The sequence below is a fragment of the Saccharothrix espanaensis DSM 44229 genome (assembly GCF_000328705.1).
Classification (GTDB): Bacteria; Actinomycetota; Actinomycetes; order Mycobacteriales; family Pseudonocardiaceae; genus Actinosynnema; species Actinosynnema espanaense.
The window spans coordinates 282475-339245 of the sequence record NC_019673.1; the positions used below are offsets into that span (position 1 = coordinate 282475).

Annotated in this window: 55 protein-coding genes and 1 tRNA gene (2 of these 56 only partly in view); 34 read left to right on the forward strand and 22 right to left on the reverse strand. The window is 72.7% G+C overall.

The features are described from left to right. The 6 genes from BN6_RS01385 to BN6_RS41485 form a co-directional block, all read left to right on the forward strand. Nucleotides 1-812, forward strand: partial view of a helix-turn-helix domain-containing protein gene (locus BN6_RS01385; RefSeq protein WP_015097728.1) — the 3' portion only. It extends 52 nt beyond the left edge of the window; only the last 812 of its 864 coding nucleotides appear in the window; its start codon lies beyond the left edge, outside the window; the stop codon is at nucleotides 810-812. After that, nucleotides 809-985, forward strand: coding sequence for a DUF397 domain-containing protein (locus BN6_RS01390; RefSeq protein ID WP_015097729.1), 177 nt, complete (start codon nucleotides 809-811; stop codon nucleotides 983-985). The genes BN6_RS01385 and BN6_RS01390 overlap by 4 nt, the downstream gene beginning before the upstream one ends. 114 nt (nucleotides 986-1099) lie before the next feature. Continuing rightward, the gene (locus BN6_RS47330) at nucleotides 1100-1255 is read left to right on the forward strand and encodes a hypothetical protein (RefSeq protein WP_085983476.1); all 156 of its coding nucleotides are present in this window, start codon (nucleotides 1100-1102) and stop codon (nucleotides 1253-1255) included. Continuing rightward, the gene (locus BN6_RS01395; protein ID WP_015097731.1) at nucleotides 1252-1710 is read left to right on the forward strand and encodes a RidA family protein; all 459 of its coding nucleotides are present in this window, start codon (nucleotides 1252-1254) and stop codon (nucleotides 1708-1710) included. The genes BN6_RS47330 and BN6_RS01395 overlap by 4 nt, the downstream gene beginning before the upstream one ends. Nucleotide 1711: 1 nt before the next feature. Then, entirely contained in the window at nucleotides 1712-2314 is a 603-nt protein-coding gene (locus tag BN6_RS01400; RefSeq protein WP_015097732.1) for a hypothetical protein, read from the forward strand. A gap of 86 nt (nucleotides 2315-2400) precedes the next feature. Further along, nucleotides 2401-3894 (forward strand): hypothetical protein, encoded by a 1494-nt coding sequence (locus tag BN6_RS41485; protein ID WP_051075411.1) that lies wholly within the window; start codon nucleotides 2401-2403, stop codon nucleotides 3892-3894. A gap of 191 nt (nucleotides 3895-4085) precedes the next feature. Here BN6_RS41485 and BN6_RS01410 read toward each other — a convergent pair whose 3' ends face one another. Together BN6_RS01410 and BN6_RS01415 are read right to left on the reverse strand one after the other, a co-directional pair. Continuing rightward, nucleotides 4086-5147, reverse strand: coding sequence for a hypothetical protein (locus BN6_RS01410; protein ID WP_148302694.1), 1062 nt, complete (start codon nucleotides 5145-5147; stop codon nucleotides 4086-4088). 26 nt (nucleotides 5148-5173) lie between these two features. After that, complete coding sequence (locus BN6_RS01415) at nucleotides 5174-6073, reverse strand: Gfo/Idh/MocA family protein (protein WP_041315847.1); 900 nt, start codon at nucleotides 6071-6073, stop codon at nucleotides 5174-5176. A gap of 448 nt (nucleotides 6074-6521) precedes the next feature. Here BN6_RS01415 and BN6_RS01420 point away from each other — a divergent pair, with 448 nt between their 5' ends. Then, on the forward strand, nucleotides 6522-7286 hold the full coding sequence (locus tag BN6_RS01420) for an NUDIX hydrolase (protein ID WP_162164602.1): 765 nt from the start codon (nucleotides 6522-6524) through the stop codon (nucleotides 7284-7286). Beyond that, complete coding sequence (locus tag BN6_RS01425) at nucleotides 7283-8053, forward strand: MBL fold metallo-hydrolase (protein WP_015097737.1); 771 nt, start codon at nucleotides 7283-7285, stop codon at nucleotides 8051-8053. Before BN6_RS01420 ends, BN6_RS01425 begins: the two co-directional genes overlap by 4 nt. Here the strand turns inward: BN6_RS01425 and BN6_RS01430 are convergent. Further along, the gene (locus BN6_RS01430) at nucleotides 8039-8344 is read right to left on the reverse strand and encodes a Cif family virulence factor (protein ID WP_015097738.1); all 306 of its coding nucleotides are present in this window, start codon (nucleotides 8342-8344) and stop codon (nucleotides 8039-8041) included. The two genes, BN6_RS01425 and BN6_RS01430, sit on opposite strands and share 15 nt — an antisense overlap. Nucleotides 8345-8369: 25 nt before the next feature. Between BN6_RS01430 and BN6_RS01435 the strand changes: the two genes are divergently transcribed. Beyond that, nucleotides 8370-8765: a winged helix-turn-helix transcriptional regulator gene (locus tag BN6_RS01435; RefSeq protein ID WP_231904939.1), complete on the forward strand. Its 396-nt coding sequence runs from the start codon at nucleotides 8370-8372 to the stop codon at nucleotides 8763-8765. A gap of 251 nt (nucleotides 8766-9016) precedes the next feature. Here BN6_RS01435 and dnaN read toward each other — a convergent pair whose 3' ends face one another. The 4 genes from dnaN to BN6_RS01455 all read right to left on the reverse strand — a co-directional run bounded on the left by dnaN (nucleotide 9017) and on the right by BN6_RS01455 (nucleotide 13038). Beyond that, nucleotides 9017-10117: a DNA polymerase III subunit beta gene (gene dnaN / locus BN6_RS01440; RefSeq protein WP_015097740.1), complete on the reverse strand. Its 1101-nt coding sequence runs from the start codon at nucleotides 10115-10117 to the stop codon at nucleotides 9017-9019. Nucleotides 10118-10261: 144 nt separating this feature from the next. Continuing rightward, complete coding sequence (locus BN6_RS01445; RefSeq protein WP_015097741.1) at nucleotides 10262-11503, reverse strand: MFS transporter; 1242 nt, start codon at nucleotides 11501-11503, stop codon at nucleotides 10262-10264. Between the two features lie 410 nt (nucleotides 11504-11913). Continuing rightward, nucleotides 11914-12588 carry a Crp/Fnr family transcriptional regulator gene (locus BN6_RS01450; RefSeq protein ID WP_015097742.1) on the reverse strand — a complete coding sequence of 225 codons (675 nt, stop codon included), beginning with the start codon at nucleotides 12586-12588 and terminating at the stop codon, nucleotides 11914-11916. Nucleotides 12589-12786: 198 nt separating this feature from the next. Next, nucleotides 12787-13038: a hypothetical protein gene (locus tag BN6_RS01455; protein ID WP_015097743.1), complete on the reverse strand. Its 252-nt coding sequence runs from the start codon at nucleotides 13036-13038 to the stop codon at nucleotides 12787-12789. 178 nt (nucleotides 13039-13216) lie between these two features. Between BN6_RS01455 and nth the strand changes: the two genes are divergently transcribed. From nth to BN6_RS01480, 5 genes are read left to right on the forward strand one after another with little or no spacing between them, the layout of a single operon-like run. After that, nucleotides 13217-13984: an endonuclease III gene (gene nth / locus BN6_RS01460; RefSeq protein ID WP_015097744.1), complete on the forward strand. Its 768-nt coding sequence runs from the start codon at nucleotides 13217-13219 to the stop codon at nucleotides 13982-13984. Then, entirely contained in the window at nucleotides 13981-14577 is a 597-nt protein-coding gene (locus BN6_RS01465; RefSeq protein WP_015097745.1) for a TlpA family protein disulfide reductase, read from the forward strand. The genes nth and BN6_RS01465 overlap by 4 nt, the downstream gene beginning before the upstream one ends. Beyond that, a complete protein-coding gene (locus BN6_RS01470; RefSeq protein WP_015097746.1) occupies nucleotides 14574-15236 on the forward strand; it encodes an NUDIX hydrolase in 663 nt (220 codons plus the stop codon). Before BN6_RS01465 ends, BN6_RS01470 begins: the two co-directional genes overlap by 4 nt. Before the next feature lie 16 nt (nucleotides 15237-15252). Next, nucleotides 15253-16440 carry a MarP family serine protease gene (locus BN6_RS01475; protein ID WP_015097747.1) on the forward strand — a complete coding sequence of 396 codons (1188 nt, stop codon included), beginning with the start codon at nucleotides 15253-15255 and terminating at the stop codon, nucleotides 16438-16440. A gap of 37 nt (nucleotides 16441-16477) precedes the next feature. Then, on the forward strand, nucleotides 16478-17230 hold the full coding sequence (locus BN6_RS01480; RefSeq protein ID WP_197540232.1) for a methyltransferase domain-containing protein: 753 nt from the start codon (nucleotides 16478-16480) through the stop codon (nucleotides 17228-17230). Here BN6_RS01480 and BN6_RS01485 read toward each other — a convergent pair. The 5 genes from BN6_RS01485 to BN6_RS01505 form a co-directional block, all read right to left on the reverse strand. Beyond that, complete coding sequence (locus BN6_RS01485; protein WP_015097749.1) at nucleotides 17193-18131, reverse strand: alpha/beta fold hydrolase; 939 nt, start codon at nucleotides 18129-18131, stop codon at nucleotides 17193-17195. The two genes, BN6_RS01480 and BN6_RS01485, sit on opposite strands and share 38 nt — an antisense overlap. Before the next feature lie 8 nt (nucleotides 18132-18139). Further along, nucleotides 18140-18619, reverse strand: coding sequence for a phage holin family protein (locus tag BN6_RS01490; protein WP_041311614.1), 480 nt, complete (start codon nucleotides 18617-18619; stop codon nucleotides 18140-18142). A 40-nt stretch (nucleotides 18620-18659) separates the two neighbouring features. Further along, nucleotides 18660-19856 (reverse strand): Na+/H+ antiporter NhaA, encoded by a 1197-nt coding sequence (gene nhaA / locus BN6_RS01495; RefSeq protein WP_015097751.1) that lies wholly within the window; start codon nucleotides 19854-19856, stop codon nucleotides 18660-18662. A 122-nt stretch (nucleotides 19857-19978) separates the two neighbouring features. After that, nucleotides 19979-21964 (reverse strand): acetate--CoA ligase, encoded by a 1986-nt coding sequence (gene acs, locus BN6_RS01500; protein ID WP_015097752.1) that lies wholly within the window; start codon nucleotides 21962-21964, stop codon nucleotides 19979-19981. A gap of 203 nt (nucleotides 21965-22167) precedes the next feature. Beyond that, a complete protein-coding gene (locus BN6_RS01505) occupies nucleotides 22168-22737 on the reverse strand; it encodes a GNAT family N-acetyltransferase (protein ID WP_015097753.1) in 570 nt (189 codons plus the stop codon). Nucleotides 22738-22829: 92 nt separating this feature from the next. Between BN6_RS01505 and BN6_RS01510 the strand changes: the two genes are divergently transcribed. Further along, on the forward strand, nucleotides 22830-23555 hold the full coding sequence (locus BN6_RS01510; RefSeq protein WP_041315851.1) for a Fic family protein: 726 nt from the start codon (nucleotides 22830-22832) through the stop codon (nucleotides 23553-23555). Between the two features lie 4 nt (nucleotides 23556-23559). Here the strand turns inward: BN6_RS01510 and kynU are convergent, their stop codons facing one another. Then, entirely contained in the window at nucleotides 23560-24684 is a 1125-nt protein-coding gene (gene kynU / locus BN6_RS01515) for a kynureninase (RefSeq protein ID WP_015097755.1), read from the reverse strand. Beyond that, complete coding sequence (locus BN6_RS01520) at nucleotides 24681-25496, reverse strand: tryptophan 2,3-dioxygenase (RefSeq protein ID WP_015097756.1); 816 nt, start codon at nucleotides 25494-25496, stop codon at nucleotides 24681-24683. Before BN6_RS01520 ends, kynU begins: the two co-directional genes overlap by 4 nt. Before the next feature lie 106 nt (nucleotides 25497-25602). On the opposite strand from BN6_RS01520, the gene BN6_RS01525 reads away from it, so the two are divergent. Further along, nucleotides 25603-26052: an Lrp/AsnC family transcriptional regulator gene (locus BN6_RS01525; protein ID WP_197540233.1), complete on the forward strand. Its 450-nt coding sequence runs from the start codon at nucleotides 25603-25605 to the stop codon at nucleotides 26050-26052. On the opposite strand, the gene BN6_RS01530 is transcribed toward BN6_RS01525, so the two are convergent. The 6 genes from BN6_RS01530 to BN6_RS01555 all read right to left on the reverse strand — a co-directional run bounded on the left by BN6_RS01530 (nucleotide 26021) and on the right by BN6_RS01555 (nucleotide 34184). Beyond that, nucleotides 26021-26953, reverse strand: coding sequence for an N-acetylmuramic acid 6-phosphate etherase (locus tag BN6_RS01530; RefSeq protein WP_015097758.1), 933 nt, complete (start codon nucleotides 26951-26953; stop codon nucleotides 26021-26023). The genes BN6_RS01525 and BN6_RS01530 overlap by 32 nt on opposite strands. After that, on the reverse strand, nucleotides 26950-27864 hold the full coding sequence (locus BN6_RS01535; RefSeq protein WP_015097759.1) for a MurR/RpiR family transcriptional regulator: 915 nt from the start codon (nucleotides 27862-27864) through the stop codon (nucleotides 26950-26952). Before BN6_RS01535 ends, BN6_RS01530 begins: the two co-directional genes overlap by 4 nt. 110 nt (nucleotides 27865-27974) lie before the next feature. Continuing rightward, complete coding sequence (locus BN6_RS01540; protein ID WP_041311621.1) at nucleotides 27975-29678, reverse strand: serine hydrolase domain-containing protein; 1704 nt, start codon at nucleotides 29676-29678, stop codon at nucleotides 27975-27977. Nucleotides 29679-29780: 102 nt separating this feature from the next. Beyond that, the gene (locus BN6_RS01545) at nucleotides 29781-31049 is read right to left on the reverse strand and encodes an exo-beta-N-acetylmuramidase NamZ family protein (protein WP_015097761.1); all 1269 of its coding nucleotides are present in this window, start codon (nucleotides 31047-31049) and stop codon (nucleotides 29781-29783) included. Continuing rightward, entirely contained in the window at nucleotides 31046-32794 is a 1749-nt protein-coding gene (locus BN6_RS01550) for a glycoside hydrolase family 3 protein (protein ID WP_015097762.1), read from the reverse strand. The genes BN6_RS01545 and BN6_RS01550 overlap by 4 nt, the downstream gene beginning before the upstream one ends. Before the next feature lie 577 nt (nucleotides 32795-33371). Beyond that, nucleotides 33372-34184 carry an HAD family hydrolase gene (locus tag BN6_RS01555; protein ID WP_015097763.1) on the reverse strand — a complete coding sequence of 271 codons (813 nt, stop codon included), beginning with the start codon at nucleotides 34182-34184 and terminating at the stop codon, nucleotides 33372-33374. 465 nt (nucleotides 34185-34649) lie between these two features. Here BN6_RS01555 and ssd point away from each other — a divergent pair, with 465 nt between their 5' ends. The 8 genes from ssd (at nucleotide 34650) to BN6_RS01590 (ending at nucleotide 40701) form a co-directional block, all read left to right on the forward strand. Beyond that, nucleotides 34650-35753 carry a septum site-determining protein Ssd gene (ssd, locus tag BN6_RS01560; RefSeq protein WP_015097764.1) on the forward strand — a complete coding sequence of 368 codons (1104 nt, stop codon included), beginning with the start codon at nucleotides 34650-34652 and terminating at the stop codon, nucleotides 35751-35753. 342 nt (nucleotides 35754-36095) lie between these two features. Beyond that, on the forward strand, nucleotides 36096-37247 hold the full coding sequence (locus tag BN6_RS01565; RefSeq protein WP_041311624.1) for a TadA family conjugal transfer-associated ATPase: 1152 nt from the start codon (nucleotides 36096-36098) through the stop codon (nucleotides 37245-37247). Continuing rightward, complete coding sequence (locus BN6_RS01570) at nucleotides 37244-38005, forward strand: type II secretion system F family protein (protein ID WP_015097766.1); 762 nt, start codon at nucleotides 37244-37246, stop codon at nucleotides 38003-38005. The genes BN6_RS01565 and BN6_RS01570 overlap by 4 nt, the downstream gene beginning before the upstream one ends. A gap of 269 nt (nucleotides 38006-38274) precedes the next feature. Continuing rightward, a complete protein-coding gene (locus BN6_RS01575) occupies nucleotides 38275-38703 on the forward strand; it encodes a type II secretion system F family protein (RefSeq protein ID WP_041311627.1) in 429 nt (142 codons plus the stop codon). 31 nt (nucleotides 38704-38734) lie between these two features. Further along, complete coding sequence (locus BN6_RS43165; RefSeq protein ID WP_015097768.1) at nucleotides 38735-38887, forward strand: DUF4244 domain-containing protein; 153 nt, start codon at nucleotides 38735-38737, stop codon at nucleotides 38885-38887. A 50-nt stretch (nucleotides 38888-38937) separates the two neighbouring features. Further along, nucleotides 38938-39294: a TadE family type IV pilus minor pilin gene (locus BN6_RS01580; RefSeq protein WP_041311630.1), complete on the forward strand. Its 357-nt coding sequence runs from the start codon at nucleotides 38938-38940 to the stop codon at nucleotides 39292-39294. Then, a complete protein-coding gene (locus BN6_RS47335) occupies nucleotides 39287-39805 on the forward strand; it encodes an Rv3654c family TadE-like protein (protein ID WP_015097770.1) in 519 nt (172 codons plus the stop codon). Before BN6_RS01580 ends, BN6_RS47335 begins: the two co-directional genes overlap by 8 nt. A gap of 263 nt (nucleotides 39806-40068) precedes the next feature. Continuing rightward, a complete protein-coding gene (locus BN6_RS01590; protein WP_015097771.1) occupies nucleotides 40069-40701 on the forward strand; it encodes a bifunctional DNA primase/polymerase in 633 nt (210 codons plus the stop codon). A 218-nt stretch (nucleotides 40702-40919) separates the two neighbouring features. Here the strand turns inward: BN6_RS01590 and BN6_RS01595 are convergent, their stop codons facing one another. Continuing rightward, nucleotides 40920-43268: a DEAD/DEAH box helicase gene (locus tag BN6_RS01595; RefSeq protein ID WP_015097772.1), complete on the reverse strand. Its 2349-nt coding sequence runs from the start codon at nucleotides 43266-43268 to the stop codon at nucleotides 40920-40922. 210 nt (nucleotides 43269-43478) lie between these two features. Between BN6_RS01595 and BN6_RS01600 the strand changes: the two genes are divergently transcribed. From BN6_RS01600 to BN6_RS01635, 8 genes are all read left to right on the forward strand, one after another. Then, a complete protein-coding gene (locus BN6_RS01600; protein WP_015097773.1) occupies nucleotides 43479-45785 on the forward strand; it encodes a sodium-translocating pyrophosphatase in 2307 nt (768 codons plus the stop codon). Between the two features lie 117 nt (nucleotides 45786-45902). After that, entirely contained in the window at nucleotides 45903-46502 is a 600-nt protein-coding gene (locus tag BN6_RS01605; protein WP_015097774.1) for a hypothetical protein, read from the forward strand. A 39-nt stretch (nucleotides 46503-46541) separates the two neighbouring features. Further along, nucleotides 46542-47147 carry a hypothetical protein gene (locus BN6_RS01610; RefSeq protein WP_015097775.1) on the forward strand — a complete coding sequence of 202 codons (606 nt, stop codon included), beginning with the start codon at nucleotides 46542-46544 and terminating at the stop codon, nucleotides 47145-47147. Nucleotides 47148-47283: 136 nt separating this feature from the next. After that, nucleotides 47284-47994, forward strand: a complete 711-nt coding sequence (locus BN6_RS01615) for a hypothetical protein (protein ID WP_041311637.1) — start codon at nucleotides 47284-47286, stop codon at nucleotides 47992-47994. Nucleotides 47995-48120: 126 nt separating this feature from the next. Next, a complete protein-coding gene (gene topA / locus BN6_RS01620; RefSeq protein ID WP_051075412.1) occupies nucleotides 48121-50865 on the forward strand; it encodes a type I DNA topoisomerase in 2745 nt (914 codons plus the stop codon). Nucleotides 50866-50880: 15 nt separating this feature from the next. Then, nucleotides 50881-51369: a hypothetical protein gene (locus BN6_RS01625; RefSeq protein WP_148302700.1), complete on the forward strand. Its 489-nt coding sequence runs from the start codon at nucleotides 50881-50883 to the stop codon at nucleotides 51367-51369. 24 nt (nucleotides 51370-51393) lie between these two features. Beyond that, nucleotides 51394-53460, forward strand: coding sequence for a bifunctional MFS transporter/dTMP kinase (locus BN6_RS01630; protein WP_015097779.1), 2067 nt, complete (start codon nucleotides 51394-51396; stop codon nucleotides 53458-53460). A gap of 13 nt (nucleotides 53461-53473) precedes the next feature. Then, nucleotides 53474-54685, forward strand: a complete 1212-nt coding sequence (locus BN6_RS01635; protein ID WP_041311641.1) for a DNA polymerase III subunit delta' — start codon at nucleotides 53474-53476, stop codon at nucleotides 54683-54685. Between the two features lie 11 nt (nucleotides 54686-54696). On the opposite strand, the gene BN6_RS01640 is transcribed toward BN6_RS01635, so the two are convergent. Further along, on the reverse strand, nucleotides 54697-56280 hold the full coding sequence (locus tag BN6_RS01640; RefSeq protein ID WP_015097781.1) for an HRD1 family E3 ubiquitin-protein ligase: 1584 nt from the start codon (nucleotides 56278-56280) through the stop codon (nucleotides 54697-54699). Nucleotides 56281-56406: 126 nt separating this feature from the next. Here BN6_RS01640 and BN6_RS01645 point away from each other — a divergent pair. Together BN6_RS01645 and BN6_RS46430 are read left to right on the forward strand one after the other, a co-directional pair. Continuing rightward, nucleotides 56407-56480 (forward strand) — tRNA-Thr (locus BN6_RS01645). 252 nt (nucleotides 56481-56732) lie between these two features. Continuing rightward, nucleotides 56733-56771, forward strand: the 5' end (the start) of a protein-coding gene (locus BN6_RS46430; RefSeq protein WP_158509336.1) for a hypothetical protein. It continues 117 nt past the right edge of the window; only the first 39 of its 156 coding nucleotides appear in the window; its start codon is at nucleotides 56733-56735; its stop codon lies off the right edge, out of view.

Consider the following 56771-nt stretch of genomic DNA (forward strand, 5'->3'; position numbering starts at 1 on the left):
AACTCCAGGAGAAGTCCGGTCTGACGCCCGAGGAGATCGCCAAGCGCATCCGCGTGTCGCGGCCCACGGTCACCCGGTTGCTGGCCGGCACGCACCTGGCGCGGTGGCCGTCCCTCTCGGTGATCCTCGACGTGCTGGAGGCGACACCGGAGCAGAAGACGTTCCTGCTCCAGATGTGGGAGGTCGCGGACGTCGACAACGCGACCGTCGAGTACGCCGCCGCGCTGCCGATCAAGTACCGCAGGTTCCGCATGGACGAACTGGAGGCGTACCGCGAACGCACGCTGGACGTCACCCACGTGCCCGGGATGCTCCAGACCCCGGCGTACGCGGAGGCCATCGCGCACGCCTCGCACCGGCTGATCGTCGGCGACGGCTGGGACCGGACCGCGGCCGCCGAGCGCCTGACCCGGCGGCACCTGCTCGACCGCGAGGAGCCGTTCGAGTTCCACGCGCTGGTCGACGAGGCCGCGCTGCGCCGGATGGTCGGCGGGCCGGAGGTCATGCGGGAGCAGTTGGACTTCCTGGTCGAGTCGGCGGCCCGGCCGAACGTCACCGTGCAGGTGCTGCCGTTCGACCTCGGTGCGTACGGTCCGCAGCCGACCGCGTTGCTGCTGCTGTTGGACTTCCCGGAGGAAGACGCCCCCTGTGCGGCCTATACCGAGGAAATCTCGGGTCTTGCCATGCTGGAGGAGCAGGATCAGGTGCAACCGCTGGACGGCATCTGGCGCGACGCGGCCTCGGTCGCGCTCACGCCCGTGGAGTCCGTCGAGTTCATCAAGGCGGTTCGGGAGTCACTAGGAGACCGATGATCGAGCAGACCTGGCGCAAGAGCAGCCGGAGCGCCTCCGCGGCGCAGTGCGTCGAGCTGGCCGTGACGGACGCGGTCACCGGCGTGCGGGACACCAAGAACCGCGACGGCGGGACGTTGATCTTCAAGGCGCGGGCGTTCCGGGCCTTCCTGTCCGAGGTGAAGGCCCGCTGATGTGCGGTCGGGGCGTCCTCACCGGGGGTGCCCCGACCGCCGCGGCGGCGGGCGCACCTCGGCTGGGGCAGATCGACGGGTACCCGGGTGCGGGGTGCGGCTAGGCTGCGCGCCATGACCAAGTGGGAGTACGCCACCGTCCCGCTGCTGATCCACGCCACCAAGGCGATCCTGGACCAGTGGGGCGATGACGGCTGGGAGCTCGTGACCGTCCTGCCCAACCCGAGCGGTGAGCAGCACGTGGCCTACCTGAAGAGGGCCAAGGCATGAGCTGGACGTCCCGCCTGGCCGAGCTGGGCGTGCGGTTGCCCGAGGTCGCGGCCCCCGTCGCGGCGTACGTCCCGGCGGTCCGCTCCGGGGCGCTGGTGTACACGTCCGGCCAGTTGCCGTTCGTCTCCGGGACGCTCGCCGCCACCGGCAAGGTCGGCGCGGACGTCAGCCCCGAGGAGGCCAAGGACCACGCCCGGACGTGCGCGCTCAACGCGCTGGCCGCGATCGACGCCCTGGTCGGCCTCGACTCGGTGGTCCGGATCGTGAAGCTGACCGGGTACGTGGCCTCCGCCGAGGGGTTCACCGGGCAGCCGGCCGTGATCAACGGGTCGTCCGAGCTGCTGGGCGAGATCTTCGGCGACGCGGGCAGGCACGCGCGGGCGGCGGTCGGCGTGGCCGAGCTGCCGCTGGGCGCGCCGGTCGAGGTGGACCTGATCGTCGAAATCGGGGAGTGAGATGTCCGACACGCTGCACGAGCTGCTGCTGCGGCTCGCCGGCCGGCTGCCCGACGACGTGCTGTGGAGGTTCCGCGACTGGGCCGCCACGGACGCGGTCGCGGTGCTCGCGCGGGCGCTGCCCCGGACGTTGCTGCACGACCGGATCGGGCTGACCGACCGCGAGCAGCGGCTGCTCGCCGACGCCCTGGTGCCGCACGGAGCGGATCTTTCCACCACCAGTTCGGTCAAGGGACTGGACGACGAGCCCGATCCCGGTTACACATTCACCCCGGAATCACCCGAACGGGTGCTGATGGGAGATTCCGCGACCGTAGTGCTCGGCGCGACCCTGCGCGGTCGCCTCGGGGTCGGCGAAGTCCGGACCACGTGGCGGCAGGGCGGGGGCGTGACCAGGAGGTTGATCCTGGTCATGGCCACGACCGAGCACGCCCGGCTGGCAGCCGAACTCCAGCGGGTGCTGCGGGCGCTCGGTGAGCACGACCCCTGCGTTGAGGTCCTGCCCACCGGACATGACCTGCCGTCCTACCACCGGGCGGCGTTGGCGGCATCGGAGCTGGTTTGCGCCGGCGCCGAGGCCGACGGGCACCTGGTGCCCGTGTAGAGCTCGTCGCTGCCGCGCGGGCCGGAAGGAGAGCAGGCGTGACGAACGACGGAGTGGGGCTTCCCGTCCGTTTACACGAACTCCTGTTGGCGCTGGCCGGGCGCGTTGACGACGACGCGCTGACCCAGGCCCGGGAGCTGCTGGCCGTCGCCGAGCTCGACCGCGCGGTCGAGCTGGTCACGGGCGTGCTGCTGGCCGGCCGGATCCCGGTGTCGGTCGATGAGCGCCGCGAGATCGGCCGGCTGCTCGGCGAGGTCCGCTCGGACCGGTCACTGGCGGACAAGCTGTTCGCGGTCGAGCAGGTCCCCGTGCCGCGGCACCGGTTCAGCGTCGAGTCCGACCCGGCCGACGGGCTGGCCGAGGTGATCGGCAAGACCGCGTCGGTGCTGCCGGACGTGCGCTCGGTGCGAGCGACGTGGCGGTCCAGCCCGGCGGGCGCGACCCCCGGCCCGCTCCCGCAGCGGGTGGTGCTCGTGGACATCGGACCCTCGGGGTTCGCGCCGGCGACGGCGTACCGGGTGGACACCGTGCTGCGCCAGGCCGGGATCCGGGCGGCGGTCGAGGTGCTGACCGTCGGGGTGCCGCTGGGCGAGTACCACGCGGCGGCCGTGACGACCGCGCGGGAAGTGTTCTTCCAGACCATGACGGCACCCGCGCCGCCACCGGACCCCGCGACCTGGTTCGACGGCGAGGTCCGGGATGAGGCACCGGTGGTCGAGCCGGAACCGGTGCCCGCGGAACCCGAAGCCGGCTCCAAGTCCCGACGTGCGCGGGTCGACCCGTTCGAGGGCTCCCAGCCCTTCCCGCCCAAGCCCGTGAAGCGGCTGCCGGTGCGGGACGCGGCCGACCCCGCGACCCCGCCGCCCGCGACCCCGCCGCCCGCGACCCCGTCCCACCTGACCCCGTCGCACACGGCCCCGTCGCACCTGACCCCGTCGCACACGGCCCCGTCGCACCTGACCCCGTCGCACACGGCCCCGTCGCACACGGCCCCGTCGCACGAGGCCGCGTCGGACGCGGTGGACGTCGAGGTGGACACCGGGCCGGTCGACGCGCTGGACGACGTCCGGGCCGAGGTCGGGCCGAACGTCGAGGTGGGCGACCCCGTTGCCTCGGACGTCGATCCGCACGTCGATCCGCACGCCGACTCGCGCCCGGACTCGCTCAACGGTTCGCGGAACGACGCCTACCTCGACTCGCTCAACGAGTCGCTGAACAGCTCGCGCAACGACGTGCGCAACGGCGTCCACGAGCCGCACGAGGACTACCCGCGTCCGCTCAACGGCGAGCCCCGCAACGGCGAGCCGCACGGCGGGGAGCCGCCGTTGTCGCGGGCCGAGGTGACGACCGAACTCGGGCCGGACGACCTGGCGGCGTTGCAGGCGGCGCTGGCGGACGGGCACGCCCCGGCGGCGGTCCAGTTGCCGCCGACCGTGGACGCGAAGCTCAGCGACCGGGAACGGGCGTTGTTGCAGCAGCTGCACGAGGAGCTGGCCCAGCGCGAACAGCAGTCCTGGCCGTCCGGTCCGGAGTACGTGAACGGCGTCCACAAGCCGAACAACGGCAAGTTCCCCGGCTGAGCCCACACCCCGCTACCCCGGCATGACACCTCGAACCACCGGTGTCGCTTCAGCGTCGGGGCGGCGGGGTGTTCTCGTCGGTCGATCTTTCAGGAAGGCTTCCTGAAAGATTCTGCGCCGCGTCCTCTCGAACGACCGGCCGGACCGGGACGGAGGGCGGGCCGTGTCGGGGGCCTCTCGGGCCTGGGTGGCTAGAGGGTCTGGAGGGTGTGGAGCAGGGCGGTGCGGGCTTCCTGGGACAGCGCGCGGTAGGGCACCGAAGCTGCCCGGTCCGTCGCGGCGTCGATCTCGCGGCGGGTCGGGTCGGCCGGGGGCAGGGTGTCGGTCGCCGGGTCGGACGGGGTGAGGTTCGCCGCGCGTCGGGCGGTGTCGTGGGCGTCGGCGCGGTGGTGGCGCAGGGCCCGCAACCGGTCGAACAGCACGGCCGCCGGAGCGGTGCCGGTCCTCGCCCTCGCCATCGGGTGGCCCACCGCCACCTCGATCGTCGGCGGGGCCGGCCAGAGGTCGGTCGCGGCCTGCTCGTGGGCCCGGTTGACCATGTCCAGGAACGTCCGGGCGCGCGCGGTCGCGGTGACCTGGTCGCCGTCGACGGTCAGCCAGTCGTTGTCCGCCAACGCTTCCGCGACTCCCGGCGTGTACCGGTGGAGGTTGTGCACCTCGGTCAGCGTCATCGGGCCGTGGGCCAGGACGGCGGCGAGATCTCCCAGCACCGGCACGTGCGGCGGGCGTTCTCCGTGCAGGTACCGGGCACTTCGCCGGTGTACCGGGATGACCAGGCGGTGCAGTTCGGGTGCGACCTCGGCGGCCGTGGCGCAGGCGTTCGCGGCGTCGAGGGCGAGCGCGCTGGACGCGCGGAGGTCCTCGTCGTCGCGGAGGTCCAAGGCGTGGCGGAAGTGGGCTTCGGCCGCGCGCCACTGTCCTTGGTCGTAACGGGATCTGCCGGCGTGCTGGTGGGCGAAGTCGGCCGACGGGCCGTCGAACCACCTGGCGTACTCCGCGTCCGCCTCCGCGTACCGGCCCTGCCACTGCCACACGTGCGCCAGTCTCAGGTGGGCCGCCGGGCCGGGTTTCAGGGCAAGCGCGGTGACCAGCGCGTGTTCCGCTTCGTCCAACCGCCGCAACAACCGCGCCGCCAGGCCGCGTTCGGTCCACGCCCGGTAGGTCTCGGGCAGCGGCGGTGGCGGCGGTGCGGCCAGGAGGCGTTCGAGGGCGGTGGGGTCGGTCGGAACTTCCTTCAGCGTCAACGGATCCACGTGGTGGTCCACCGCCGGTAACTCCACTACGCCTCCGACTTCCGCCTGGCCTGCTCGATGATCCGCTGTAGGTGCAGGCCCCGGCGCACGTCGCACCGGTGCGTCGTCGTGCCGCTGTCGACCATCGCCACGAAGTCGTCCAGCAGGTTCGTGTAGCTCTGCTGCGCGGTCGTCCCGCGATCGGCGAACGCCCGGTAGCCGTGCTCCCCGAACACGCTCACCTCGGAGATGCTCGGGTTCAGCGGCACGGTCATGGTCAGCGTCGCGCTGCTGGTCGCTCCACCCTCGTGCGCGAACACGAACTGCCACAGGCCCGCGTCCGACCGGTTCGCGGTGACGACCTCGGTGATCGTGCCCAGGGCGGCGTCGAGCAGGTCGAACGCGTGCGGGCCGATGTCGTCGAGCGGTCCGCGCTCGTGCCGCCACGGCGAGTGCGAGTACGGGCCGTCCAGCAGCGCGCCGGTCAGCCAGCGCGCGTTGCCGCCGATCCAGCCGCCGGCGGCGTGCAGCTGGGCCAATTGCTCCTCGGTCTCCGGGGCGAACCGCTTGGTCAGCATCACCAACGAGGCCACGCCGGACTGCGTGACCGCGTCCGCGAGGCGTTCCGCGTCGTCCAGGGTGGACGCGATCGGCTTCTCCAGGATGACGTGCTTGCCCTGCTGCGCGGCCTTGATCGCGATCTCGGCCTGCACCTCCGGCGGCACGGCGAACGCCACAGCGTCCACAGTGGACAGAAGTTCGTCGGGCGAGGTGACGACCGCCGCGCCGTAGGGGTGGGCCAGCTCCTCGGCGGCCTCGGGGCGGCGGGCCCAGACCGCGGTCAGCCTGGTGCCGGGGTGGTCGGCCAGGCCGGGCGCGTGCACCCGGTGCGCCCACGGTCCGGCTCCGACAAGTCCTACGCGCAGCTGCTCGTCCACACCGCCCATGCTGTCACGTCCACCACACCGCCACCGGCCGCCGGTGTACGCCGATGCGGGGACGAAGATCCGGCCGCCGTTGTCGAACCCCAGCTCCACGCCGGCCTCCCCGCGCACCACGTCGGGCGTGTGGTCCCAGCCGTTCGGGATCGTGACGACGTGCCCCCGGTCCTCGCTCGGCCCCAGCCACACCTCGTAGTCGGCGCTGCCCAGCAGGCTCTCCCGCTTCTTCACCCACACGCCCGGCGTGCCCTGGTCCGCGCTGACGGTCTCGGTCGACGGCAGGAGCACGACCACCGCGAACACGGTGGTCATCCCCGTCCCGACCACCGCGCCCAGCACGAACAGCAGCACCTTGACCAGGCACCCTCTTGTCGTGGTGTCCATGGGAGACGATCCTCGTCGTAGGCTCGGGAACGTGCGCGAACTTCCCGAGGAACTGGTCCTGCCGCCCGGCATGGTGCCCGACGTGCCCCCGGAGGTCCCGGTGACCCCGCGGGACGCCGCCACCGTGATGCTGCTGCGCGACGGCGGTGACGGCCTGGAGGTGTTCCTCCAACGCCGGGTCCGGGGCATGGCGTTCGCCGGCGGGATGACGGTCTTCCCCGGTGGCGGCGTCGACCCGCGCGACAGCGACACGTCGGTGGCGTGGAGCGGGCCGTCGCCGGACTGGTGGGCGCAGCGGTTCGCGGTGTCCGACGGGCTGGCGCGGGCACTGGTGTGCGCGGCGGTGCGGGAGACGTTCGAGGAGTCCGGCGTGCTGCTGGCCGGGGCGTCCGGTGACTCCGTCGTCGCGGACACCTCGGCGTACGGCGACGCGCGCCGCGCGCTGGTGGCGCGCGAACTCTCGTTCGCCCAGTTCCTCTCCGCCGAAGGGCTGGTGCTGCGGGCCGACCTGCTGCGACCGTGGACGAACTGGGTCACGCCGGTCGAGGAGCCCCGGCGCTACGACACGCGGTTCTTCGTCGCCGTGCTGCCCCGGGGCCAGCGGGCCGACGGGTGGACCACCGAGGCTTCGGACGCGGTCTGGCAGACGCCGGTGGCGGCGTTGCAGGATTGGCAGCAGGGACGGCGGATGCTGATGCCGCCCACGTGGGTGACGTTGACGGAGCTGGCCGAGTACCCGGGGGTGTCGGACGTGCTGGACGCGCCGCGCGCGGTGGAGAAGATCGTGCCCAAGCTGGTGCGCGACGGGGACGCGATCCGGGTGATCGTGCCGTGAGCCCGGTCTACGGGCAGTTGCGCGAGGTCACGCCGTTCGCGTCGGTCGTGCTCGCGGAGAACCCCTCGGTGATGACGTTGGAGGGCACCAACACCTGGGTGCTGCGCGCGCCGGGGTCGGAGTCGTGCGTCGTGGTCGACCCGGGGCCGTTGGACCGGGGGCACCTGGAGCGGGTCGCCGCGCACGGGCCGGTGGACGTCGTCCTGCTCACGCACGGCCACCACGACCACTCGGAAGGGGCGGCCGAGTTCGCCGCGCTGGTCGGCGCGCAGGTCCGGGCCGGGAACCCGGAGCTGGGCACCACGGGCACCGCCGACTCGGGCCTGGCCGGCGGGGACGTGGTGGAGGCCGGCGGGCTGGAGATCCGGGTGCTGTCCACGCCGGGGCACACCGACGACTCGCTGTGCTTCCTGGTGGAGAACGCGGTGCTGACCGGTGACACCGTGCTCGGCCGGGGCACCACCGTGCTCGACGGCAAGCTCCGGGACTACCTGGAATCGCTCAAGGTCCTGGCCGACCTGCCACCGGGCACCATCGTCCTGCCCGGTCACGGTCCGGAGATCGCCGACATCGGGCCGGTCGCCCGGCAGTACCTGGCGCACCGCGAGCAGCGGCTGGCGCAGGTGCGCGCGGCCGTCGCCGAACTCGGCGGGTCGCCCACGGCGCGCCAGGTGGTGGAACTGGTGTACGCGGACGTCGACCGGGCGCTGTGGCAGGCCGCCGAGTGGTCCGTGCGGGCCCAGCTGGACTACCTAGCCGACTCGTGACGGGCCGGTGCCCGACGGGTTGTCGATCACGTAGCGCCAGCCGTCCGGGCCCCGGCGGGCGACGTCGACGGCGGTGCCGCGCTCGTCGCCCAGCCGCCAGTCCACGACCAGCAGCGCTATGTCGCCGTTGGTGAGGACCTTGCGCGGGGTGACGTGCATGGTGGCGTTCGCCGTCAGGTGGCCGGTGAGTTCGGGCGGGCGCGCGCCGGGTTCGTAGAGGCTCGACGGGTCGCTCTGGTTAAACAGCTTCGCGAACAGGGCGGGGAGTTCTTCGGGTGTGGTGGCGGGCATGTCGGCGACGGTAGGAGGGGGTCTCGTGACCAACCAAACGGTGAGTGACCACCCGGCGAGCGACGGCCCGGCGGTCGACCCCCACCTGTCGGCCGACCACCTGTCGGCCGACCACCTGACGGTCGATCGGCCTTCGCCGGACTGCCCGGTGGAGATCACGCTGGCCGCGTTGCGCGGGCGGTGGACCACGCTGGTGGTGCGGGAGCTGTTCGGCGGGGCGCGCGGGTACGGGGAGCTGGCGGCGGCGTTGGCGCTGTCGGACAAGGTGCTCGCGGACCGCCTCGCGCAGCTCGTGGCGCACGGCGTCGTGGAGCGCGTGCGCACGCCGGGCTGGCCGTCCCGGGTGACCTACACGCTCACGCCACGCGGCGAACGTTTGCGCGGTGTCCTGGACGCCATGTGGGAGTGGGGCGCAGCCTGACCGCACCGCACCGCACCGCACCGCACCAAACCCGGCCCGCCCCTGGCGCTGTGGGGTGTGCGGTCGAGTTCGGCCGTCCAGTCGCGCCTGGCCGGGTCGCCTTGGGCCCGTCGCGTCGAGCCCTGTCGCGCCTGGCTGGTTCGGTTGTGGGGGTCGTCCCGGTCGCGCGAGTCGGGGGCGGCCCTGCGGAGTGGGCCGGGGGTGCCGTCGTGGCGTGGGCTCGGCTGCGGAGGGGCCGGGCCCCTGCCGGGTCAGGCGACCGTGCGCAGGGGGACCACCAGGTACTTCAGCTCCACACCGTCCTCTCCTGGTTGCGAGGTGAGCACGGTCGAGCGCAGGCCGTCCTGGATGCGGAGTTCCACCCGCCTGCCGCTGAACGCCCGGAGGGCGTCGGCCAGGTACCTGGCCTGGAACGTCTTGGTGACGCGGTTGCCTTCGATGGTGGCCTTGACCGACTCCTCGGACTCGCCGGTCTGCGGGTCGCTGCCGCGCACCCGCAGTTCGCTGTCCTCGACCTGCAACGTCACGGAGCCGTGCGGGCCGGAGTAGGGGGTCGCCCGGCGGACCGCCCCCGCCAGGGCGTCCGCTTCCACCACCACGGTGCTGTCGATGATCGCCTCCAGCAGTTTGCGGGCTCGGTCGTCGGGGAAGGGCGCGGCCAGGAGGGTGGTGCTGACGCTGCCGCCCGGCCACGAAAGGGCGATGCGGTCGTCGTCCGCGTGGATGGTCACGACAGTGTGCTGCGGAAGGCGCGAAACGTCAGCCAATAGAGCGGCGGGAGCTAGGACGTTCAGGGAACCTTCAGCCGACCAGGGGACAGTCGCGAACGCCATCCGGTAACGGTCCGTGGCGATCATCTCCAGGTGGTCGCCGACGGCCAGCATCCGGACGCCGGTGAAGATCGGCAGGGCGTCGTCCTTCGAGGTCGCGCCCGCCACCGGGGTCAGGGCGGCGACCAGCACCTCGGACGGCATCCGGCCGGCCACCGGCGGCAGCGGCGGCACGCCGGGGTGCGACGCGAGGTCGAGCAGCGGCAGGGCGAACCGGGCGGCGCTGGTGCGCACGGCCAGCCGGGAGCCCTCCACGACCAGCCGGACCTGGTCGTCCTCCAGCCCGCGCAGGGTGTCGGCGAGCCGGCGGGCGGGCACCAGGACCGCGCCGTCGGTGTGCACGGTGGCGGGCCGGGAGAGCCGCACGGCGTGCTCCCGGTCGCTGCCCACCAGCTCGACGCCCGCCGGCCCGGCGCGCAGCACGAGACCGGCCAGCACCGGGTCGAGCACCCTGGTCGGCAGCAGGCGGGCCACCTCGGTCGCGGCGGCGGCGAGGTCGGCGGTGGTCGCGGTCAGGTCCATGGGCGGGACGGTAGCGGCGAGCACCGACAATCAGTGCTCAAGCGCAGGTCAGACCACGTACGGAAGACGCCGGCGGACACCGGGAAGACGCCGCGAGGTCGGTCGCCGGGGGAGCCGGCGGCCGACCTCACGGGGGACCGGGTGTCAGCGGGAGGAGGCCAGCTCCACCTCGTCCTGGCGGGGCAGCGGCACGCCCGCGGCGACCGTGCCGCGGAACGCCCAGACCAGCGCGGCGATCGCCAGACCGGCCGCGGCGGCGGCCAGGAACGCCGCCCCGGTGCCGCTGGACTCGACCAGCAGGCCGCTGAAGAACTGGCCGACGGCCAGGCCCACGGTGACCGCGGTGACCACCCAGCCGAACGCCTCGGTGGCGGTGCCCGCCGGGGCGACCTGCTCGATGGCGGCCGAGTGGGTGGTGGCCTGCGGCGTGATCAGGGTGCCGACCACCAGCAGCGCCAGGCCCAGCCCGATCAGCGTGGTGGGGACCGCCAGCAGCAGCGACAGCAGCGCGAACCCGCCGAGCAGCACCGGCAGCCGCAGGTGCATGGCCTTGGGGAACGGCTTCATCGCGTACAGGACGCCGAAGAGGACCGAGCTGACCGACCACAGGCTCAGCAGCAGCCCGCCCAGGCCGAAGTGGCCCGCTTCCTCGGCCGCCGCCGGCACCGCGACCTCGATGAACCCGATGGTCACGCCGAAGCCCAGCGCGGCCAGGGCCACCGTGCGCATGCCCGGCGAGGCGAGCGCGCCCAGCAGGCTGCGGGTGGCGGGCTCCGGCTGCACGCCGCGCACGGTCGGGTTCAGCGCGAACCACAGCGCGCCGACCACCATCGAGCCCGCGCCGATCACCACGCCGGTGCCCGCCCACGGTGCGGTGACCAGCAGCCCGGCCAGGCCGGGACCGAGGATGAAGAACACCTCCATGCTGATCGCCTCGTAGGCGTACCCGGCGAGCCGGACCGAGCCGGGCGGCGTCACCCGGGCCCACAGGGCACGGGACGCGGAGCCGACCATCGGTTCGTTCAGGCCGACCGCGAACGCCACCGGCACCAGCAGCCCGAGCGGGGCGTGGGCTTCGACGGCGATCACGGCGAGGGTGACGAACACGGCGAACAGCGACACCGCGCCGAGCAGCGGGCGGGTCGGGCCGAAGCGGTCCATCAGCCTGCCCTGCACGATCGAGCCCACCGCCACGCCGATCAGCGACGCCGCGGACACCAGACCGGCCGCGGCGAACGAGCCCGTCTCCAGCTTCACGTAGAGCAGCAGGGAGAGGCCGATCATGGCGATGGGCAGCCGGGCGAGCAGCGACGCGACCACGGGGCCGCGCATGCCGGGGGTGGTCAGGGCGGTGCGGTAGTCGGAGAGGCGGGCAGAGTGGGACATGCGTACCAGTGTGCCGCACACTGGTACGCCCGTACCAGTGTTTTCGGCGGTGTGGTCGGTCACCAGGGCCCGTTGTGTTGCGATTCGGTCACAACAATGGGATGACCGGGTGAAACCACGCAACGAAAGCGCTGAACAGAAGGTCCTTGAGGGTGAACGGGCTTGAGTTGGGTGGTGGGTGGCGTGCGATCGTGGGCACTACCCGCACGGGCCCGTTTCGATCGAGGTCAGGCGGGGTACCCAAGCCTCCTTCCGGCGCCAGAGGGTCGGGGCCTGAGGTGTCGGAGGTGTGGAGAAGCGCGGTCTGTCGGGGGATGGGCCGCGCAGCACAACAAGACCGGTGCGCCGCGTCGGGGGCGGCGCCCGGTCTTGTTGTCCTTCGAGGACTCGCCTCGGTGCGGTCCGAGTTCCTAGCGGGCCCGGCGCGCCAGCCGCTCCGGGTCGAGGATCAGCACGCTCTTGCCCTCCAGCCGCAGCCAGCCGCGGTGGGCGAAGTCGGCCAGGGCCTTGTTCACCGTTTCCCGCGACGCGCCGACGAACTGGGCGATCTCCTCCTGCGTCAGGTCGTGGGTGACCCGCAGCAGACCGGCCTCTTGGCTGCCGAAGCGCTGCGCGAGCTGCAACAACGCCTTGGCGACGCGGCCGGGCACGTCGGTGAAGATCAGGTCGGCCAGCATGGAGTTCGTCCGGCGCAGCCTGCGCGCCAGCGCCCGCAGCAACTGCTCCGCGATCTCCGGCCGGTTGGTGATCCACTGCCGCAGTGCCGGTCGGTCCATGCTCACCGCGCGCACCTCGGTCACGGTGGTGGCGGTGGACGTGCGCGGACCGGGGTCGAAGATCGACAGCTCGCCGAACATGTCGGAGGGCCCGAAGATCCCCAACAGGTTCTCCCGACCGTCCGGCGACTTGCGGCCGATCTTCACCTTCCCGGACTGGATGATGTAGAGCCGGTCGCCCGGCTCGCCTTCCGCGAAGATCACGTGGCCACGCGGGAATTCAACGGACTCCAGCGTCTGCGCCAGTGCCTCCGCTGCAGCCGGTTCAACCCCCTGGAAAATGCCCGCGCGGGCCAGGGTCTCGTCCACCTCGTCCCTCCTGTCGAGACGCGACGGCTGGTCGAGCGCGTTCCGCCTTCTGGCGGATCAGCGCCTGCCGTCGATCACTGAGTGCAGTCTAGGCGCTGTGTGGTGGTTCGCCTTTCGGCGCGCCGCCGCACAGCTCCCGGACAGCCCGAAAAGGCCCACCGGGGGTGACCCCGCGGGCCTCGCCGGTTCGATCCGGCGCTAGCGGCGGGTGCGCCGCTGGCGCAGGTTCCGCGCACGACCGCCCAGCCTGCGCAGCCGGAACAGCTCCAGCGCGCGGCCGATGCCGTGCCCGTAGAGCGCCCTGACCTCGTCGGGGCGCGCCGACTCGAGGAACTCCTCGACCTCGTCCTCCTGGACGGCGACGTGGCGCAGGCGGGCTTCAACGCGCTCCATGAAGAGCGCGAAGAACATGATCACGATCGGAACGGCGATGACGAACCAGGCAGTCATGATGGCTCCGATCCTTGCGCATCCCTTGTGGACGCGCATCCGAGGGGGTCTCTGTTCCGCTTCGAGGTCGTCTTGTATGTGGACGTGCACCGCCGCCGGGTGGTTGCGCGCGGTGCCCGGGTCGGCCGGATTCGTGAGGTCGGCCGGGCGTGTCGGTCGGTGGCAGTAGCCTTCTCCCATGGCTCGCAGCACGGTCAAGAAGCCGGAGACCCCGCTGGGCCTCACCCGGCGCGCTCGTCGGATGGTCCGCGTACTGCACCAGGGTTACCCCGACGCGCACTGCGAACTCGACTTCACGACACCGCTGGAACTGCTGGTCGCCGTGGTGCTGTCCGCGCAAACCACCGACGTCCGGGTGAACATGGTCACCCCGGCGCTGTTCGCGCGCTACCGGAAGGCCGCCGACTACGCCTCCGCCGACCGCACCGAGCTGGAGGAGCTCATCCGCTCCACCGGCTTCTACCGCAACAAGGCCACCTCGCTGATCGGCCTGGGCTCGGCCCTGGTCGAGCGGTTCGGCGGCGAGGTGCCCGGCACGCTGGCCGAGCTGGTCACGCTGCCCGGCGTCGGCCGCAAGACGGCGAATGTGGTGCTCGGCGACGCGTTCGGCGTGCCCGGGATCACCGTCGACACCCACTTCGGCCGGCTGGTCCGCCGCTGGGGCTGGACCGAGGAGGAGGACCCGGTCAAGGTCGAGCACGCGATCGGCGCACTGGTCGAGCGCAAGGACTGGACGCTGCTCTCGCACCGGACGATCTTCCACGGCCGGCGCGTCTGCCACGCCCGCACGCCCGCCTGCGGCGCGTGCCTGCTGGCCCCGCAGTGCCCCTCCTACGGCATCGGCCAGGTCGACCCGGCCAAGGCCGAGAAGCTGGTCAAGGGCGAGGAGGCAGCGCACCTGATCGCGCTGGCCGAACGGGTCCGGGCGGGGGAGAGACTGGCGTGAGCCGGGCAGTTCGGTGGGCCGCGGTCGTCCTGGTGCTCGCGGTGGCCGGGGTGGTGGCCCTGTGGCCGCGCGCCTCGGACACCGACCCGCCGCCGGACCGACCGGCCGCCTCCGGCCGACCGGCACCGGACCTGGGCCCGCTGCGCGAGCAGGCGGCGCTGCGGCCGTGCCCCAAGGGGGAGGGCGGGCCCGAGGTGCTGCGCGGCGTGACCGCCCGCTGCCTGGGCGACGGCTCCGCGCTCGACGTCGCGTCCGCCCTGCCGGGGCGGGCGGTGGTGAACTTCTGGGCGACCTGGTGCGTTCCCTGTCAAGGAGAGCTGAAGGTGCTCGACGCGTACGCGCGCGAACCGGGCGCGGTCCCGGTGGTGACCGTGCTGGTGGAGAGCAAGGAAGGCGACGGCCTGGAACTGCTGCGCAAGCTCGACGTGCGCCTGCCGGCCGTGTTCAGCGAGGAGGACGCGGTGCGCAAGGCCGTGCGGCCGAGGCCGGGGATGCCGGTGACCTACGTCGTCGGTGCCGACGGCACGCTGGCCGAGGTCACCAAGTACCCCGTGCTGACCAGCGTCGACCAGGTGCGCGAGGTGGTCGGATGAGCGCGCTGGCGAGCCCGGAGGACGTCCCGGGGTGGATGAGCGGGCTGGTGAAGGCCACCGCCGGGATCGACGCCCGCAGGTTCACCAGGATCTCCCCGCCGGCGGACGGCGCGGGGCGGGCCGCGGCGGTGCTGATGCTGTTCGGCGAGGGCCCGAACGGCCCCGACGTGCTGCTGCTGCGCCGCTCGGACACGCTCGGCTCGCACCCCGGCCAGGTGGCGTTCCCCGGCGGCGCGGCCGACCCGACCGACGACGGCCCGGTCGACACGGCGCTGCGCGAGGCGTACGAGGAGACCGGCGTGCTGCGCTCCGGCGTGCGCCCGGTCGCCCAGCTGCCCGACCTCTACGTGCCGGTGTCGAAGTTCGTGGTCACTCCGGTGCTGGCGCACTGGGACCGGCCGTCGCCGGTCGCGCCGGTCGACTTCAACGAGACCGCCGCCGTGGCCAGGGTGCCGATCGCGCACCTGGCCGATCCGGCCAACCGGTTCCGGGTCACCCACCCGTCCGGCTACAGCGGACCGGCGTTCTCCGCACCTGGCATGTTGGTGTGGGGGTTCACCGCCGGCCTGCTCGACGGGCTGCTCTCGCTGGGCGGCTGGGAACAGCCGTGGGACAGGACCGACGTGCGCGACCTTGAGCTAGCGTTGCGCGCTACGTGACGGAGGGTTGGGCTGCGTGAACTGGGTTGACCTGCTTGTCCTTGCGCTGGCCGCCTTCGCCGCGGTCTCCGGCGCCCGGCAGGGCATGGTCGTCGCGCTGCCCGCGTTCGTCGGGGTGCTGATCGGTCTGGTCCTCGGCACGCAGCTGGCCCCGCTGGTGGTCGCCCAGTTCGAGAACGTGGTCACCAAGGTCGTGTTCGCGGTGGGGATCGTGGTGCTGCTGGTCGCGCTCGGCGAGACGCTCGGCGTCTACGTCGGCCGCACGATCAAGCCCAAGGTCAACTCCAGCCCGCTGCGCGGCGCGGACAACGCGCTGGGCGCGATCGTGCAGGGCGCGGTGGTGTTCGTGGTGGCGTGGATGATCGCGCTGCCGCTGACCATGGTCGCCGGCCTGCCGTCGCTGGCCAAGGCGCTCAACCAGTCGGTGATCCTGTCCACCGTCGACGGCACCATGCCGCAGGCCGCCCGGACGCTCTCCCAGGACCTGCAGAACCTGTTCGACGTGTCGGGCTTCCCGGCGGCGATGGACCCGTTCAACCGGACGCCGCTCAAGGAGGTCGGCCCGCCCGACCCGGCGCTGTCGGCCAACCCCATCGTGCAGAAGCTGCGGCCCAGCGTGCTCAAGGTGCGCGGGCGCGCGCCGTCGTGCTCGCGGGCGCTGGAGGGCACCGGGTTCGTCATCGCGCCGGAACGGGTGATGACCAACGCCCACGTCGTGGCCGGGACCAGCGAGGTCACCGTCGAGGTCGGGCGCGGCCAGTTCGACGCCACCGTCGTGCACTACGACCCGCAGACCGACGTGGCGGTCCTGGCCGTGCCGGACCTGGAGGCCGAGCCGCTGGAGTTCCGCACCGACGAGATCAAGCAGGGCGAGGACGGGATCGTGCTCGGCTACCCGCTGGACGGGCCGTACACGGCGTCCGAGGCGCGCATCCGGGAACGCATCCCGATGCTGCGCGGCCCGGACATCTACGACGCGGCGACCGTGACCCGGGACGTCTACACGGTCCGGGCGAAGGTGCGCAGCGGCAACTCCGGCGGCCCGCTGATCGACCCGCAGGGGCGGGTGATGGGCGTGGTCTTCGGCGCGGCCGTGGACGACCAGGAGACCGGTTTCGTGCTCACCGCGCAGGAGGTGGCCCAGGAGGTCGCCGACGCCCCCGGCCAGGTCCGCCGGGCGTCCACCCAGACCTGCGCGTCCTGATCACCCGATCTCCACATCCCGCTGCTTGGCTGGCCGGGTGGACACGATCGGGTACTTGGACGCGGTGGCCCGGCACGACACCGCACGGGCCTACAAGCAACGGCTGCTCAGCGCGCTGGACGTGTGGCGGCGGCACACCGTGGTGGACGTCGGCTGCGGTCCGGGCGCGGACCTGGTCGACCTGGCCGCGACCGGCGCGGAGTGGGTGATCGGGATCGACGCCGACCCGGAGATGGTGGCGGCGGCGCGGGCGCGCACCGAGGAGTACCCGGCGGTCGACGTGCACCGGGCCGACGCCGCGGCGCTGCCGCTGGCCGACGCGATGGTGGACCGGGCCCGGCTGGACCGGGTGCTGCACCGGGTGGACTCGCCCGCGGCGGTGTTCGCCGAGCTGCGGCGGGTGCTGCGGCCGGACGGGATCGCCGTGGTGGCGCAGCCGGACTGGGACACCATCACCGTCGACCCGGGCGACGTGCGGGTGGGCCGCGCGGTCCGGGACTTCCTGTGCGACCAGGTCGTGCCGGGCGCGACGGTCGGCCGCCGGGTGGCACGCCTGGCCGAGCGGGCCGGGTTCGAGGTCGACCTGCACGTGACCGCGCCGGTGATCCGGGACTTCGCCGCCGCCGACGAGATCCTCGGGTTGCGGCGCAACGCGGAACGGGCCGTGCGCGGCGGCGGGCTCGCGCCGGACGTGGCGCGCCGGTGGTTGCACGAGCTGGGGACGGCACCGTTCCTGGCGACGTTCCTGCTGTTCACCGCCGTGCTGCGGCCCCGTGGAGGAACTCGGTGATCAGCTTGCTGGTGGTGTGCGGCGCTTCCTGGTGCGGGAAGTGCCCCACCTCGGGCAGGCAGCGGTAGCGGGAGTTCGGGCCGACCCACTGGCCCGAGTCGGACGCGGTCGACGCCAGCATCACCGGGTCCTGCGCGCCCTGAAGTTGCAGCACCGGCATCGTCAGCCGGCGGTCCACGACCTCGGCGAACCGGCGGCCGTCGCTGCGCAGCTGCGAGCGCACCGCCCAGCGGTGGTACTCCAGCGCGGAGTGCGCCACGGCGGGCACCAGCATCGCCTCCCGGTTGCGCCGCAGCACCTCGTCGAACTCCGGCGAGACCGTCCACTTCGGACCGGCCCACGCCGAGATCAGCCGGGCCACCTCCGCGCCGCCGTTGCGGGTGAGCTTGCGCTCGGGGTACAGCGGCACCTGGAAGCGGAACACGTGCGAGGCGGCCCGGCCCTGCCGGCGCGGGTGCCGGCGGATCGCCCGGCGCAGCGCCAGCGGGTGCGGCGCGGACACCGCGGTGACGGTGTGCACCAGCCGGGGGTGCATCGCGGCGACCGTCCACGCCAGCAGCCCGCCCCAGGCGTGGCCGACGACGTGCGCCTTGGCCGCGCCGAGCGCCTTGACCAGCCCCGCGACGTCACCGGCGAGGGTGAAGCCGTCGTAGCCGCGCGGCGGTTTGTCCGAGTCGCCGTAGCCGCGCAGGTCGACCGCGACGGCCCGGAAGCCGGCGTCGGCGAGCGCCACCAGCTGGTGCCGCCACGACCACCAGAACTCCGGGAACCCGTGCAGCATCAGCACGAGCGGTCCATCGCCCAGCTCGGCGACGTGCAGGCGGATGCCGTTCGCGGACACGTCGCGGTGCGTCCAGGGCCCGGGGACCCGGACCGTCGACGGGTCCGGCGGCAGCCGCACGGCGCTGCTCAGGACTCGTCGCCGCGGTGGGTGAGCGCCGCGACGGTGTCCTTGGCCGACTCGATCGTCCTGGTGGGCGCGCGCAGCTTCTTCATCTTGCGGTAGCCCAGGAACGCGAACCCGGCCACGGCGAGCAGCATCGCGCCGAACACGATCAGGAACGCCGCCCAGCGCGGCAGCCACTCGGCCAGCAGCTCGGCGGCGAAGAAGAAGAAGAAGAACGAGCTGAACAGCAGGACGGTCAGCGCCACGATGAAGTAGACGCTGCCCTTGACGCCCTTCTTCACCTCGCCGGCGATCTCCGACTTGGCGAGCTCGACCTCTGCTCTGACCAGCGTCGACAAGTGCGAGGTCGCGTCGCGGACCAGGCCGCCGATGGACGTCTCCTCCGCGATCTTGGCCGCGCTCTCCGCGGTCAACGGGATCGACGGAACAGGGGGCAGTCCGCTGCCGTTGGTGTTCTCCCGAGCGCTGGTCACGCTGCTCATCGTGCCATGCACCGGATCCCGGGGCCGCTCGACCGGCGGATCACGCGTCCTCGTCGGCGCGTTGGTGCACCCGGCTGCGCCGCACCAACAACGCCGCGGCCAGCAGCGACGCCGCCATCGACGCCAGCAGCACCGCGGCTTTCGCCTGCTCGGCGGCCTGCCCGTCGAGCGCGAGGTCCGAGATCAGCAGGCTGACCGTGAACCCGACACCGCCCAGCATGGCCACCGCCACGATGTCGCGCGGCCCGGCCCCGCTGGGCCACACCGCCGCCCGGAACAGCACGGCCAGCGCGGACGCGCCGACGATGCCGACCAGCTTGCCCACCACCAGACCGAGGATGATGCCGAGCGCGATCTTGTCCTCGAACAGCGTGCCGAGCACGTCACCGCTCACCGGAACGCCCGCCGCGAACAGCGCGAACACCGGCACCGCCACACCGGCCGACCACGGCTGGAGGCGGTGCTCCAGGCGCAGCGCGGGGGCGTGCTGCTCGTAGTGGTCCTTGCGCACCCGCGTGAGCAGGGCGAGCGCGACGCCGGCGATCGTGGCGTGGATGCCCGCGGCGTGCACGGCGATCCACGTGCCGACCGCGATCGGGACGTACAGCCACGGCGTGGTGACCCGCTTGCGCTGCAAGTACGCGTACAACGCCATGAGCGCCACGGCGGCCAGCGCCGCGAGCAGGTTGAACTTCGCGGTGAACAGCACCGCGATGAGCAGGATCGCGCCGAGGTCGTCCACGACGGCCAGGCTCAGCAGGAACACCCGCAGGCTGCTCGGCAGCCCGGACGCGGTGATCGCCAGCACGCCCAGCGCGAACGCGATGTCCGTCGCCACCGGGATCGCCCACGCCCGTTCGATGCCGGGCTCGCCCCACCCGACGCCGAGCGCGATCACCGCCGGCACCACCATGCCGCCGATCGCCGCGACCACCGGCAGGGTCGCGGCCTTGAGGTTGTTGAGCTCGCCGATCACCAGTTCGCGCTTGAGCTCCAGCCCGGCGACGAAGAAGAAGATCGCGAGCAGGCCGTCCTTGGCCCAGTCGCCGACGCTCAGCCGCAGTCCCAGCGAGGACGGTCCGATGTGGAAGTCCCGCACGGCGGTGTACGCGTCGTTCAACGGGGAGTTGGCCAGGACCAGGGCGACCGCCGTGGCTCCGAGCAGGACCATGCCGCCGACGGTCTCGGTGCGCAGGTAGCGGGCGAAGTCCGCGACGGCGTGACGCTTGCGGCTCAACGTGACTCCAGGTGCGTCGGGTACGGGTCATCCTCGTGCCGACCAGACTTCCCGGCTCACCTTGACGGGATTTTAACGCAGAAGGGTGCCCTCCCCGTCGGAGGGCACCCTTCGCCCGGCGATCAGTCCTCGGTGGAGCCGGACTTCAGGCCGGTGGAGATCAGGTCCATCACGGACGAGTCGGCCAGCGTGGTGACGTCACCCACCTGCCGGTTCTCCGCCACGTCGCGCAGCAGCCGGCGCATGATCTTGCCGGAGCGGGTCTTGGGCAGTTCCGGCACGACCAGGATCTGCCGGGGCTTGGCGATCGGCCCGATCTCCTTGGCCACGTGCTCGCGCAGCGCCTTGATCGCCGCCGCGCCGTCGGAGCCCTCGGCCACCCCGCCGCGCAGGATGACGAACGCCACGATGCCCTGGCCGGTGGTCGGGTCGGTCGCGCCGACCACCGCCGCCTCCGCCACGGTCGGGTGCGAGACCAGCGCGGACTCGACCTCGGTGGTGGAGATCCGGTGCCCGGACACGTTCATCACGTCGTCCACCCGGCCGAGCAGCCAGATGTCGCCGTCGTCGTCGTACTTCGCGCCGTCGCCGGCGAAGTAGTAGCCCTGCTCGCCGAACCGGGACCAGTAGGTGTCGCGGTAGCGGGCCTCATCGCCCCAGATGCCGCGCAGCATCGACGGCCACGGCTGGTCGAGCACCAGGTAGCCGCCACCGCCGGGACCGACCTCGACGCCCTGGTCGTCGACGACCTTCGCGCCGATGCCGGGCAGCGGGCGCTGCGCCGAGCCGGGCTTGGTGGAGGTGGCGCCGGGCAGCGGCGAGATCATGATCGCGCCGGTCTCGGTCTGCCACCAGGTGTCCACGACGGGCGTCTTGCCCGCGCCGACGGTCTCCCGGTACCAGATCCACGCCTCGGGGTTGATCGGCTCGCCGACGCTGCCCAGCACGCGCAGGCTGGACAGGTCGTACTTGGCCGGGATGTCCGCGCCCCACTTCATGAACGTGCGGATCAGCGTGGGCGCGGTGTAGTAGATCGAGACGCCGTACTTCTGCACGATCTCCCAGTGCCGGCCCTCGTGCGGGGTGTTCGGCGTGCCCTCGTAGACGACCTGCGTGACGCGGTTGGACAGCGGGCCGTAGACGATGTAGCTGTGGCCGGTGACCCAGCCGATGTCGGCGGTGCACCAGTAGACGTCGGTGTCCGGCTTGAGGTCGAACACGGCGTGGTGCGTGTACGACGCCTGGGTCAGGTACCCGCCGGACGTGTGCAGGATGCCCTTGGGGTTCCCCGTCGTGCCGGACGTGTAGAGGATGAACAGCGGGTGCTCGGAGTCGAAGGACTCCGGCGTGTGCTGGTCGGACTGGCGGTCGACCAGGTCGTGCCACCACAGGTCGCGGCCCTCGGTCCACTCGACCTCGGAGTCCGTGCGCTTGACCACCAGCACGTGCTCGACGCTCGCGGCCTTGGCGACGGCCTCGTCCACGGCGGGCTTGAGCGCCGCCGGGTTGCCGCGCCGGTACTGGCCGTCGGTGGTGATGACGAGCTTGGCCTGCGAGTCCTCGATGCGGGTGCGCAGGGCCTCGGCGGAGAAGCCGCCGAACACGACGCTGTGCAGCGCGCCGAGCCGGGCGCAGGCGAGCATCGAGAAGATCGCCTCGGGCACCATCGGCATGTAGATGGCGACCCGGTCCTGCGCGCCGACACCGAGTTCGACCAGGGCGTTGGCCGTCTTGGAGACTTCGCGCTGGAGTTCGGCGTAGGTGATGGCGCGGCTGTCGCCGGGCTCGCCCTCCCAGTGGATGGCGACCTGGTCGCCGTGGCCGGACTCGACGTGCCGGTCCACGCAGTTGTAGGCGACGTTGAGCCTGCCGCCGACGAACCACTTCGCGAACGGGGCGTTCGACCAGTCCAGGACCTGCGTCCACCGGGTGTCCCAGACCAGCCGCTCGGCCTGCTCCGCCCAGAACGCGTCGCGGTCGGCCGCCGCCCGGTCGTAGAGCTCCTGGGTGGCGTTGGCCTGGGCGGCGAACTCCGCGCTCGGCGGGAACGTCCGGTTCTCGGTGAGCAGGTTGTCCAGGGCGGGGCCCTGGGCTTGCGGCTGGGTCATGGTGCGGGGACCTCCTGAATCCGTGGGGGTGCGCACTGACGGTAGTGCGATCCGGCTCACTGCGCACCCAAAAGGTTCAGACCAATTTCATGCCTGGCTGAAACACGTGGGTAACTGTGTAACCCGCGCGGGCCCTGCCTGACCATTGTGATCCCGCTGGCTGGCACAACCCCTGCGACCAGCGGCGCGATTCGTGAGCAGGCTCACGCCCGCAGACGCGCCTTGACGGCCGGCCACTCCGCCGCCGTCATCGAGTACACGACCGTGTCGCGCAGCGTGCCGTCCGGTCGGATCCGGTGCGATCGGAGCACGCCCTCGCGGGTCGCGCCGAGCCGTTCGATCGCTCGCTGTGACCGTTCGTTGAGGCCGTCGGTGTGCCAGCCCACGCGGTGCGCGCCCAGCTCCTCGAACGCCCGGGTGAGCAGCAGCAGCTTCGCGGCGCGGTTGAGCGCGGTGCGCTGCCAGCGCGCGCCGATCCACGTGTAGCCGACGTACAGGCCCCGGTGGACGGGGTCGATGTCGTAGAACGACGTGGTGCCGGCTACCTCGCCGGTGACCGGGTCGACCTGCGCCCACGCCCGGCGGTCCGGGTCGGCGAGGATCGTCTCGACCATGGTCCGGGCCTCGGCGGGCGTCCGCGGCTGCCGCAGGCTCAGCCACGTCCAGATGTCCGGGTCCTTGCCCGCGTCGAGCAGGCCCTCGGCGTGGTCGACGGACAGCGGTTCCAGGCGCACGTGCTCGCCGACGAGGGTGGGACGGTCGTACCAGGTCATGTCTTCGACACTAAGCGCCTTAGTGGCCTCTTGTCACGGCCATTGCCAGCGAGTTCCGAGAGGCCACTTACCGGCGGGTAGTGTGCTCCGGCGTGACCGATCCGCTTGCTCCGCTGCTGGACCTGCCCGGTGTGGCCGACGCCGTCCAAGCCGCCCGCGACGCCGTGTTCCAGGTGCACCGGCTCCGGGTGAACCTGCGCGGCTGGGCGACCACGGCGGCCGAGGCGTCGGTGCGCGCCGCCCGCGCCTCGGCGGCCCTCGACGGCGGCCCCACCGCGATCCCCGAGGACGGCACGGTGGCCGACCCGGTGCTCGCCGGGTCGCTGCGGGTCGCGGAGGCGCTCGGTGTCGTCCTGCCGACCTGGCAGCGCGCCCCGTCCCAGGCGCTGGCCCGGCTGCACGTGCTCGCGGGCGCGGACCTGGGTGTGGAACCCGGCCGGCCGCGCACCGCACCCGGCATCGCCGAGCGGCTCGACCTGCTGGCCGGGCTGGTGACCGGCGGGACGTCCGCGCCGGGACCGCTGGTGGTGGCCGTCGTGCACGGCGAGCTGATGACCCTCTCGCCGTTCCCCACCGCCAACGGCGTCGTGGCGCGGGCCGCGTCCCGGCTGGCGTCCATCGCGACCGGGCTCGACCCCAAGTCGCTGGGCGTGCCCGAGGTGGCGTGCCTGCGCCGGCAGAACGACTACGCCGCCGCGCTGCACGGCTTCTCCACCGGCGATCCCGAGGGCGTCGGCAAGTGGGTGCTGTTCTGGTGCGAGGCGCTGGAGGCCGGCGCCCGCGAAGCCCGCAGCATCGCGGACGCCGCCTCCTCCTAGCCCCTCACAGCAGTTCCTTGAGCACGGCGGCGGCGCGCTCGGCGTCCTCGAACGAGTTGTACAGCGGCGCGAAGCCGAACCGCAGCACGTCCGGCGGACGGTGGTCGCCGATCACGTCCCGCTCGATCAGCCGGCGCATCAGCGACTCCGCGTCGCGGTGCCGCAGCGAGACCTGGTGGCCCCGCCACTCGTCGGCCGGGGTGATCACCTCGATCCCCGGCAGGTCCTCGACCAGGCCGCGGAAGTGCGCGGTCAGCGCCAGGCCCTTCGCCCGGACGTCGCGCAGGTCCACCTGGTCCCAGACGTCGAGCGCGGCGTCCAGGGTCAGCATCGAGACGATGTCCGGCGTGCCGGCGCGGGCCCGCGAGACACCGCCGTCGGGGGTGTAGTCGGGCGTCATCGCGAACGGGGCGCGGTGACCGGTCCAGCCGGTCAACGGCTGGTGGAAGCCGGGCTGCGCGGCCGTCGGGACGTAGAGGAACGCGGGCGAGCCGGGGCCGCCGTTGAGGAACTTGTAGGTGCAGCCCACCGCCAGGTCGACGTTGAGCCGGTCCAGCTCGATCGGCAGCACGCCCGCGCTGTGGCACAGGTCCCAGACGACCTTCGCGCCCGCCGCGTGCGCCCGAGCGGTCAGCTCCGCCATGTCCAGCAGGCGTCCGGTGCGGTAGTCGACGTGGTTGAGCAGCACCACGGCGGTCCGGTCGTGCACGGCCAGGTGGTCCGGGTCCACCGGGCGCAGGGCCAGGCCGGTCAGGTCGGCCACCGACCGGGCGATGTAGCCGTCGGTCGGGAACGTTCCGGCGTCCACCACGATCTCCGACCGGTCCGTGCCGCGGACCGCCGCCATCAGTGCCTTGAACAGGTTGACGCTGGTCGAGTCGGCCACCACGACCTGGCCCGGGGCGGCCCCGACCAGCTTGCCGATCCGGTCGCCGATCCGCTCCGGTGCGGTCCACCAGCCCTCCGACCAGCTCCGGATCAGCCGTCGGCCCCACTGGTTCGCGATGACGTCCTGAACCCGCGCGGCCACGTTCTTCGGCGGCGCGCCCAGCGAGTTGCCGTCGAGGTAGACGACGGAGTCGTCCAGGTCGAACAGGGCGCGGACGTGCGCCAACGGGTCGTGGTTCACACGTAGCTCCGCGCGGTCCACAGTTCCGGGAAGATCGAACGCCGGGTGCGCTTCTCCAGCCACGCCACACCCGCCGACCCGCCGGTGCCGACCTTCGACCCCATCGAGCGCCGGGTCGCCAGTAGGTGGTCGTAGCGCCACCGGGCGAACTCCTCGGCGAGGTCGGTCAGCGCCTCGCCGAGTTCCAGCAGATCGCGGTTGCCCTCGCGGTAGATGTCCGCCCACACGCGTTCCACGTCCGCGTTCGGCTCGTAAGGCTCGGCGACGTCCCGCTTGAGCACGTCCTCGGGGATCGGCAGGCCGCGCCGGTGCAGCGCGGCCAGCACGTCGTCGTACAAGCTCGGCTCGTTGAGCAGCGCCTCCAAGGCGTCGTGCTGGGCGGGCACGGCGCGGTGTGGCACCAGCATCGAGCGCGACTTCTCGCCGAGCAGGAACTCCACCTCGCGGTAGCGGCCGGACTGGAAGCCCGAACCCTCGCCCAGCGCGTCCCGGAACGAGTTGAACTCGGTCGGGGTCATCCGGGCGATCGGCCGCCACGCCGCGTTCAACGCCTGGAGGTGCAGGTCGCTGCGCTTGAGCGTGCGCACGGCGGCGCGCAGGTCGTCGTCCCGGAGTTCCCGCTGCGCCTGTCGCCACTCGAAGCACAGCAGACCGAAGTACAGCTCCATGATCTGCGTGATCACCAGGAACGACATCTCGCGCGGGTCCTGGGACCACTGCTGCTGCAACGAGTGCAGCACGGAGGCATGCACGTAGTCCTCGTAAGGCGTCGTGCCGCCGAAGTCCAACTTGGGTGCGACCGGGCATTCCATGACTTCATCATGGCTGCCCTTTTGGCTGATCTGAATGGGTGTCGGGGGCTGTTTCCGGCGGAAGTTCTTATGGATGAAAGAGGATTTTGAGGATAGCTTTTGGTTCATGAGCGTAGAGCTGGACCGGGTCGACTGGGCCTTGCTGGAGGCGTTGCAGGAAGACGCGCGGCTGTCCTACAACGAGCTCGCGCGCCGCGTGCACGTGTCGCCGCCGACGGTCGCGCAGCGCGTGCGCCGGCTGGAGAACGCAGGGGTGATCACCGGCTACCGCGCGACCGTCGACCCCACGGCGGTGGGACGGTCCGTGGTCGCCCTGGTACGGATGAAGTGCTACGGGCCGCGGTGCATCACGGTGCACCCGGAACTGCTCGACGACTGCCCCGAGGTGGTCGAGGTGGTGCGGCTGACCGGCGACATCTGCTCGGTCGTCAAGATCGTGACCAGCTCGATCATCGAGCTGGAACGGCTGCTGGTGCGGCTGGGCGGCTACGGCGAGACGTCGTCGGCGATGGTGCTGTCGACGCCTATCCCGTGGCGCCCGGTGACAGCAGGCTGAGCGCGTGCCGGACGTGCCCCCCGGACGCGTCCAGCGCCTCGGCCGCCCGCGCCGCGGGGACGTCGGCCAACAGGTGCACCAGCGCCACCTTCAGCTCGCCGCCCGCGTCCGCCAGCGCCGACGTGCACTCGTCCTCGCCCAGGCCGGTCGCCTCCCGCAGGATCCGGACCGTGCGGCCGCGCAGCTTCGCGTTCGTGGCGCGCATGGAGACCATCAGGTTCGAGTACGTGCGGCCCAACCGGACCATCACGGCCGTCGAGAACGAGGTCAGCACCAGCTTCTGCGACGTGCCCGCCTTCATCCGGGTGGAGCCGGCGATCGCCTCCGGTCCGGTGTCGACCGCGATCAGCACGTCGACGTCGACCGGCGGCGCGATCGGGTTGTTCGAGACCAGGACGGTGTGCGCGCCCATCGTGCGCGCCTCCGCCAGCGCGGCCACCACGAACGGCGTGCGGCCGGACGCGGTCAGCCCCAGCACCAGGTCGCCCGCCGCCGCGTGCCGGCGGATCTGCGCGGCACCGCCGGCCGCCGCGTCCTCGACGTCCTCCACGGCCTTGACCAGGGCTTCCGAGCCGCCCGCGTGGTGGGCGACGAACCAGTCCGGCGGGGCGTTGAAGGTCGGCACCAGCTCGGCGGCGTCCAGCGTGGCCAGGCGGCCGGACGTGCCCGCGCCGACGTAGTGCACCCGGTGGCCGGCGCGCAGCGCGCCCACCGCCAGGTCGGCGGCCCGCGCCAGCTCCGGCAGCACGGCGGCCACCGCGTCGGGCACCTGGTGGTCCTCGCTGTTGATCAACCGCAGCACGTCCAGCGTGGACAGCCGGTCGATGTCCTCGGTGCGGGGGTTGCGGGCCTCCGTGGGCGACTCCACCCGGATCGCGACATCGTGCCGGGGCGGCGTCATTTACCGGTCTCCCGGCGTCGCCTGCCGTCCGGGCGGGCGCCGAGCCGGTGGCCCGACACCGCGTCGTAAGTCGCTTCGAGCGCGGTCTTGGCGCTGTCCACGTGTTGCTGGGCGACGCCGATGAACAGGCAGTCGATCACCGTGAGCTGGGCGATCCGGCTGGCCATCGCGCCGGAGCGGAAGGTCGTCTCGCGGGCCGCGGTGGTCAGCACGTGGTCGGCGACCTCGCTGATCGGCGAGCGCGGGAAGTTCGTCAGCGCCACCGTGGCCGCGCCGTGGTCCTTGGCGACCCGGAGTGCCTCGACGGTCTCCGAGGTGGAGCCGGTGTGCGAGATGCCGACCGCCACGTCCGCCTCGGTCAGCACGGCGGCCGACGTGAGCGCGATGTGCGTGTCGTTCCAGGCGAAGCACGTCCGCCCGATCCGGTGCAGCTTCTGCTGGAGGTCGAACGCGACGAACGCGCTCGCGCCGAACCCGTAGACGTCCACCCGGCGCGCGCCCGCGACCAGTTCGACCACCTGCTGGAGGGTCTCCACGTTGAGCTGCTCGGCGGTCTCCTCGACCGCGCGGGCGTCCGCGAACGCCACCTTGCCGACCACCTGGCGCAGGTCGTCGCCGGGGCCGATGTCGCCACCCAGGTCCCGGTCGGTGCGCGCGGCGGTGCGGGCGGTGTCGGCGGCCAGCGCGATCCGCAGCTCCGGGTACCCGCCGACGCCGATGGCCTTGCAGAACCGGGTCACCGTCGTCTCGCTGGTGCCGGCGGCCTCGGCCACCTCGGTGATGCTGCGGTGGGCGACGGTCGCCGGGTTGTCCAGCACGACCTTGGCGACCCGCTGCTCCGCGCGGGCCAGGCCGGGCAGGAGGGACCGGATCTTGACTAGGGGGCTGGCATCGGTGCTCTCGGTGGACACGTGGGAAACTTACTAACCGTCCAACGGAAAATCAACGCACAGTGGGCGGAACTCACCCCGACCGCCGCCGAGTTCCACCCGGTGGCGTGGGCGGATCGGGCAATGGCCCACTAGCGGTCGGCCGAACGCCACCCATCGGCGCGCAACACACCCGGATCGCGCTCCGCGTCGACCACCACGCCGTGCCTGTCCGACACCCGCACGCCGTCGACGTACACGCCGCGCCCGCCGTACCCCTCGCCCTTCACGTAGAGCCAGCGGAAGGCGGTCGCCGACTCCGTCGCGAGCTCCACGCGTTCCCAGCGGCGTGCACCGTAACCGGCCAACACCTTCAGGTCGCGCCACGACGTCCCGTCGTTACTGGCCTGCACCACCACCCGGTCGCCCGGGTCCAGGTCGACGAACGCGTCGAACCGCAGCCGCACCCGGTCGGAGCGGGTCAAGGTGGCGGTCGTGAGCGTGCCGAGGTGGGTCGTCGCGGTCCACGCCGCACGGCCGTGCCGCGGGCGGACCGCGAGCGCCGCCGCCAGACCGTTCGCCACGGCCCGGCGCGCGGGGTTGATCGAACCCCAGTCCCGGCTCGGGTGCACCCGATTGGTCAGCAGGACGGCGATCGAGCCCGAGAGCGGGTCGAGCACCAGCGTCGTGCCGGTGAAACCGGTGTGGCCCGCGGCTTTCGGGGACGTGAGCGCGCCCATGTACCAGCGCTGGTCGAGCTCGAAGCCGAGCCCGTGCGCGTTGCCGGGGAACCCCTGGTTGAAGTCGGTGAGCATCAGCTCCACCGTGCGCGGGCGCAGGATCCGGCGGCCCCGGTACTCGCCGCCGTTGAGGATCGCCTGCCCCAGCACGGCCAGGTCGGCCGCTGTCCCGAACACCCCGGCGTGCCCGGCGACCCCGCCCAGCGACCAGGCGTTCTCGTCGTGCACCTGGCCCCGGACCAGGCCGCGGTGGGCTTGGAACTCGGTCGCCGCGACCCGGTCGAGCTCGTCGGCCGGCGGGTTGTAGCCGGTGTCGCGCAGCCCCAGCGGTTCGGTGATCTCCTCGCGCACCAGCACGTCGAGCGGCTTGCCGGTGAGCCGGTGGGCGAGCAGGCCGAGCGTGATCAGGTTCAGGTCGGAGTAGGTGTAGGTCGAGCCCGGCGGGTTCTTCGGCGCCACATCCAGCACGGCCTTGAGCCGCGCCGGGACGTCGGGGTACTTCGACCACAGCGGCAGCCAGGGCTCCAGACCCGAGGTGTGGGTGAGCAACTGGCGGACGGTGATGGCGGACTTGCCGTTGACGCCGAACTCCGGCAGGTACCGGGCGACCGGCGCGTCGAGGTCGAGTTGGCCGAGCTCCTGGCGGCGCACCACCACGATCGAGGTGAACAGCTTGGAGATCGAGGCCAGGTCGAAGATCGTGTCGGCCCGCATCGGCACCCGCCGGTCCTCGGGCAGCTCGGTGCCGGCGGCGTCGGCGTAGCGGACCGCCCACCCGGTCGGCTCGTGCGTGGTGACGACGCCGTCGTGGGCGAGCAGCGTGACGGCCCCGGCGAACAGCGGGTGCCCCGACGCGTCGGGCGCGGTGAAGCGGCGCACCTGGTCGAGCGCGCCGGCGATCGGCCCGGGATCGAGCCCGACGCTTTCCGGCCGACCAGACCGCAGCACGTCGTCCGCCCACCCCCGCCGAACCACGTCGAACCGCCCCCGCCGCTCCTGCACCGCCACCTCACCGTCCGCCTCGTGACGTCCAGTCTCACTCGCTGTGGCGTGGGCCGGGGTGGTCGTAACCAGGATCGCGAGCAGGGCGGTGATCAGCAGGGCGCGCACGGTCACTCCTTCACCGGTCGTGCGGGTTCCTCGGCGGGCTCCCCGGTAGTGCGGGCTTCTCGGTAGTTGCGGGTTCACCGGTAGTGCGGGCTCCCCGGTAGTGCGGGTTCACCGGTAGTGCAGGTAGTCGCGGCGGAGGCGGGTGAAGGCGGCCAGTTCGTCGCGCCACGCGCCGACCACCTCGTCGGTGCCCGCGCCCGCGTCGACCATGCGGCGCAGCCGGTCCGAGCCGGTGAGCTTGTCGATCCAGAAGTCCGGCCGCCACGCGAAGACCCCCGGGTAGCGCACCCGCGCGGTCACGATCATCGCCACGGCGGCCCGGATCGCGTCGAACTCGGCGGGCCGGGTGACCTGAAGGGCCACCCCGCCGCAGACCTGGCCGGCGAACTTGGCGAACGTCGGCGTGAAGTGCGCCTCCCGGAACCGCACCCCCGGCAGGCCCGCCGCGTTCAGGTCCTCCGCCCACCGCCAGTCGACCCCCGGCGCGCCCACCGTCTCGAACGGTCGGGTGGTGCCCCGCCCCTCGGAGAGCACCGTCCCCTCGAACAGGCACGTGCCGGGGTAGACCAGCGCGGTGTCCCGGGTGGGCATGTTGGGGCTCGGCGGGACCCACGGCAGACCCGTGTCCAGGTCACCGCGCCGCCAGCCCCGCGCCCACACCCGGCGCAACGCGACCTGCCCGCCGTCGTGGGGCAGGAACTCACCGTTGAACAGCCCCGCCAGCTCGCCGACGGTCAGACCGTGCTGCTGCACGATCGGCTTGCGCCCGACGCCGGTCGCGTACGCCGGGTTGAGTTGCGGGCCCCGCGCGGTGCCGCCGACCGGGTTCGGCCGGTCCAGCACGACGAACTCGGCCCCGCTCGCGGCGGCGGCCCGCATCGCCGTGTACATCGTCCAGATGTAGGTGTAGAACCGCGCGCCGACGTCGGCGATGTCGAACACCACCGTGTCCACGCGGGCCTTGGCGAACATGCCGGCGAGCTTCGCCGCGTCGGCCCCGTACGCGTCGTACACCGGGACGCCGGTGCGCGGGTCGAGGTAGTCGCCCTCCGACCCACCGGCCTGCGCGGTGCCGCGAAACCCGTGCTCCGGCCCGAACGCGGCCTTCGGCGCGTGCCCGGCGGCCACCATCGAGTCGACCACGTGCGTCTGGTCGCGCAAGACCCCGGTCGGGTTGGTGAGCACCCCGACCGCACGCCCGGCGAGCAGCCGCCACCCGTCCGCCGCCGCGAGTTCCGCGCCGGTCGCGAGCCGCTGATCCGCCTGCACGGGCTCCGCCCCGGCAACGCCGGCAGTCCCGACAACGCCGGCGGCCCCGGTCGTCACGCCTGCCGCCGCACCGGCCAGCAGCAGCCGCCGCGAGACCCCGGGCGTCACCACGTCACCCCGTGGCCGATCGGGTACGGCGTCGGCCCGGGGACGGCGACCGGCAACCGACCGCTGGGCTTCAGCTCGCCGGTGATCACCTTCGCCAGCGCCGCCATCGAACCGGCCCCGTAGGAGTAGGTCGCCAGCCAGTTCGGCGCGGCGGTGTGCGCCACGTCGTACGGGTTCTGCACGGCCACCGCGACCACCGGCTTGCCGACCGCCAGCAGCCTGGTCAGCAACGCCTGCTGGGTGGGCTGCTTGGACAGCGCGTTGGTCAGCACGACCACCAGGTCGGCGCTCGCCGCCGCCCGCACGGCCTCCGCGATCTGGGCTTCGGTCGGTGTGCCGCCGGTCGGCAGGGCGGTGCCGCCGAGCAGGCCGGCCAGCGTGCGGGTGGTCGTCTCGCCCCACCCGGTCACCAGCGCCGATGTGGTCTTCAGCGTGGTCTTCAGCGGCAGCGACTCGTTGCGCACCACGGTGATCGTGCGGTCGGTGATCGCCTGCGCCGCGGCCAGGTTTTGCGGTGCGCCGACGCTCGCGTCCACCCGGCTCTCGTCCACCAGCGGGTGGCCCAGCGTCCCGCGCAGGAACTTCATCCGGAGCACCCGCAGCACGCTCTGGTCGATCCGCTTCTCGGTCAGCTCGCCGGAGCGCACGGCGGCCACCACGCTGTCGATGGCCAGCCCCAGGTCGACCGGCATCAGCAACTGGTCGACGCCCGCCTTCAGCGCCAGCACCGGGATCTCCGCGTCCGGGTGCATCTTGCGCACGCCCGCCATCGCCAGCGAGTCGGTGATGACCACGCCGTCGTAGCCGAGGTCGTTGCGCAGCAGGTCGATCGCGGGCTTGGACAGCGTCGCCGGCTCGCCCGACGGGTCGATCCGGGGCAACCGGATGTGCGCGGTCATGACCGAGTCGATGCCCGCGCGGATCGCCGCCTCGAACGGCGGGGCGTCGACCGCGCGCCACTGCTCGACGGTCCGGTCGACCACGGGCAGCGTGGTGTGGCTGTCCTCGTCGGTGTCGCCGTGGCCGGGGAAGTGCTTGGCGGTCGCCGACACGGAGTCCCGTGACAGCCACCGCTGCTGGTAGCCGCGCACCTGGGCGGCGGTGAACTCGGCGGCCAGCGCCGGGTCGCTGGAGTAGGAGCGGACGCCGATCACCGGGTTCGCCGGGTTGGAGTTGACGTCCGCGTCCGGCGCGAAGTTCTGGTTGATCCCCATCGCGCGCAGCTCGCTCGCGGTGATGGCGGCGGCGCGTTCGGCGTCCCGGGTGCTGCGGCCCGCGCCGAGCGCCATGTTGCCGGGGAACTGGGTGGCGGGCGCGCCGATCCGCGTCACCAGGCCCGTCTCCTGGTCGGTGGCCACGGCCAGCGGGACGCGGCTCGCGCGTTGCAGGCCGTTGGACAGGCGCGCGATCTGCTGCGGGGTGTCGATGTTGTCGTAGCTGGGGTTGTTGAAGTAGACGACCCCGCCGGGCCGGTACTTCGCGATCACCTCGGCCGGGGTGCCCACGCCGAAGTCGCGCTGGTTGCCGGGGTGGACCTCGTCCGCCGCCTGCCCGTGCAGGTAGGTCACGAACAGCTGGCCGACCTTCTCCTCCAGGGACAGGCCCTCGGCCAGCTCGGTGACCGCCGAGCGCACCTGCTGCGCGGACGCGCTCTGGTCGGGCGTGGCCGGGGTTGGCGCGGCGGCGGCCGGTGGCACGACGAAGGACGCCGCGACCGCGGCTGCGGCGACGAGCGGACGGAACACGGTGTCCTCCTCACTTGGCAATCTCCCACCACTTGGTGGCCCTATTTTGCAAGTTACCCACGTCACAGGGGCGGGTCAACGGGTTGCGTTGCGTAAGCATTGTGCGGATGGGCACCGACAATTCCGGGCCTGCCGGCGTCACTCGATCGGGCGGTTCCGCGGCGGGGTGCCGGAACTGGGCACAAAAACAGGCCGTGCCCCTCAGCGATGTGAGGGGCACGGCCTTCAGCGCGGGCTTTCGAGTTACCAAGCGTGCAACTCGTGTCGTACCAACCTGGCCTCGGCGTCCGGCGTCCCGTTACGCAGGCCCTTGACGACAAGCCTCCCGCGGCGTGCCGCGCGTGGGTGCTCGAAGTCCGCGCACGGAGCTCTGTCGGGGTGAACGGCGCTTCTCTTCCGCTCCGTCCCTGGCCAACCGGAGGTCCGCACCTCCTTTGTAGTGCGTGTACGGCCCTCCGGCAAGGGCTCGATGGAGTGCACCGGTAAAGCGACCGTCAGTAGCGGATCTTCTTGTGTGACACCGTTTTCGATAAGGGCGCCATCGCGGGTACCGCTGACCGGGGCAACGCCGGGTGAATCAGCTCCGACGTCGGCGGCGCAAGCCGTACCAAGCGACACCGGCGGCCGTCGCGGCACCCAACCCGATCGCGGTCACCGCGACCGTCGTGCCGGACGGGCGCGGGATGCGGGCCCGCAGGGAAACCGGGTCGGAGAACGTGAGGACCGGCCACCCGCGTTGCGCCGCGACCTTGCGCAGCGCGCGGTCCGGGTTGACGACGGTCGGGTGCCCGACCACCTCCAGCAGCGGCAGGTCGGTGATGGAATCGGAGTAGGCGAAGCACCGGGCCAGGTCGTAGTCGTGCTCGTCGGCCAGCCGCTTCGCCGCGACGGCCTTGTTCTCGCCGGCGCAGTAGAAGTCCACGTCGCCCGAGTAGCGGCCGTCGTTGACGACCATCCGGGTGCCCACGCTGCGCGTCGCGCCGACCATCGCGGAAATGGGCGCGACCAGTTCCTCCCCGGACGCGGAGACCACGACCACGTCGTGCCCGTCGGCCTTGTGGTCGACGATGAGTTGGGTGGCTTCCTTGTAGACCAAGGGATCCACGATGTCGTGCAGCGTCTCGTCCACGATCGAGCGGACCTGCTCGACGTCCCAGCCCTCGCAGAGGGCGGTGATGTGCGAGCGCATCCGGTCCATCTGGTCGGCGTCCGCGCCGGCCAGCATGAACACGAACTGCGCGTAGGCGCTCTTGAGCACCGCACGCCGGTTGATCAGGCCTTCTTGGAAGAACGGCCGGCTGAACGCCAGCGTGCTCGACTTGGCGATGACCGTCTTGTCCAAGTCGAAGAACGCGGCGACTCTGCTGCCTTCGGTGGCGTGCTCGGTCACCGGTCCAGCTTAAGGGCCGGTCGGAGCAGTCGAGCGGCCACTGTAATTCGGCGTTTTACGAACTGACAGTGATGCGGTCTACCGAATTTTCCGTGTCCCTCTAACGGAAGACACGCATGACCCTGTCCTGTGGGGATACAGTAGACGGGTCCGGCTCGACCGGACAGGTTCAGTCCGACCCCCGGGACTGAACCAATGACGACCCCCGTCCCTCCCCCCTGGCGGGGGTCGTCCCATGTCCGGGGTCGGTTTCGCCCCCTCCTCCGCCGGTTCCGCAGCCCCTTTCCGGGCCGGTCGCGCGCGGTCCCCCGCTCCTGGTCCGGTCGCCGGGCAACCCGCCGATTCGCGGCTTCGAGTTGTCCACACCCCGCAAAGCTGTCCACAGATCGACCATCGGTAGTTGTGGCCTTCCTCACCACTCGGGAACGTGGGTACCACCCAACGTGAACGACCCGAGGAGGAACCGTGAATCGACTGCTGGCCCTGGTAGACGACCCGGCGTTGCTGGACGAGGTGCTGCAGGCCGCCGCCGTCGCGGGCTGCGAGGTGGACCGGGTGCCGGACGTGGCCGCGCTGCGCGGTCGGTGGCGCGCCGCGTCGGCCGTCGTGCTCGACACCACGACCCTCGCGGCGGTCGCCGGCGCGGCGCTGCCCCGGCGGCCGGCGGTGTTCGTGGTCGCCACCGGCCCGCCGGACCGGTCGGTGTGGCCACCGGCGCTGGAACTGGGCGTGGAGCAGGTGATCGACGTCCGGGCGGGCCGCGCCAAGCTCCAGGAGGCACTGTCGGACGTGGTGGAGTCGCCGCCGGGCGACGGTCGGGTGCTGTCCGTGCTGGGCGGGTGCGGCGGCGCGGGCGCGTCGGTGCTGGCGACCGCCGTGGGGCAGGCGGTGCTCTCCGGCGGCGGGCGCGGCCTGCTGGTGGACTGCGACCCGCTCGGCGGCGGGCTCGACCTGGCCCTGGGCGCGGAGCGCGAGGCCGGCAAGCGCTGGCCGGACCTGAGCCTGAGCGGCGGCCGGGTGCCGGTGGCCGAGCTGCGGTCCGCCCTGCCCAGCCGCACCAGGGGTGACGGGCGGCTGACGTTCCTGTCCTGCGCGCGGAACGGACCCGACCCGACACCGCAGGCCGTGGCGGCGGTGGTCGAGGCCGGCCGGCGCGCGGGCGAGACGGTGATTTGCGACGTGCCCCGGCAGCTCTCACCCGCCGCCGGGGCCGCGCTGGAGCGGTCCGACCTGGCGGTCCTGGTCGTGCCCGCGCGGTTGCGGGCGTGCGCGGCGGCCCGGCGCGTGGCGGAGGAGGTGGCCACGCGGGGCGTCGCCCTGCACGCCGTCGTGCGCGGGCCGTCGCCGACCGGGATCCACGCCCGCCAGGTGGCGAAGGCGGTCGGGCTGCCCCTGCTCACCGCCATGCGCCCGGAACGCCGGCTGGCCACCGCGCTCGACGAGGGCCGGTTCCCCCACCACCGCCAAGGCCCGCTGGCCGCCGCCGCACGCGAGGTGCTGGCCGTGCTGCGCGCGCAGAACCCGTTGTCCACCAGGACTTTCACCCCGGCGGAGATCAGCCATGGCTGAGCACCCGAGCCACAGCCACCCGCCGGCCCACTTCCCAGCGCAGGACACCCGCCCGGCCGGTAAGGGAGAGCATCCGTCCGGTTCGCCGGTTCAGAACGCGCCCACCGCCGACCAGCCGGAGCGCCCATCCCCTTGGCCGGTGGAGGACGTGCGGGCGGCGGGTCTGTCGGAGCATCCACCTCGTTCACTGGCTGCGAACGCTCGTGCTGCGTGGGGCGGGGTCGGGCGGGCCGTGGGCGTGCTGCGGGCGCGCCTGCACGGGGCGGCAGATCGGGTTCTGCTGGAAAGCCTGGGCGCGGCAAGGGATTCCTGCATTCAATCGGTGGTCGGTCAGGCGCGCCGATGGGGCCGGGGAGGTCGGCCGTGACCGAACTCGTGGAGCGGGTCCGGCGGCGGTTGGCGGACGGCGGCGACGCGCTCACCTCCGCGTCCGTGGCCGCCGCCGTGCGCAGCGAAGCCGGTGGCGTGGTCAGCCAGGAGGACGTGCGGCGGGCGTTGACCGTGCTGCGGCAGGAGTTCGTGGGCGCGGGTGTGCTGGAGCCGCTGCTGCGCGACCCCGAGCACACCGACGTCCTGGTCACCGGGCCGAACGAGGTGTGGGTCGACGGCCCGGCCGGGCTCCGGCGCACCGATGTGGTGTTCGCCGGCGAGGCGGCGGTGCGCCGGCTGGCCCAGCGGCTCGCGGTCGAGGCGGGGCGGCGGCTGGACGACGCGGTGCCCTACGTCGACGGGTGGCTGCCGGGTTCGGTCCGGCTGCACGCCGTGCTGCCGCCGATCACCCCGTCGACCTGCCTGTCGCTGCGCATCCTGCGCCCCGCCGTGCACGACCTGGCGGCGCTGGAACAACGCGGCACGTTCTCCCGGGAGACCGCCGGGGTGCTGCGCGCGGTGGTCCGGGCCAGGTCGGCGTTCCTGGTCGTCGGCGGCACGGGGTCGGGCAAGACGACCCTGCTCGCCGCGCTGCTCGGTTGCGTGCCGCACGACCAGCGCGTGGTGTGCGTCGAGGACGCCGGCGAACTGCACCCCGACCACCCGCAGTTCGTCCGGCTGCTGGCCCGGGGCGCGAACGTCGAGGGCGCGGGTCGGGTGACCTTGCGCGACCTGGTCCGCCAGGCCCTGCGGATGCGGCCGGACCGGATCGTCGTGGGCGAGGTGCGCGGTGCCGAGGTGGTCGACCTGCTGACCGCGTTCAACACCGGGCACGACGGCGGCGCGGGGACGTTGCACGCCAACTCGCCCGCCGAGGTGCCCGCGCGGCTGGAAGCGTTGGCCGCACTGGGCGGGCTGGACCGGCGGGCGTTGCACAGCCAGTTGGCGGCGGCGGTGAAGGTGGTGCTGCACATGCGCCGGGGTCCGGGCGGCGCGCGGCACCTCGCGGAGATAGGGGTGTTCGAGCGGCGGCAGGACACCTTGCTGGTCCACACGGCGTGGCGGCACGACGAGGGCTGGCGGCCGGCGGGTGCCGAGCTGCGGCGCTTGGCGGGTGTGCCGTGAGCCTGCTGTTGGCCGCCGTCGCGTTGCTGGTCGTTCCGGTGTCGGTGGTCGGGCGGCTGAAAGCGTTGCAGGGCAGGCGACCCCTCCGGTTCCGCCGCAGGCCGCCCGACCCGGTGACGGCGGCCGTGCTGGGCGCGGCGGTCGGTCTGCCGGCCGGAGTCGGCGGGTCCGTCGCCGGTGCCCTGGTGGCCTGGACCCTCTGGCGGGCCCGCCGGGGTCTCCGGGCGGAGCGGGCTCGGCTGCGCGCCTCGACGGCCGTCGCCGAGGGCTTGGCGGGCTTCGTCGCCGAGCTGCGTTCCGGCGCGCACCCGGCGCAGGCGGCCCTCGGCGCGGCCGAGGACGCCGAACCCCCGGCGGCCGGCGTGTTCCGGGCCATCGCGTCGACAGCGGCCCGGGGCGGCGACGTGGAAGCCGCCCTGACCACCCCGGACGCGCGACCGCTCGCCCGCGCGTGGCGGTTGTCGGGAGAGCACGGCGTGCCACTGGCCGACGTGCTGGAGGAGGTCCGGCGCGACCTGCGTCGCCGGATCGACTTCGCCCACCGGTTCCACGCGCGGATGGCCGGGCCGAGGTCGAGCGCGGCGGTCCTGGCGGCGTTGCCGGTGTTCGGGGTGCTGCTGGGCGAGCTGACCGGCTCGGGCCCGGTGGCCGTGCTGACGTCCACGGTCGCGGGGCAGGTGCTGCTGGTGGTGGGCGCGGTGTTGATCTGCGTCGGCCTGGGCTGGAGCACGCGGCTGACGAGGCAGGTGGTCACGTGATCCTGTTCTTGCTGGCGGCGGCCCTCGCGGTCCTCCCACCACGCCGCCCACCGCTCGCCCGCCTGACAACGACCCCTCCGGCCGGTGCCGGGTCCGGCCTGCCGCAGGCGAGGGCCAAACGGTGGGGACTGGCGTGGTCGAGCGCGGAGCGGTCGAGTCTCGTGGCGAAGCTGGTGCCACGTGGGCGGTCCCCGTCTCAACCGTGGTCACGGTCGTCAGCGTCACGGCCGTCGTCCCAGTCGTCATCGCCGTCTGCGGATCCGTTCGCGTTGCCTGCCACCTGGGATTTGCTCGCTGCGGCGTTGCGCGCCGGGTTGCCGGTGGCGACGGCGGTGCACGCGGTGCGGGCGGGCGCGCCTCCGGGGCCTGGCGCGTACTTGCGGAAGGTCGGCGACCTGTTGGCGTTGGGTGCGGATCCGGCTGCGGCGTGGGCTGCCGCGCTGGACCATCCGGACACTGCGCCGCTGGCACGTGCCGCTCGGCGCAGCGCGCGGTCCGGTGCGGCGCTGGCCGGTGCCGTGGCGGACCTCGCGGCCGACCTGCGGGCGCGGATCGACGACCAGGCGGAAGCCCGCGCCCAGCGGGCGGCGGTGGTGGTGGCCGGGCCGTTGGCGTTGTGCTTCCTGCCCGCGTTCCTGTGCCTGGGTGTCCTGCCGGTGGTGATCGGGCTGGCCGGGCAGGTGAGTTCGAGCTGGTGACTGTCCACAATGGAGCGATAGGAGAACTGTCTTGAACGACAGGGGAATGACGACCGCCGAGTACGCCATCGGCACACTGGCGGCGGCCGGGTTCGCGGGGCTGCTGGTCGTGTTGCTCGGTGGTGAGTGGATGACGGACATGCTGCGGGGGTTGCTGCAAAAAGCCTTCGCGGCGGGAACGTGACTCCGGGCCGACCGCGACCGCCGAAAGTCGTTGCCGGGCACAGGTCTCTGTTGAGCGGGGACCGGGGCGCGGTGACGGTGGAGGCCGCCTTGGCGGTGTGCGGCCTGGTGGCGTTCGTGGTGGTGGGCGTCGAAGTGGTCCTGACCGTTCTCGCCCAGGTCCAGTGCACGGACGCCGCACGCGAGGCCGCCCGCCTGGTCGCGCGTGGGGATCCGGGGCGGGCGTCGACCGCTGCGGCGGCCATCGCTCCCGCAGGCGCTCAGCTGGTCATCCGGCACGACGGCGACACCGCACGGGTGGAAGTGGCCTCGCGGCGCAGGTTGGTGGACGTCCGCGCGGACGCCTACGCGGTGCTCGAACCGGGAGTCGCCACCTCCAACGCGCCCACCGGGACCGCCGATGGGTGAGCCGAGCGCGCGGTCCGGCCTGGCGGCCTGCGCCCTGGCTGCCCGCGCCCTGGTGACCGGTAGCCGCGCACTGGCCGCACACGCTGCACGCGCGCTGTCAGTCCGTGCCCGCGTGGACGGGGAGCGCTCGGCCCTGGGGCGCGGGGCTGGGCGGGCTGTGGTGGGGGATGAGCGGGGGGCGGCGAGTGTGCTGGCCGTGGCGTTGCTCGGGGTGTTGGGGGCCGCCGTCGTGTTCGGGGTGCGGTACGGGGAGGTGGTGGTTGGTCGGCACCGGGTGGTGGCTGCGGCTGATCTTGCGGCCGTTGCCGCTGCCGGGTGGATCGAGCAGGGGGCGGCGCGGGCCTGTGGGCGGGCCGAGTGGGTCGTTCGGCGGATGGGAGGGGAGTTGGTGTCGTGCGTCGTGTCCGGGGTGGAGGTGGTGGTCGAGGTCCGCGCGGCTCGGGGAAAGGGGCTCGGTTCGGTGTTCGGTGCGCCCGCCGCTCGGGCTCGGGCCGGCTCGGGCGAAGGGTGACCTTGCCGCTCCGCGACGAACGGTCGCCCTCCGGCGGTGAGCGGACTCACACACCCGCTGGTTGCGGCTTCAAGGGCCGTCTGTGGGGACGGCGGAGTTCTGTCGGCCGTCCGGCCGACCGGCGTTCGCCGTTCCGTACCTACCAGTTGTCGACTGGTGGCTACCAGAAGTCCCTGTCATGTCGTTAGTTCAAGTGGCGGCACCGACGCGGTGTCGAATAACACCAGACACGGTGTCGTGGTCTTCAAGGAGGCGAACGGAAGATGGAGTGGTCCGATAGCTGGCGCGGGGCCTTCCGCATCGAGCTGCGCGCAGAGGCGGTCAACCTCGCGTGGCACGGGTGGCCTGTGCTGCCGGGGACCTATCCGGCGGGCATCGGGCAGTGGGCCGGTCGCGAGAGCGTCGAGCACGACGGCCCGGCTCCGGTGCACCACGACTGGCAGGAGCGCATCGGCACCAAGGCGGAGCAGGTCGCCACCTGGTGGGCCGGTCACTCCTACAGCATCCTGCTGGCCACCGGGCACGGTGTGGACGCCATCGAGGTCGGGGCCGACCTCGGCCGGCGCGCCGCCGTGGCGCTGCGGGCGGCGGGTGTGCCGGTGCCGATCACGGCCACTCCGTCCGGTCGCTGGATGTTCCTCGTCGCCACCGGGCAGCCGCTGCGGGCCGACTGGGTCGCCGACCACGACGTCCACCACTACGGCCAGGGCGAGTACGTCCCGCTGCCGCCGACGCCCGTCCAGCACGGCGTCGTGCACTGGCGGGTCAAGCCGCAGATCTGCGCGTGGCAGCTGCCCCGGACCGGCGTCGTGCAGGACGCGCTGACCGAGGCCGGCCACGTGCCTTCCGGCCACGTGCCCTCCGACTACGGCCTGGTCGTCGGCGGCCTCGCCTGACCAGGACCTCCCTGACCAGGACCTCCCTGACCAGGACCTCCCTGACCGGGGCTTGCCCGATGAGGGCCTGCCCGACCAGGGCCGGCCGGACCGCCGTCCTCCTCCGGTGGTTCGGCACCCGCAAGAAGGGTCGCCGGCCTCACACCGACGACCCTGGTACACCCCGCGGACGCACCCGCGGGAGCAGTACCGGCCCGGCCGTGTTGGACGTCGTGGGACTACTCCCCGACAACCCCGAGCACGACGTCCAACACGGCCAACCCGCCCGCCTTGTCCAGCGGATCGTTGCCGTTCCCGCACTTCGGCGACTGAACGCAGGACGGGCAGCCGGCCGGGCACGTGCAGGAAGCGATCGCCTCCCTCGTGGCGACCAGCCATGGGACCACCGCCGCGAACCCGCGGTCGGCGAAGCCGGCGCCTCCCGGATGACCGTCGTGCACGAACACCGTCGCCTCCCCGGTGTCCTGGTGCAGCGCGGTCGAGACGCCGCCGATGTCCCATCGGTCGCAAGTCGCGAACAGGGGTAGCAGGCCGATCGCCGCGTGCTCGGCAGCGTGTAGTGCGCCGGGGATGCGCGCCGGATCCAGACCGGCGCCCCCCGGCGCACTACCCAACAGCTCCTCGCCGACCGTGTACCAGACCGCCCGGGTGCGCAGGGTCCGCTCCGGCAGGTCCAGCGGCACCGAGTCGACCACCTGCCCGGACGACAGCTTCCGCAGGTAGCCGACGACCTGCGAGGTCACGTCGACCTCGCCCAGGCACACCGACACCCCGGCGAACCGCCGCTCCTCCAGCACCCGCACGACGGTGATGTCCTTGGTGTCGCGCGCGGTGGTCGTCCAGTCCGGCTTCTCCGCGTGCACCAGCGCGATGCCGCTGTCCAGGTCGAGCCGGTCCACCACGTACGACTCGCCCTGGTGCAGGTACACCGCGCCGTCGTGCACCGTCCAGCACGCCGCCGCCGGGTCGACCGTGCCGAGCATCCGGCCCGAGTCGCCCTCCACCACGACGACCTGCTCGCCGCCCGAACCCCGGATGTCGACCTCGCCGTGCGGCCGGTCGTGCGAGGTCCAGTACCAGCCGTTCGGCCTGCGTCGCAGCAGCTTGCGCTCCACCATGCCGTCGAGCACCTCGACCGCCAGGTCCCCGCCGAACTCCTCCAGCGAGTCCGGCGTCAGCGGCAGCTCGGCCGCCGCGCACGCGAGCTGGGGCTCCAGCACGTACGGGTTCGTCGGGTCGAGCACCGTCGCCTCGACCGGTCTCTCCAGCACCGCGGCCGGGTTGTGCACCAGGTAGGTGTCCAACGGGTCGTCGCGCGCCACGAACACCACCAGCGCGCCCGAGTCCCCGGTCCGCCCCGCCCGCCCGGCCTGCTGCCAGAACGACGCCAGCGTCCCCGGGAACCCCGCCACCACCACGGCGTCCAGGCCGACGATGTCGACGCCCAGCTCCAGCGCGTTCGTCGTCGCCACGCCGAGCAGGTCGCCGCTGGACACGGCCTTCTCCAAGGCCCGCCGCTCCTCGGGCAGGTACCCGCCGCGGTAGGCCGCCACCCGCGTCGCCAGCTCCGGGTCGACCTCGGCCAGCACCCGGCGCGCCCCGATGGCGGTCAGCTCCGCGCCGACCCGCGACCGGACGAACGCCAGCGACCGCGCGCCCTCCACGACCAGGTCGGCCAGGATCCGCGCGGTCTCCGCGCCCGCCGAACGGCGCACCGGCGCGCCGTTCTCGCCCTCCAGCTCGGTCAGCAGCGGCGGTTCCCACAGCGCGACGGTCCGCCCGGCGCGCGGCGAGCCGTCCTCGGTCACCGCCTCGCACGGCACCCCGGTCAGGCGGGATGCCGAAGTCGCGGGATCGGCCACCGTCGCCGACGCCAGCACGAACACCGGGTCCGCCCCGTAGCGCCGGGCGACCCGCCGCAGCCGCCGCAGCAGCAGGGCCACGTGCGACCCGAACACGCCCCGGTAGGAGTGGCACTCGTCGACCACCACGTACGACAGCCGGCGGAAGAACCTGATCCACTTGGCGTGGTTGGGCAGGATCCCCCGGTGCAGCATGTCCGGGTTGGTGAACACCCAGTTCGCGTGCGCCCGCACCCAGTCCCGCTCGGCCATCGGGGTGTCGCCGTCGAACGTCGCCGCCCGCACGTTCGGCACGCCCAGCGCTTCCACCGACCGAAGCTGGTCCGCACCCAACGCCTTGGTCGGCGACAGGTACAGAGCTGTTGCCTTCGGGTCGGTGTGCACGGCGCTGAGCACCGGCAACTGGTACGCCAGCGACTTGCCCGACGCGGTGCCCGTCGCGACCACCACGTGCCGCCCCGCCCAGACGTGCTCCGCCGCCTGCGCCTGGTGCCGCCACGGTTCCGGGACACCCCGTTCCACCAGCGCCGACACGACTTCCGGCGCGGCCCACGACGGCCACGGCACGGCTTGCGCGTCCTGTCGCGGGAGGTCCGCGCGGTGCGTCAACGGCGTCTCCCCGGCCGGGACCCCGGCGAGCACCCGGTCCAGTAAACGACGTCCCTGGTTCGCCACGGGGCGCAGCTTCGCACACGCCACCGACATCACGGTTGCTTCCTGCGCCTATAACGGTGTGTGCACGGACGGGGACTCACTGTCGGGTACTTGCGGACCTTGAATAGACTCCGCCGCTATCGCATCCAATGAGGGGTGCGTCACGTTGTGTCGGGACAGACCGTCGCGGGTGAGCAAGGCCGGTCCCGGCGTAGCGCGGTGCTTCCCGCCTTGGGCTTGGAAAACTCACCAGGAGGACGGATGTCCCGGCAATTCCTCGCGGAGGGCCTAGAGCTCTCCGGAGGTGACCAAGGTCTCGTGGCCGTGGTCGCCGTGGTCGCCCTGGCTGCTCTCGCCGTCGGTTATGTGCTGCTTCGGGAGGTCCTGGCCGCCGGCCAGGGCACCGCGAAGATGCAGGACATCGCCAAAGCGGTTCAAGAGGGCGCAGCGGCCTACCTCAACCGGCAGTTCCGAACGCTAGGCATTTTCGTCGTCATCGTGTTCGTGCTGCTCTTCCTGCTCCCCGCGGAGGACATCGGGGAGCGGATCGGCCGGTCGTTGTTCTTCCTCGTCGGAGCGGCGTTCTCCGCCGCCATCGGCTACCTGGGCATGTGGCTGTCCACTCGCGCGAACGTGCGCGTGGCGGCGGCCGCGAAGGAGCCCGGCGGGCGCGAGAAGGCGATGCGCATCGCATTCCGCACCGGTGGCGTGGTGGGCATGTTCACCGTGGGCCTCGGCCTGTTCGGCGCGGCCCTCGTCGTGCTGGTGTACACCGGCCAGGCACCCAAGGTGCTGGAGGGCTTCGGCTTCGGCGCGGCCCTGCTCGCGATGTTCATGCGGGTCGGCGGCGGCATCTTCACCAAGGCCGCCGACGTCGGCGCGGACCTCGTCGGCAAGGTCGAGCAGGGCATCCCGGAGGACGACCCGCGCAACGCGGCGACCATCGCGGACAACGTGGGCGACAACGTCGGCGACTGCGCCGGCATGGCGGCCGACCTGTTCGAGTCCTACGCGGTGACGCTGGTCGCGTCGCTCATCCTGGGCACCGCCGCGTTCGGCGCGAAGGGCCTGCTGTTCCCGCTGATCGTCCCGGCGATCGGCGTGCTGACCGCGGTGATCGGGGTCTACATCACCTCGGCCCGGACCGGGGAGAGCGGCCTCTCGGCGATCAACCGCTCGTTCTACATCTCGGCGGTGATCTCGGCCGTGCTGTGCACGGTGGCCGCGTTCGTGTTCCTGCCCAGCTCGTTCGGCGAGCTCAAGGGCGTGGAGGACCCCGAGGTGATCGCCACGTCGGGCAGCCCGGCGCTGATCGCGGCCATCGCGGTGATCATCGGCATCGTGCTGGCGGGCGTCATCCTGTGGCTGACCGGCTACTTCACCGGCACCGAGCACAAGCCCGTCAAGGAGGTCGGCAAGACCTCGCTGACCGGCGCGGCGACGGTGATCCTGTCCGGCATCTCGGTCGGCTTCGAGTCGGCGGTCTACACGGCGCTGGTCATCGGCGGCGCGGTCTACGGCGCGTTCCTGCTCTCCGGCACGCTGGTCGTGGCGCTGTTCGCGGTCGCGCTGGCCGGCTGCGGCCTGCTGACCACGGTCGGCGTCATCGTCGCCATGGACACGTTCGGCCCGGTGTCGGACAACGCCCAGGGCATCGCGGAGATGTCCGGCGACGTCGACGGCGAGGGCGCGCAGATCCTCACCGAGCTGGACGCGGTCGGCAACACCACGAAGGCGATCACCAAGGGGATCGCGATCGCGACCGCCGTGCTGGCGGCCACCGCGCTGTTCGGCTCGTACCAGGACGCGATCAAGCAGGCGCTGGAAGGCGTCACGGCGACCATCCCGGTCTCCTTCAGCAACGTCGTGTTCTCGCCGAACGTGCTGGTCGGCATCATCATCGGCGCGGCCGTGGTGTTCATGTTCTCCGGTCTGGCCGTCAACGCGGTGACCCGCGCGGCGGGCGCGATCGTGTTCGAGGTGCGCCGCCAGTTCCGCGAGAACCCGGGCATCATGGACGGCTCGGTCAAGCCGGAGTACGGCCGGGTCGTGGACATCTGCACCAAGGACTCGCTGCGCGAGCTGGCCACCCCCGGCCTGCTCGCGGTGCTGGCCCCGATCGCGGTCGGCTTCGGCCTCGGCGTCGGACCGCTGGCGGGCTACCTGGCGGGCGCGATCGCCACCGGCACCCTGATGGCCGTGTTCCTGGCCAACTCGGGTGGCGCGTGGGACAACGCCAAGAAGCTGGTCGAGGACGGCAACCACGGCGGCAAGGGCTCGGAGGCCCACGCCGCCACGGTCATCGGCGACACGGTCGGCGACCCGTTCAAGGACACCGCCGGCCCCGCGATCAACCCGCTGATCAAGGTGATGAACCTGGTCTCGGTGCTGATCGCGCCGGCCATCGTGACGTTCTCGGTGGGCGCGAGCGAGTCCGCGCCCCTGCGCTACGCCATCGCGCTGGTCGCGGTGGCGGTGATCGTCGCGGCGGTCGTCGTGTCCAAGCGGCGCGGCACGGCCATCGCGGACTCCCCGGCGGAGACTCCCGTCTCCAACGGCGCCGCGTGACCGGTCCGGCCTGAAACACCCCGAAGCGGGCGTCCCCTCCACGGGCGGGCGCCCGCTTCGGCGTGTGCGGATCGGCCCGGATGGGCACACTGTGGGTGTTTCGCGGGGTGTTCCCGGGTGAATGGAGAGTCCGAGATGTGGATCCGGCTGGCCGCGGTGGCCGCGTCGGCGGCGCTGGTCGTGGGGTGCGGTTCCGGTGGCGACCCCGCCCCGACCACCTCCGCGTCGTCGTCCCCGTCCGGCGGCGACACCGTCGCCTACATGGACAAGGTGTGCTCGGCCGCGTCGTCGTTCATCTCGGTGCCCAAGACACCGCCGAAGCTGGACGCGAACGACCCGGTGAAGCTCAAGGCCGACATGGGCGCGTACATGGGCCAGATGGCCGACGCGTTCAACCAGACGGCCACCAGGCTGCGCGAGGTCGGGCCGTCGCCGGTCGCCGGTGGCGACGAGCAGGTGTCGAAGATGGCGGGCACGTTCTCCGACATCGCCAAGTCGTTCGCCGACGCGAAGGCGTCGGTCGAGCAGGCCGACGCGAACGACCCGGTCGGCGGGTTGCAGGCCGCGGGCGAGGCGATCGGCCGGTTGGACCAGTTCGCCGAGCCGCTCAAGCAGCTGGAGGCCACGCCGGAGCTGAAGGAGGCCGCCGAGAAGGCACCGGCGTGCCAGGGCCTGCGCACGCTGCGCCCGTCCGAGCCGGTAACCCGGACGTCGTAGTATCCGGCCCGTCAATCAGGACAGGGTGGGGGGAACAGCGTGAAACTTCGCTTGACGGTGGCCGGCGTCCTCGCGGCCGTGCTCGTGACCGGTGCCTGCTCGGGTTCGGGTTCGGGGTCGGCCGGTTCCAGCAGCACCACGTCCGCCGCGGCCACGACCACGACCAAGCCGGCCGCCGACCCGGTGACCTGGGCCGGCACCTACTGCGAGGGCATCACGCCCGCGCTGGAGGGCGTCGTGGAGCTGCTCCAGATCATGCTCGGCGGCGCGGCGTCCGACCCGGCGGCGATGAAGGCCAAGATCCAGGAGTTCGCCGGCAAGTCCGGCCAGGCGTTCACCGACGCCGGCCAGAAGCTCGACGACCTGGGCGCGCCGTCGCCGGAGTCCCAGGCGCTGCACGACGAGCTGGTGAAGTTCTTCACCGAGTCGGCCGCCACCTGGACCAAGGCCGGCGAGGAGGTCGCCAAGCTCGACCCGGCCGACCCGGAGTTCGCCACGAAGCTGGGCGCGCTGGGCGGCGACGAGACGACGACCGCCGGCGACCAGATCAAGAAGCTCCAGAACGACCCGAAGCTGGGCGAGGCCTTCAAGAAGGCGCCGGAGTGCACCGCGCTGACCGAGAAGCTGAAGTCGCTCGGCGGCTGACCTCCCGGCGGAGCCCGGCCGGGCGTTCCGGCCGGGCCCCGTGCGCCCGGTGCCCTGCGCTGAGCGGCCCGTTCACGGCAAGATCGCCCGGCTGGGGACTGGCCGTGCTCGAACGTGTGTTCTACGCTGCGGGACCGTGGGGCAACTGTCCTTCTTTTCGGCCGAGGCGCGCCGGCCCTGTGTCGCGGACCTGGCCGGGCTGCTGTGCGGGCCCGGACGGGCGGTGGGTTTCGCGCGCGGTCGGGCGGCCCGGATCTCGGTCTGCCTGGACGAGCGCTGGCGCGGGGTGGCGCTGGTCGCGGCCCTGGCCGAGCGGGGCGTGCAGGCCCGGCTGGAGCTCGTCCGACGGCCCGCGCCGGTGCTCGGGCAGGCCCCGCCGGACGACGCGCCGGACGAGGCCGCGCCCGGGGGGACGCCACCGGCCGAGGCCGACGTGGCGGACGGGCGGCCCAGCGCGCCGGCCGAGCCGCCGCGCGCGGTCGGCGGCGGGCTGGAGGTCACGACGGCCTACCGCACCGACCTCACCGGGCTGGCCCACCAGTGGCTCGTCGGTGACACGAAGGTGGTGCCGCCCGAGTTCACCCCGCACGGCGGCGTGCTGCGGCTCTGGGCGCTCGCGTCGGGCCGCTGGGCGGAGTCGGCGTACGTGCTCGGGCTCGACCCCGAATCGCCCGACACGCACGAGCCGCTGCAAAAGGCGTTGGCCGCGTCGGGACTTCCGGCGACACTGCTCAAAACCGGTGGACCCGCACTCCGGGTGGTGGGCCGGCGGCGGTTGGAGCGGCTCGCCGAGCTGGTCGGACGGGCTCCGCGCGGGGTCGTGGAGCGGACCTGGCCGGCCGCCTAGCGGTCCTCCTGGCGGGCGATCGGGCACAGTTGTGTCACCCTGTCCCGACCAGGGCTGCCCATGCGGCGACAAAGGACAGTGCACACTGGCGGGTCGGGACACAGTGTTCGGAGAGAGCGGGACGGCGTGGCTGGATCGACACGGGCGAAGAAGAGCAGCGGGGGATCCGCGAGCGGCAACCGGCGGTTGGTGATCGTCGAGTCGCCCGCGAAGGCGCGGAAGATCGCGTCCTACCTCGGTGCCGACTTCGTCGTGGAATCCTCCAAGGGGCACATCCGCGACCTGCCCCGCGGGGCGGCGGACGTGCCCGCCAAGTACAAGGGACAGCCGTGGGCGCGGCTGGGCGTCGACGTCGACCACGACTTCGAGCCGCTCTACGTGGTCACGCCGGACAAGAAGGCGACCGTCGCGGAGCTCAAGGAGCTGCTCAAGGACGTCGACGAGCTCTACCTGGCGACAGACGGCGACCGGGAGGGCGAGGCGATCGCCTGGCACCTCCTGGACACCCTCAAGCCCAAGGTGCCGGTCCGCCGGATGGTGTTCCACGAGATCACCGAGCCCGCGATCCTGGCCGCCGCCGCGAACCCCCGCGACCTCGACCAGGACCTGGTCGACGCGCAGGAGACCCGGCGCATCCTGGACCGCCTCTACGGCTACGAGGTCAGCCCCGTGCTGTGGAAGAAGGTCATGCCGAAGCTCTCGGCGGGCCGGGTGCAGTCGGTGGCGACCAGGATCGTGGTCGAGCGGGAACGCGAGCGGATGAAGTTCGTGACCGCGTCGTACTGGGACGTCTCGGCGACCATGGACGCGGGCGAGCAGGCGTCGCCGCGCCAGTTCGCGGCACGGCTGGTGGCCGTCGACGGCCAACGCCTGGCCACGGGCCGCGACTTCGAGTCGACCGGTCGGCTCAAGGAGGGCTCGGAGGTCCGGGTCCTGGACGAGGCGCAGGCCCGCGCGATCGCGGACGGCCTGGTCAAGGCGGACATGGTGGTCTCCTCGGTGGAGGAGAAGCCGTACACGCGCAAGCCGTACGCGCCGTTCATGACCTCGACCCTCCAGCAGGAGGCGGGCCGCAAGCTGCGGTTCTCGGCCGACCGGACCATGCGCACCGCGCAGAAGCTGTACGAGAACGGCTACATCACCTACATGCGCACCGACAGCACCACGCTGTCCGAGACCGCGATCACCGCGGCCCGTGCGCAGGCCACGGAGCTCTACGGCGCGCAGTACGTGTCGAAGACGCCCCGCCAGTACACCCGGAAGGTCAAGAACGCCCAGGAGGCGCACGAGGCCATCCGCCCGGCCGGCGAGGTGTTCCGCACCCCCGGCCAGGTGGCGCGGGAGCTGGAGTCCGACGAGTTCAAGATGTACGAGCTGATCTGGCAGCGCACGATCGCGTCCCAGATGTCCGACGCGCGGGGCAACACGACCAGCGTCCGGATCTCCGGCACGACGGCGGCGGGCGAGGGCGTCACGTTCGCCGCGTCCGGCCGCACGATCACCTTCGCGGGCTTCCTGAAGGCGTACGTGGAGACGGTCGACTCGGAGGCGGGCGGCGAGTCCGACGACGCCGAGTCGCGGCTGCCCGAGCTGGTCAAGGACCAGGCGCTGGTGGCGGCCGAGCTGTCCGCCGACGGCCACTCGACGTCCCCGCCGCCGCGCTTCACCGAGGCCAGCCTGATCAAGACGATGGAGGAGCTGGGCATCGGCCGCCCGTCCACCTACGCCTCGATCATCAGCACCGTGCAGGACCGCGGCTACGTGTGGAAGAAGGGTTCCGCGCTGGTCCCGTCCTGGGTGGCGTTCGCCGTGGTCGGCCTGCTGGAGCGGCACTTCGGCCGGCTGGTGGACTACGACTTCACCGCCGCGCTGGAGGACGAGCTCGACGGCATCGCCGCCGGCCGGCAGGAGCGCACCACCTGGCTGTCCGGGTTCTACTTCGGCGGCAACGTCGGCCCGGAGTCGTCGGTGGGCCGTTCGGGTGGTCTGAAGAAGCTGGTCGGGTCGAGCGTCGAGCAGATCGACGCCCGCGAGGTGAACTCGATCCCGCTGTTCGTCGACCTGGAGGGCCGCACGGTCGTGGTCCGGGTCGGCCGCTACGGGCCGTACCTGGAGCGCGAGGTCGAGGGCGAGGACGGCGCGCCCACCTCGCAGCGCGCGAACCTGCCCGACGACCTGCCGCCGGACGAGCTGAACCGGGGCGTGGCGGAGAAGCTGTTCGCCACCCCGCAGGAGGGCCGCTCGCTGGGCAACGACCCGGTCACCGGGCACGAGATCGTGGCCAAGGAGGGCCGGTTCGGCCCGTACGTGACCGAGGTCCTGCCGGAACCGCCCGAGGGCACCAAGAAGCCGCCGAAGCCGCGCACCGGGTCGCTGTTCAAGACCATGTCGCTGGACGCGGTCACGCTGGACGACGCGCTCAAGCTGCTCTCGCTGCCCAGGGTGGTCGGCAAGGACCCGGAGACCGGCGCGGAGATCACCGCGCAGAACGGCCGCTACGGGCCCTACCTCAAGAAGGGCACCGACTCGCGGTCGCTGACCAGCGAGGACCAGCTGTTCACGGTAACCCTGGACGAGGCGCTCAAGATCTACGCCGAGCCCAAGAAGCGGGGCCGGGCGGCCGCCGCGCCGCCGTTGAAGGAGCTGGGCAACGACCCGGTGTCCGGCAAGCCGATGGTGGTCAAGGAGGGCCGGTTCGGCCCGTACGTCACCGACGGCGAGACGAACGCGTCGCTGCGCAAGTCCGACAGCGTCGAGGGGTTGAGCGACGAGCGCGGGGCCGAGCTGCTGGCCGAGAAGCGCGCCAAGGGCCCGGCGCCGAAGAAGAAGGCACCGGTTCGCAAGAAGGCACCCGCCAAGTCGAAGAGCTAGCGGGATGATGTGGCGGTGGACGACTTCGGCCCGGACGGCACGCAGGCACCACCGCCACCCCACCTGTTCCCGGACTCGCTCTCGGGCCTGGTGACCGGTGACGCCGACCCGCCCCGGCCGTTCCCGGACGCGCTGAGCGGATCGGCGGCACCGGGCCCGCCGGTCATCCCGCAGGTCGTGGCGCAGCCGGTCTACGCGGAGCCGCCGCGCAGACCGGCGCACCACAAGCAGACCCGCCGCGCGCCCGGCCCGACCCCGGACCTCGCGCCCGCGTGGTCGAACGCCCCGCGGTCGTACTCGCCGCCGCAGGCCTACCAGCAGCGGTCGGTGCCGTACGCGCAGCGGCCCGCGATGAACCAGGTCCAGCACCAGCAGCAGCTGCCGGCGAAGAAGTCCGGCAAGGGCAACCTGATCGGCTGCCTGGTGGTGCTCGCCACGCTGAGCGGCCTGCTGTTCAACGTGCTGCGCGAGATCGTCGAAGCGGTCGCCAAGCTGTTCACCTGACGCCGCGGACCACCCGAACGGCGGATGCGATCGGGGCGGCGCGGCACTCCCGGTTACCCTGGTCCCCCGGCACGGACGGCGGGGGTGAGCACCATCCAGGACGGCGGCGGCACGGCGGCCTCGACCGGCCACCGGATTCGCAGCGTGTTGGCGATCCGGCCGTTCCGCAGGCTCTGGGGCGTCACCTACCTGTGCAGCGTCGGCGACTGGCTGTCACTGCTCGCGCTGACCGGCCTGGTCTCCAAGCTCACCCAGAGCTACCAGTGGGAGAGCTTCGCGCTGAGCCTCGTCGTGCTCACCCAGCTCCTGCCGGGCATCCTGTTCGCCCCGCTGGGCGGCGTGCTCGCGGACCGGTTCGACCGGCGCAAGATCATGGTCGTCTGCGACCTGCTGCGCGGCGGCCTGTTCATCTCGATCGCCCTGGTCGGCACGGCCTGGTGGCTGTTCATCGCGAACTTCCTGGTCGGCTGCTGCGCGATGCTGTGGATCCCGGCCAAGGACTCGGCGGTGCCGAACCTGCTGCGCCGCCCGGACCAGGTGGAGACGGCCAACCAGCTCGGCCTGGTGATGACCTACGGCATCGCGGTGATCAGCGGCGCGGGCCTGTACTCGCTGATCTCCGGCATCCCCGGCTACCTGCACCTGCAGAGCACCGACATCGAGTTCCGGATCGCCACCATCGCCGTGATGGTCAACGGCGCGCTGTACGTGACCTCGGCGGTCCTGGTCGCGGTGCGCATCCCGGAGCTGTCCGGCCGGGTCAACGCGGTCCGCGCGGCCGAGGGCGAGCGCGAGGGCTTCTTCGCGATGCTCCGCGACGGCCTGCGGTTCGCCGGCCGCACCCCGCTGGTGCGCGGCCTGGTGATCGGCATGATCGGCGCGTTCGCGGCGGCCGGCGCGGTGATCGGCACGGCCAAGCTGTACGCGCTGTCCCTGCTCGGCGGCGACTCGACCTTCGGCCTGCTGTTCGTGGCGGTGTTCGCCGGTCTCGCGGTCGGCATGGCGATCGCGCCCCGGATGGCCCGCCGGCTGTCCTACGACCGGCTCTTCGGCGTGACGATCGTGCTCGCCGGCACCAGCCTGGTGCTGGTCGCGCTCGCGCCGCACCTGTGGATCGCGCTGATCGCGGTCGCGCTGGTCGGCGGCTGCGCCGGGATGGCGTTCCTGACCGGCCTGACCATCGTCGGGTCCAAGGTCGAGGACGCCATGCGCGGCCGGACGGTCGCGCTGCTCCAGTCGTTGCTCAAGGTGGTGCTGTTCGCCGCCTCCGCGACGGCCCCGCTGCTGGTCAGCGTGGTCCAGCAACCGGACATCACGCTCTTCGGGCACGAGATGCAGGTCGACGGCACCCGCCCGGTGCTGTTCGGCGCGGCGGTGATCGCGGTGGTGCTCGGCCTGATCGCCTACCGGCAGATGGACGACCGGCGCACCGAGCCGATCCTGTCCGACCTGCTGGCCGCGCTGCGCGGGCGGTCCCGGCAGGGCGCGGGCGTGCTGATCGCGGTCGAGGGCGAGAGCCGCGCCGACACCTCCGCGCAGGCCCGCCGGCTGGCCGACGCGCTGCGCGCCGCCGGGCACCGGGTGCTGCTCGCCGCCGACCCGGACCTCGACGAGCAGCGGCTGCGCAACCTGCTGTCCACCGCCGACCTGGCCGGGGTGCGGGCGCACGCCCTGGTCGCCGCGGCGGTGCGGGCCGACGTGGTGGAGCGCGAGGTGCGGCCCGCGCTGGACAGCGGCTCGCTGGTGGTGATGGAGCGGTACGTGGACAGCCCGCTGGCGCACTTCAGCGCGGCCGGCAGCGTCCCGCCCCGGGAGATGGAGGGCCTGGTGGACTGGGCCACCGGGCGGCTGCGGCCGGACGTGACCGTGCTGCTGGACCGGACGCCGGTCGAGGGCAGCGCGTCGGTGGACGCCGTGGAGCACCACTGGCGGGTGCAGCGGCTGCTGACCGAGATGGCCGCCGCCGACCCGAGCCGCTACCTGGTCGTGGACGGTGAGGGGACGGTGGACGAGGTGGCCGGGCGGGTGCGCGCCGCCGTGCTGCCGCTGCTGGCCGGGGCTTCGGCGCAGCCGGTGGCGGACAACTCCTGAAAGCTCGGTAGGTTTGGCGACCGTGGCCGGCAAAGGGGTGTGGAGCGAGGTCGTCGGGCAGCCCGAGGCGGTCGCCGTGCTGGGCGCGGCGGCCGAGGCGGCGGCGTCGATCGTGGCCGGCGGGTCACCTCCCCCCGGTGCCATGACGCACGCGTGGCTGTTCACCGGGCCGCCCGGCTCGGGCCGGTCCAGCACCGCGCGGGCGTTCGCGGCGGCGTTGCAGTGCCAGGCCGCGGACGACCGGCCGGGCTGCGGCGCGTGCGCCGGGTGCCACACGACCCTGGCCGGCACGCACGCCGACGTGCGGGTGGTCGCGCCCGAGGGGCTGTCGATCGCGGTGGCCGAGATGAGGGCGCTGGTGCAGGTCTCGGCACGCCGGCCGACGTCGGGCAGGTGGCAGGTGGTGATCATCGCCGACGCCGACCGGCTGACCGAAGGCGCGTCGAACGCGCTGCTCAAGGCCGTGGAGGAACCGCCGGACCGGACCGTGTTCCTGCTGTGCGCGCCCTCGGACCACCCCGACGACGTGTCGGTGACGATCCGCTCGCGGTGCCGGATCGTGTCGCTGGGCACGCCCCGGCTCGACGCGATCGCGGCGGCGCTGGTCGAGGACGGCGTCCCGGCGGACGAGGCGAACTGGGCGGCGTCGGTGTGCGGCGGGAACGTGTCGCGCGCGCGGCGGCTGGCGACCGAGGAGTCGGTGCGGGCGCGGCGCGAGTCGGTGCTGCGGATCCCGCTGGCGCTGCGCCGGCCCGCGGACATCTTCACCTGCGCGGACAACCTGGTGCAGGCCGCCGAGGCGGACGCGCTGACCGCGAACGAGTCGCGCGACGAGTCCGAGCGGCACGCGCTGGAGACCGCGATGGGCGCGGGCGGCACCGGCAAGGGCACGGCGGCGGCGACCCGAGGTGCCAAGGGCGCGTTGAAGGACCTGGAGAAGCGGCAGAAGTCCCGGGCCACCCGGACCCAGCGGGACTCGCTGGACCAGGCGCTGGTGGACCTCGCCGCGTTCTACCGGGACGTGCTGGTCACGTCGTCGGGCGCGACCGCCGTGCTCAACCACCCGGACCGGGCGGCCGACGCGCGGACGGCGGCCCGGGAGTGGACCCAGGAGTCGACGCTGCGCCGGCTGGAGGCCGTGCTGGCCTGCCGGGACGCGTTGGAACTCAACGTGAAGCCGCGGATCGCCGTCGAGGCGATGCTGTTCACCCTGCACCGGGGCTGACCCCCGGCACGTCACTGCTCGGCGGGCTCCGGCGACTCGTCCTCGACCCGTCGGCGGATCGGCATCGCGGCCACCACGACCACCCCGACCAGCAGCAGCGCGGTGCCCGTCCAGAAGATCGGGACGGTCTGGTAGGCGGCGTTGGTGTACGCCAGTTGCGGGACGTTCTTGGGCGGGGCGGCTTGCCCACCGCCACCGGGAGGCGTCGGTGTCGGTGCGCACACCACCCCGCCGTTCGGGGCAGCCGCGCGGACGACCTGCTCACCCAGGGACACCTGTGCCAGCGCCGAAGGCAGGTTCGGCAGACCGAGGGCATCGGTCGGCAACAGCTGGAGGTCGAGCAGCCGCGCGGTTGCCCCGAGCATGAACCCCTTGATGGTGGGGCCGCCCTGCTGGAGCGGGCCGTCGAGGGCCGTGGACTTCTCGGTGAGCTGCGCGACCTGGAGGCGCAGCACGCCGATGTCCAGCTTGCGCTCGCCGAGCGCACCCACCACGGGGAGGGTGAGGTCGCCGAGGACCGGGATGCCGATCGGCACGTCGAGCTTGGGGTTGGCGGCGTCGAGCACGCCGAGTTCCTTGCCGCCCTGCGAGACCCTCAGGACCGGCGCGGTGTAGGTGATCTTCGACGTGCCGGCGTCGCCGGTGGACAGCGCGGTCAGCGTCGGCTGGCCGACCACGTCGATGCGGACCTCCATCGGCGTGCCCGCGAGCAGCCGCACGCTCGCCGCCTGGAGCGTCGAAGTCGACTTCACGGCCTTGTTCGCGCTGCCCGGCAGGTCGACCAGTTCGACGGTCGAGTGGGCGCTGAGCGTGTCCGGGAGGCTGAGCAGCGAGCCCTGCGCGCCGGTCTCGGGCGTGCCGGAGAGCAGGCCGCCGAGCCGGCTCAGCGGCCCGGCCAGGCCCTTGAGCCCGTCGATCAGCGACTGCTTGGCGGCCGCGTCGAGCTTCGGCGTGTCCTGGGTGAGCATCCCGGTGAGGTCGGGGGAGCTGGGCAGCGTCGGGATGGCGTTGAGCACGGACAGGCTCGCCACGGAGGTCTTGGCGTCGGCGATGGGCTGCACGCACGGGCCGAGCTCGTCGTTCCAGCGGGCGTGCACGCTGCCGTTGAGCAGGCCGACCTTGAGCAGCGAGTCCAGCGGCGTCTGCGGCGGGGTGAGCCCACCGGTGATCGGGTCGGCGTTGTCCGGCGACGCGGTCTGCACGATCGTGCCGGGCGTCTGGGGCGCGCGGCCCTGGACCGCGAACCCCAGCGGCGACGCCTGCGCGACCGCCCGCTCGTAGGCCAGGAACGCCTCGGTGTTCGCCTGCGCGCTGGCCAGCCCCACCCCGATCTCGGCCGCCGACTGCTTGGGCAGCACCTCGCCGAACCCGGGCAGGATCGTGCTCGTCGGCGTCGAGTCCGGCGCGAGCCGCACCACCGCGAGCCCGGTCCCGGCGTCCCCGATCACGTGCGTGTTCGGCGCGGGCCCGGCCGACACCGGCGGCTGGTTCGGGTCCCGGGGACCGGGCACGGGCGTCGTCGTGGGCTGGGCGGACGCGGGGGCGGCGCACAACGCGACCAGCACAGCGGCAGCGGGCAGGGCCATCAGGCGCATGTGGTGGTACCTCCCACGAACGGCGGCGTGCGGTGCGGCGCCCACGTGAGCGGCGTCACGAACAACCTAACGACGCCACCCCCTGCTGGGTGACGCCGGACGCTTGGGCTATAGTTGTCGCGTCTCGCCGCCTTAGCTCAGTCGGCCAGAGCAGCTCACTCGTAATGAGCAGGTCATCGGTTCGATTCCGATAGGCGGCTCGCGGGATAGAGGCCAGGTCAGCGTGTCTGACCTGGTCTTCTTCATTTTCCGGAGTGGTGACGAATCGTAGTGCCGCGCCGTTTGTCGTTGACCGGTGTGGCTTCGGTGTCCCAGGTGCGCTGGCCGGCGTCCGGTCGATCGATCGTGATGTGCGGCGGAGCGGGCCGTGGACGGGCGGCTGCTCCATCAGGGTGGCCTTTCGCCCGTTCGCGTCAGGCTTCGTTCACCCTGGCGTTGCCACCCTGGAGGTGATGGCGATGGTTGCGATGGTCGTGCTCACGGTCCTGGCG

Coding starts and splice junctions, on each gene's coding strand:
- BN6_RS01390 (WP_015097729.1), top strand. CDS start 809: ATGATCGAGCAGACCTGGCGCAAGAGCAGCCGGAGCGCCTCCGCGGCG.
- BN6_RS47330 (WP_085983476.1), top strand. CDS start 1,100: ATGACCAAGTGGGAGTACGCCACCGTCCCGCTGCTGATCCACGCCACC.
- BN6_RS01395 (WP_015097731.1), top strand. CDS start 1,252: ATGAGCTGGACGTCCCGCCTGGCCGAGCTGGGCGTGCGGTTGCCCGAG.
- BN6_RS01400 (WP_015097732.1), top strand. CDS start 1,712: ATGTCCGACACGCTGCACGAGCTGCTGCTGCGGCTCGCCGGCCGGCTG.
- BN6_RS01415 (WP_041315847.1), bottom strand. CDS start 6,073: ATGGGCGGTGTGGACGAGCAGCTGCGCGTAGGACTTGTCGGAGCCGGA.
- BN6_RS01420 (WP_162164602.1), top strand. CDS start 6,522: ATGGTGCCCGACGTGCCCCCGGAGGTCCCGGTGACCCCGCGGGACGCC.
- BN6_RS01430 (WP_015097738.1), bottom strand. CDS start 8,344: ATGCCCGCCACCACACCCGAAGAACTCCCCGCCCTGTTCGCGAAGCTG.
- dnaN (WP_015097740.1), bottom strand. CDS start 10,117: ATGGACCTGACCGCGACCACCGCCGACCTCGCCGCCGCCGCGACCGAG.
- BN6_RS01445 (WP_015097741.1), bottom strand. CDS start 11,503: ATGTCCCACTCTGCCCGCCTCTCCGACTACCGCACCGCCCTGACCACC.
- BN6_RS01455 (WP_015097743.1), bottom strand. CDS start 13,038: ATGACTGCCTGGTTCGTCATCGCCGTTCCGATCGTGATCATGTTCTTC.
- nth (WP_015097744.1), top strand. CDS start 13,217: ATGGCTCGCAGCACGGTCAAGAAGCCGGAGACCCCGCTGGGCCTCACC.
- BN6_RS01470 (WP_015097746.1), top strand. CDS start 14,574: ATGAGCGCGCTGGCGAGCCCGGAGGACGTCCCGGGGTGGATGAGCGGG.
- BN6_RS01490 (WP_041311614.1), bottom strand. CDS start 18,619: ATGAGCAGCGTGACCAGCGCTCGGGAGAACACCAACGGCAGCGGACTG.
- acs (WP_015097752.1), bottom strand. CDS start 21,964: ATGACCCAGCCGCAAGCCCAGGGCCCCGCCCTGGACAACCTGCTCACC.
- BN6_RS01505 (WP_015097753.1), bottom strand. CDS start 22,737: ATGACCTGGTACGACCGTCCCACCCTCGTCGGCGAGCACGTGCGCCTG.
- BN6_RS01520 (WP_015097756.1), bottom strand. CDS start 25,496: ATGGAATGCCCGGTCGCACCCAAGTTGGACTTCGGCGGCACGACGCCT.
- BN6_RS01525 (WP_197540233.1), top strand. CDS start 25,603: ATGAGCGTAGAGCTGGACCGGGTCGACTGGGCCTTGCTGGAGGCGTTG.
- BN6_RS01530 (WP_015097758.1), bottom strand. CDS start 26,953: ATGACGCCGCCCCGGCACGATGTCGCGATCCGGGTGGAGTCGCCCACG.
- BN6_RS01565 (WP_041311624.1), top strand. CDS start 36,096: ATGGGGCCGGGGAGGTCGGCCGTGACCGAACTCGTGGAGCGGGTCCGG.
- BN6_RS47335 (WP_015097770.1), top strand. CDS start 39,287: ATGGGTGAGCCGAGCGCGCGGTCCGGCCTGGCGGCCTGCGCCCTGGCT.
- BN6_RS01590 (WP_015097771.1), top strand. CDS start 40,069: ATGGAGTGGTCCGATAGCTGGCGCGGGGCCTTCCGCATCGAGCTGCGC.
- BN6_RS01595 (WP_015097772.1), bottom strand. CDS start 43,268: ATGTCGGTGGCGTGTGCGAAGCTGCGCCCCGTGGCGAACCAGGGACGT.
- BN6_RS01600 (WP_015097773.1), top strand. CDS start 43,479: ATGTCCCGGCAATTCCTCGCGGAGGGCCTAGAGCTCTCCGGAGGTGAC.
- BN6_RS01630 (WP_015097779.1), top strand. CDS start 51,394: ATGCGATCGGGGCGGCGCGGCACTCCCGGTTACCCTGGTCCCCCGGCA.
- BN6_RS01640 (WP_015097781.1), bottom strand. CDS start 56,280: ATGCGCCTGATGGCCCTGCCCGCTGCCGCTGTGCTGGTCGCGTTGTGC.